At 53.1% G+C, this 57,671-nt stretch carries 51 protein-coding genes; 27 read left to right on the top strand and 24 right to left on the bottom strand.

Going from position 1 to position 57,671, the window contains the following annotated elements:
• Window positions 1-44: 44 nt before the first annotated feature.
• Window positions 45-575: a hypothetical protein gene (locus tag WKJ04_RS08965; protein ID WP_337880117.1), complete on the top strand. Its 531-nt coding sequence runs from the start codon at window positions 45-47 to the stop codon at window positions 573-575.
• Here WKJ04_RS08965 and WKJ04_RS08960 read toward each other — a convergent pair.
• The 4 genes from WKJ04_RS08960 to WKJ04_RS08945 form a co-directional block, all read right to left on the bottom strand.
• Window positions 569-1,099, bottom strand: a complete 531-nt coding sequence (locus WKJ04_RS08960) for a GNA1162 family protein (RefSeq protein ID WP_337880116.1) — start codon at window positions 1,097-1,099, stop codon at window positions 569-571. The genes WKJ04_RS08965 and WKJ04_RS08960 overlap by 7 nt on opposite strands.
• Before the next feature lie 111 nt (window positions 1,100-1,210).
• Window positions 1,211-1,489, bottom strand: a complete 279-nt coding sequence (locus WKJ04_RS08955) for a cell division protein ZapA (RefSeq protein WP_337880115.1) — start codon at window positions 1,487-1,489, stop codon at window positions 1,211-1,213.
• 3 nt (window positions 1,490-1,492) lie between these two features.
• Entirely contained in the window at window positions 1,493-1,696 is a 204-nt protein-coding gene (locus tag WKJ04_RS08950; RefSeq protein ID WP_337880114.1) for a hypothetical protein, read from the bottom strand.
• Window positions 1,697-1,859: 163 nt separating this feature from the next.
• On the bottom strand, window positions 1,860-2,663 hold the full coding sequence (locus WKJ04_RS08945) for a DUF2884 family protein (RefSeq protein ID WP_337880113.1): 804 nt from the start codon (window positions 2,661-2,663) through the stop codon (window positions 1,860-1,862).
• A gap of 237 nt (window positions 2,664-2,900) precedes the next feature.
• On the opposite strand from WKJ04_RS08945, the gene WKJ04_RS08940 reads away from it, so the two are divergent.
• Window positions 2,901-3,836 carry a M14 family metallocarboxypeptidase gene (locus WKJ04_RS08940; protein ID WP_337880112.1) on the top strand — a complete coding sequence of 312 codons (936 nt, stop codon included), beginning with the start codon at window positions 2,901-2,903 and terminating at the stop codon, window positions 3,834-3,836.
• A gap of 53 nt (window positions 3,837-3,889) precedes the next feature.
• Here WKJ04_RS08940 and WKJ04_RS08935 read toward each other — a convergent pair whose 3' ends face one another.
• Window positions 3,890-6,025 carry a TonB-dependent siderophore receptor gene (locus WKJ04_RS08935; protein ID WP_337880111.1) on the bottom strand — a complete coding sequence of 712 codons (2,136 nt, stop codon included), beginning with the start codon at window positions 6,023-6,025 and terminating at the stop codon, window positions 3,890-3,892.
• A gap of 162 nt (window positions 6,026-6,187) precedes the next feature.
• Here WKJ04_RS08935 and WKJ04_RS08930 point away from each other — a divergent pair, with 162 nt between their 5' ends.
• Window positions 6,188-6,841 carry a DsbA family oxidoreductase gene (locus WKJ04_RS08930; RefSeq protein WP_337880110.1) on the top strand — a complete coding sequence of 218 codons (654 nt, stop codon included), beginning with the start codon at window positions 6,188-6,190 and terminating at the stop codon, window positions 6,839-6,841.
• 7 nt (window positions 6,842-6,848) lie between these two features.
• Here the strand turns inward: WKJ04_RS08930 and WKJ04_RS08925 are convergent, their stop codons facing one another.
• Together WKJ04_RS08925 and WKJ04_RS08920 are read right to left on the bottom strand one after the other, a co-directional pair.
• Window positions 6,849-7,187, bottom strand: a complete 339-nt coding sequence (locus WKJ04_RS08925; RefSeq protein WP_337880109.1) for an FKBP-type peptidyl-prolyl cis-trans isomerase — start codon at window positions 7,185-7,187, stop codon at window positions 6,849-6,851.
• 5 nt (window positions 7,188-7,192) lie between these two features.
• Window positions 7,193-7,663, bottom strand: a complete 471-nt coding sequence (locus WKJ04_RS08920; RefSeq protein WP_337880108.1) for a MarR family transcriptional regulator — start codon at window positions 7,661-7,663, stop codon at window positions 7,193-7,195.
• Between the two features lie 159 nt (window positions 7,664-7,822).
• Here WKJ04_RS08920 and WKJ04_RS08915 point away from each other — a divergent pair, with 159 nt between their 5' ends.
• Both WKJ04_RS08915 and WKJ04_RS08910 read left to right on the top strand, forming a co-directional pair.
• Complete coding sequence (locus tag WKJ04_RS08915; RefSeq protein ID WP_337880107.1) at window positions 7,823-8,611, top strand: transporter substrate-binding domain-containing protein; 789 nt, start codon at window positions 7,823-7,825, stop codon at window positions 8,609-8,611.
• 75 nt (window positions 8,612-8,686) lie between these two features.
• Window positions 8,687-9,172 carry a hypothetical protein gene (locus WKJ04_RS08910; protein ID WP_337880106.1) on the top strand — a complete coding sequence of 162 codons (486 nt, stop codon included), beginning with the start codon at window positions 8,687-8,689 and terminating at the stop codon, window positions 9,170-9,172.
• Window positions 9,173-9,217: 45 nt separating this feature from the next.
• On the opposite strand, the gene WKJ04_RS08905 is transcribed toward WKJ04_RS08910, so the two are convergent.
• A complete protein-coding gene (locus WKJ04_RS08905) occupies window positions 9,218-11,332 on the bottom strand; it encodes a hypothetical protein (protein WP_337880105.1) in 2,115 nt (704 codons plus the stop codon).
• Between the two features lie 187 nt (window positions 11,333-11,519).
• Here WKJ04_RS08905 and WKJ04_RS08900 point away from each other — a divergent pair, with 187 nt between their 5' ends.
• The gene (locus tag WKJ04_RS08900) at window positions 11,520-12,137 is read left to right on the top strand and encodes a lysoplasmalogenase (protein ID WP_337880104.1); all 618 of its coding nucleotides are present in this window, start codon (window positions 11,520-11,522) and stop codon (window positions 12,135-12,137) included.
• A 248-nt stretch (window positions 12,138-12,385) separates the two neighbouring features.
• On the top strand, window positions 12,386-13,444 hold the full coding sequence (locus tag WKJ04_RS08895; protein WP_337880103.1) for a DUF3083 family protein: 1,059 nt from the start codon (window positions 12,386-12,388) through the stop codon (window positions 13,442-13,444).
• Between the two features lie 34 nt (window positions 13,445-13,478).
• Here WKJ04_RS08895 and WKJ04_RS08890 read toward each other — a convergent pair whose 3' ends face one another.
• Complete coding sequence (locus WKJ04_RS08890) at window positions 13,479-14,651, bottom strand: GGDEF domain-containing protein (protein ID WP_337880102.1); 1,173 nt, start codon at window positions 14,649-14,651, stop codon at window positions 13,479-13,481.
• 188 nt (window positions 14,652-14,839) lie between these two features.
• Between WKJ04_RS08890 and WKJ04_RS08885 the strand changes: the two genes are divergently transcribed.
• Entirely contained in the window at window positions 14,840-15,190 is a 351-nt protein-coding gene (locus tag WKJ04_RS08885; RefSeq protein WP_337880101.1) for a PadR family transcriptional regulator, read from the top strand.
• On the top strand, window positions 15,190-15,921 hold the full coding sequence (locus tag WKJ04_RS08880; protein ID WP_337880100.1) for a MotA/TolQ/ExbB proton channel family protein: 732 nt from the start codon (window positions 15,190-15,192) through the stop codon (window positions 15,919-15,921). Before WKJ04_RS08885 ends, WKJ04_RS08880 begins: the two co-directional genes overlap by 1 nt.
• Before the next feature lie 22 nt (window positions 15,922-15,943).
• Here the strand turns inward: WKJ04_RS08880 and WKJ04_RS08875 are convergent, their stop codons facing one another.
• From WKJ04_RS08875 to WKJ04_RS08865, 3 genes are all read right to left on the bottom strand, one after another.
• Window positions 15,944-16,543 carry a hypothetical protein gene (locus tag WKJ04_RS08875; protein WP_337880099.1) on the bottom strand — a complete coding sequence of 200 codons (600 nt, stop codon included), beginning with the start codon at window positions 16,541-16,543 and terminating at the stop codon, window positions 15,944-15,946.
• A 129-nt stretch (window positions 16,544-16,672) separates the two neighbouring features.
• Window positions 16,673-16,891, bottom strand: coding sequence for a helix-turn-helix transcriptional regulator (locus WKJ04_RS08870; protein WP_337880098.1), 219 nt, complete (start codon window positions 16,889-16,891; stop codon window positions 16,673-16,675).
• Window positions 16,888-17,334 (bottom strand): hypothetical protein, encoded by a 447-nt coding sequence (locus WKJ04_RS08865; protein WP_337880097.1) that lies wholly within the window; start codon window positions 17,332-17,334, stop codon window positions 16,888-16,890. Before WKJ04_RS08865 ends, WKJ04_RS08870 begins: the two co-directional genes overlap by 4 nt.
• Window positions 17,335-17,767: 433 nt before the next feature.
• Between WKJ04_RS08865 and WKJ04_RS08860 the strand changes: the two genes are divergently transcribed.
• A complete protein-coding gene (locus WKJ04_RS08860) occupies window positions 17,768-18,760 on the top strand; it encodes a branched-chain amino acid aminotransferase (RefSeq protein WP_337880096.1) in 993 nt (330 codons plus the stop codon).
• Window positions 18,761-18,806: 46 nt separating this feature from the next.
• Here the strand turns inward: WKJ04_RS08860 and WKJ04_RS08855 are convergent, their stop codons facing one another.
• Window positions 18,807-20,066 (bottom strand): NADH:flavin oxidoreductase/NADH oxidase family protein, encoded by a 1,260-nt coding sequence (locus WKJ04_RS08855; RefSeq protein ID WP_337880095.1) that lies wholly within the window; start codon window positions 20,064-20,066, stop codon window positions 18,807-18,809.
• Between the two features lie 552 nt (window positions 20,067-20,618).
• On the opposite strand from WKJ04_RS08855, the gene WKJ04_RS08850 reads away from it, so the two are divergent.
• The 4 genes from WKJ04_RS08850 to dgt all read left to right on the top strand — a co-directional run bounded on the left by WKJ04_RS08850 (window position 20,619) and on the right by dgt (window position 24,536).
• On the top strand, window positions 20,619-20,978 hold the full coding sequence (locus WKJ04_RS08850; RefSeq protein WP_337880094.1) for a MerR family transcriptional regulator: 360 nt from the start codon (window positions 20,619-20,621) through the stop codon (window positions 20,976-20,978).
• A gap of 150 nt (window positions 20,979-21,128) precedes the next feature.
• On the top strand, window positions 21,129-21,884 hold the full coding sequence (locus tag WKJ04_RS08845; protein ID WP_337880093.1) for a hypothetical protein: 756 nt from the start codon (window positions 21,129-21,131) through the stop codon (window positions 21,882-21,884).
• Window positions 21,885-22,065: 181 nt separating this feature from the next.
• Complete coding sequence (locus WKJ04_RS08840; protein WP_337880092.1) at window positions 22,066-22,905, top strand: DUF3037 domain-containing protein; 840 nt, start codon at window positions 22,066-22,068, stop codon at window positions 22,903-22,905.
• A 95-nt stretch (window positions 22,906-23,000) separates the two neighbouring features.
• The gene (gene dgt, locus WKJ04_RS08835; RefSeq protein ID WP_337880091.1) at window positions 23,001-24,536 is read left to right on the top strand and encodes a dGTPase; all 1,536 of its coding nucleotides are present in this window, start codon (window positions 23,001-23,003) and stop codon (window positions 24,534-24,536) included.
• Between the two features lie 82 nt (window positions 24,537-24,618).
• Here dgt and WKJ04_RS08830 read toward each other — a convergent pair whose 3' ends face one another.
• Entirely contained in the window at window positions 24,619-24,945 is a 327-nt protein-coding gene (locus WKJ04_RS08830) for a nucleotidyltransferase domain-containing protein (protein WP_337880090.1), read from the bottom strand.
• On the bottom strand, window positions 24,938-25,348 hold the full coding sequence (locus WKJ04_RS08825; RefSeq protein WP_337880089.1) for a nucleotidyltransferase substrate binding protein: 411 nt from the start codon (window positions 25,346-25,348) through the stop codon (window positions 24,938-24,940). Before WKJ04_RS08825 ends, WKJ04_RS08830 begins: the two co-directional genes overlap by 8 nt.
• A 187-nt stretch (window positions 25,349-25,535) precedes the next feature.
• On the opposite strand from WKJ04_RS08825, the gene WKJ04_RS08820 reads away from it, so the two are divergent.
• Window positions 25,536-25,826 carry a nucleotidyltransferase family protein gene (locus tag WKJ04_RS08820; protein WP_337880088.1) on the top strand — a complete coding sequence of 97 codons (291 nt, stop codon included), beginning with the start codon at window positions 25,536-25,538 and terminating at the stop codon, window positions 25,824-25,826.
• A gap of 484 nt (window positions 25,827-26,310) precedes the next feature.
• The gene (locus tag WKJ04_RS08815; protein WP_337880087.1) at window positions 26,311-27,810 is read left to right on the top strand and encodes a hypothetical protein; all 1,500 of its coding nucleotides are present in this window, start codon (window positions 26,311-26,313) and stop codon (window positions 27,808-27,810) included.
• Between the two features lie 127 nt (window positions 27,811-27,937).
• On the opposite strand, the gene ilvA is transcribed toward WKJ04_RS08815, so the two are convergent.
• From ilvA to ilvG, 4 genes are all read right to left on the bottom strand, one after another.
• Complete coding sequence (ilvA, locus tag WKJ04_RS08810; RefSeq protein WP_337880086.1) at window positions 27,938-29,581, bottom strand: threonine ammonia-lyase, biosynthetic; 1,644 nt, start codon at window positions 29,579-29,581, stop codon at window positions 27,938-27,940.
• Window positions 29,582-29,584: 3 nt separating this feature from the next.
• Window positions 29,585-31,438 (bottom strand): dihydroxy-acid dehydratase, encoded by a 1,854-nt coding sequence (ilvD, locus tag WKJ04_RS08805; protein WP_337880085.1) that lies wholly within the window; start codon window positions 31,436-31,438, stop codon window positions 29,585-29,587.
• Between the two features lie 405 nt (window positions 31,439-31,843).
• Complete coding sequence (ilvM, locus tag WKJ04_RS08800; protein WP_337880084.1) at window positions 31,844-32,101, bottom strand: acetolactate synthase 2 small subunit; 258 nt, start codon at window positions 32,099-32,101, stop codon at window positions 31,844-31,846.
• Window positions 32,098-33,759 carry an acetolactate synthase 2 catalytic subunit gene (gene ilvG / locus WKJ04_RS08795; RefSeq protein WP_337880083.1) on the bottom strand — a complete coding sequence of 554 codons (1,662 nt, stop codon included), beginning with the start codon at window positions 33,757-33,759 and terminating at the stop codon, window positions 32,098-32,100. Before ilvG ends, ilvM begins: the two co-directional genes overlap by 4 nt.
• Window positions 33,760-34,446: 687 nt before the next feature.
• On the opposite strand from ilvG, the gene WKJ04_RS08790 reads away from it, so the two are divergent.
• Both WKJ04_RS08790 and WKJ04_RS08785 read left to right on the top strand, forming a co-directional pair.
• Window positions 34,447-34,707 carry a DUF1289 domain-containing protein gene (locus WKJ04_RS08790; RefSeq protein ID WP_337880082.1) on the top strand — a complete coding sequence of 87 codons (261 nt, stop codon included), beginning with the start codon at window positions 34,447-34,449 and terminating at the stop codon, window positions 34,705-34,707.
• Between the two features lie 78 nt (window positions 34,708-34,785).
• Complete coding sequence (locus tag WKJ04_RS08785; RefSeq protein WP_337880081.1) at window positions 34,786-36,408, top strand: ATP-binding protein; 1,623 nt, start codon at window positions 34,786-34,788, stop codon at window positions 36,406-36,408.
• Here the strand turns inward: WKJ04_RS08785 and WKJ04_RS08780 are convergent.
• Window positions 36,372-37,289 carry a LysR family transcriptional regulator gene (locus WKJ04_RS08780; protein WP_337880080.1) on the bottom strand — a complete coding sequence of 306 codons (918 nt, stop codon included), beginning with the start codon at window positions 37,287-37,289 and terminating at the stop codon, window positions 36,372-36,374. The two genes, WKJ04_RS08785 and WKJ04_RS08780, sit on opposite strands and share 37 nt — an antisense overlap.
• Before the next feature lie 109 nt (window positions 37,290-37,398).
• Between WKJ04_RS08780 and WKJ04_RS08775 the strand changes: the two genes are divergently transcribed.
• Window positions 37,399-38,157, top strand: a complete 759-nt coding sequence (locus WKJ04_RS08775) for an SDR family oxidoreductase (RefSeq protein WP_337880079.1) — start codon at window positions 37,399-37,401, stop codon at window positions 38,155-38,157.
• Window positions 38,158-38,258: 101 nt separating this feature from the next.
• Here the strand turns inward: WKJ04_RS08775 and WKJ04_RS08770 are convergent, their stop codons facing one another.
• The 3 genes from WKJ04_RS08770 to WKJ04_RS08760 form a co-directional block, all read right to left on the bottom strand.
• A complete protein-coding gene (locus WKJ04_RS08770; RefSeq protein ID WP_337880078.1) occupies window positions 38,259-39,938 on the bottom strand; it encodes an alpha-amylase family glycosyl hydrolase in 1,680 nt (559 codons plus the stop codon).
• 93 nt (window positions 39,939-40,031) lie between these two features.
• Window positions 40,032-41,000 carry a catalase family peroxidase gene (locus tag WKJ04_RS08765; RefSeq protein WP_337880077.1) on the bottom strand — a complete coding sequence of 323 codons (969 nt, stop codon included), beginning with the start codon at window positions 40,998-41,000 and terminating at the stop codon, window positions 40,032-40,034.
• Window positions 41,001-41,134: 134 nt separating this feature from the next.
• Complete coding sequence (locus WKJ04_RS08760) at window positions 41,135-41,863, bottom strand: complement resistance protein TraT (RefSeq protein ID WP_337880076.1); 729 nt, start codon at window positions 41,861-41,863, stop codon at window positions 41,135-41,137.
• A gap of 228 nt (window positions 41,864-42,091) precedes the next feature.
• On the opposite strand from WKJ04_RS08760, the gene WKJ04_RS08755 reads away from it, so the two are divergent.
• Window positions 42,092-43,267: an MFS transporter gene (locus WKJ04_RS08755; protein ID WP_337880075.1), complete on the top strand. Its 1,176-nt coding sequence runs from the start codon at window positions 42,092-42,094 to the stop codon at window positions 43,265-43,267.
• Here the strand turns inward: WKJ04_RS08755 and WKJ04_RS08750 are convergent.
• The gene (locus WKJ04_RS08750) at window positions 43,226-44,260 is read right to left on the bottom strand and encodes a LacI family DNA-binding transcriptional regulator (protein ID WP_337880074.1); all 1,035 of its coding nucleotides are present in this window, start codon (window positions 44,258-44,260) and stop codon (window positions 43,226-43,228) included. The two genes, WKJ04_RS08755 and WKJ04_RS08750, sit on opposite strands and share 42 nt — an antisense overlap.
• A gap of 485 nt (window positions 44,261-44,745) precedes the next feature.
• Between WKJ04_RS08750 and WKJ04_RS08745 the strand changes: the two genes are divergently transcribed.
• The 7 genes from WKJ04_RS08745 to WKJ04_RS08715 form a co-directional block, all read left to right on the top strand.
• Window positions 44,746-47,658, top strand: coding sequence for a TonB-dependent receptor (locus WKJ04_RS08745; RefSeq protein WP_337880073.1), 2,913 nt, complete (start codon window positions 44,746-44,748; stop codon window positions 47,656-47,658).
• Window positions 47,659-47,723: 65 nt separating this feature from the next.
• On the top strand, window positions 47,724-49,340 hold the full coding sequence (locus tag WKJ04_RS08740) for a glucoamylase family protein (RefSeq protein WP_337880072.1): 1,617 nt from the start codon (window positions 47,724-47,726) through the stop codon (window positions 49,338-49,340).
• An 8-nt stretch (window positions 49,341-49,348) separates the two neighbouring features.
• A complete protein-coding gene (gene bglX / locus WKJ04_RS08735; RefSeq protein ID WP_337880071.1) occupies window positions 49,349-51,685 on the top strand; it encodes a beta-glucosidase BglX in 2,337 nt (778 codons plus the stop codon).
• A 64-nt stretch (window positions 51,686-51,749) separates the two neighbouring features.
• Window positions 51,750-53,312 carry a sodium/sugar symporter gene (locus WKJ04_RS08730; RefSeq protein WP_337880070.1) on the top strand — a complete coding sequence of 521 codons (1,563 nt, stop codon included), beginning with the start codon at window positions 51,750-51,752 and terminating at the stop codon, window positions 53,310-53,312.
• 102 nt (window positions 53,313-53,414) lie between these two features.
• A complete protein-coding gene (locus tag WKJ04_RS08725; RefSeq protein WP_337880069.1) occupies window positions 53,415-54,284 on the top strand; it encodes a hypothetical protein in 870 nt (289 codons plus the stop codon).
• The gene (locus tag WKJ04_RS08720; protein ID WP_337880068.1) at window positions 54,281-55,417 is read left to right on the top strand and encodes a hypothetical protein; all 1,137 of its coding nucleotides are present in this window, start codon (window positions 54,281-54,283) and stop codon (window positions 55,415-55,417) included. The genes WKJ04_RS08725 and WKJ04_RS08720 overlap by 4 nt, the downstream gene beginning before the upstream one ends.
• Before the next feature lie 147 nt (window positions 55,418-55,564).
• Window positions 55,565-57,671: TonB-dependent receptor plug domain-containing protein (locus tag WKJ04_RS08715; protein WP_337880067.1), on the top strand; the 2,107-nt coding region annotated here is incomplete at its 3' end.

Genomic DNA, 57,671 nt, shown 5'->3' with positions numbered 1-57,671 from the left:
AGATGAACTAAACACGGCCCACACCTGAGAAACGGACTGAACTGATGAAGCCTTTTTACCTCTGCTTTTTCCTGCTGCTGTTATCCGGCTGCAGCACCACCTATTACCAGGAACGTCTGCAGCAGCCGATGCCACTGCCGGAAGGTGAATGGACCATGACCCGGCTGCATCCCAATGATCTGGACCTGGTCACCGAAATGCGCTGGCAGGATAAAAACAGTCAGGACCTGGTGCAAAGCTTCGTATTTGAGCAACAACCCAATGTGAATTTGCAGGAAACCAAACGTATTGATGACGAGCAGGGCCAGCTGAACTGCGATTTATTGTTCGACAGCCAGATCCTGAGCCAGACCCAACAGCAGGGTTACCCGCAGCTGACCTGGGTATCGGAGTGCAAAAGTAAAACCGGTCAATACTCCAAGGTGTTACACAAAGCCATAGCAGGTAAAGAGTCGCTGTACGTGTTTAACCGTATCTGGCGCACCCAGCCGTTACAAACCGAATGGGATCTCTGGCTGGCGTACAGCAACCGCATTTATGTCTGCGACCAGCGCGTGGCAACGGGCTGTCAGTGAGCGGCTGCCGGTCTGCTGGCAGGAAAATCGGCTAACGCGTCTTTGTTCAGATAATACAGCATCCTGGCTGGCTCATTCTGCGCTTCATTCAGCATGGCAAATGCCGCTTCTTCAATCAGGCTGAGCCCTGTCAGCAAGTTCCAGTTGGCAATTTGCTCCTGATGCTGCCACAGCAACTGGCCACTCTTGAGCGATACCAGACGATACTCTGCAGCCACAGTGCCCGATTGATAGACGATACTGCTGTCTCTGTGCCATTTATTGATATGCACAGTCATCGTCGCATCAGCGTCTTGCGGATCATCCTGTTCCAACACCGTCACTCCCAATTCCTTTTCTAACTGGGCGGGCAGGATACTGTAACCTGCCGACACCAGCTCAGGCGGAATACCTGAGTCAGCATCCACCACCAATCGCAGTGTCGTGGGGTACTCCTCAGTCAAACGTTGCTGAAACAGCTGCTGCTCTGGTGACAGAGCACAACCAGACAACAGCATCGCGAGCGCAATACAGACGGATTTCATCCTTGATCCTTACACTAAAATACATGGTGCATTGAGTATCGACTGCGGCTGATGAACCAAAAATGAACCATAAAAAGAGGCAGCCAGGCTGCCTGAAAGGAGAGACCTGAGCTAACGCTGCTCAAGCAAAAGGATCAGAGTATCCAGCTGGTGCTGGCAGTTCTGTAACTGAGGTTGTTGTTGCTGCATCAGCATCTGGGCAATTTGCAGCGACGCCAGCACTATGCTTTGTTCCTGCGATAAATGCCCGTTGCCTTTACGCACAGTGCCGACCTGCTCATTCAGCAGACGGGCGGCTTCCTGCAAATAGGATTGCTCGTGCACCCGGCAACGCAGACGGTACTCACGGCCACAGATCAACAGCTTTTGTTCGATAAGCGCAGCAGACATAAGTTACCTGGCAGAGCTGCCAAACAGCTGCAGTAATTGCTGTAAATGCGCCTGCACCTGCTGCTGTTGCTCTTCGTTTTCCAAGGTTTTCAGCTCCAGCGCTTCCAACTGAGTCCTGGTGTCATCCACCTGCTGTTTCAATTGCTGGTTTTCGCTGATTAACCCCTGAATAAGCTGATGCAAATGCTGAAACTGTGAATCGAACATAGGATTTCCTCTGAATCATGCGACCTGGATGGTCAGGAACTGACGGCTGAATGCCTGCCGACTTTAGCGGGTGCAATTGAACTCAGGCTGAACAGCGGAGGCTCCTCGCCACTAAAAAAGCCCGCCAGGACTGGCGGGCAAAAGAGTAGTTCTACTCCAGGGTTCAGAAACTAACCAGTTTGGCATCATCCCCGTTCTGCTCTGTGTTCAGCAAATCATAAGCGGCGAAGGCCGGTAATTGCTGCTGCAGACGGGTTTCCACCTGGTTCAGCGCCTGCAGGTTCTGGCATAAGGCGTCGCCTTGTTGCTCCAGTGCAGAGGCTTTTAATTCAACGCTTTGTTCAATCTGTTCGCCAACTAATTCCATCCGTTCACCAAAGGAATTCATTCGCTGCTCGAAGTCACCGTCACCGGACATCATCGCCAGCCCCATTTGCCACAGCACTGAGCCCATAGACTCCTGCACCGCATCTTCGATGGCCTGCTCAAACTCCGGACCAAAGGCTTCATCCAGCTGTTGCATCTGGCTGCCGCGAATCTCAATGCTCTGGCCGTCCCGCACAATCAGCTCGTCCGTGGTCAGCTCTACCTTCTGCAGCGCGCTTTGCAAGCCATCGAACTCCGCCAGGTCTTTGCCAGTCAGCTCTGTCATCGCCTGACCCACAGCGCTCACCGCCAGTTTCATAGCGTCACCAACCAGAACCACTGTTTTTTCCGTCTGGTCGCGTAAACCAGCCTGGTACTGCAGCAGCAATTCACGTTGCTCGGCATTGATCTGCTGGGTTTTGCCATTCAGCCACAGGTTGCCCTGTGCGTCGATTTGCCATAAGGATTGGCCCCGCTCAGACAACTCCACCAGAGCCGGCGTTATACGCAAATCCTGCTTCAGTTGCAGGTTGCACTGTGAAGATTCAGCCGCCACTGTGGCGCTTAACAACAACATGGAACTGGCAATCAGAGTTTTCATAAGAGTTCGTCCTTTCAGTGGGTGATGCCAAAGAATTTGCAAAGCCAATGCCAATACATAACTATTTGTTTTAAATCAATTTAAGCAAAAACCCATCGCAAAACCCTGTTTTTCAGTTAGTCAAATTGACTAAAAAATAGTGGTAATTTGTCTGGTTGTGGTACTACTGAACTTCCGGCACCGCCGGGGCGGTGCTATAGTGCGCGCACCAGTGCAGAACCACAGCGAAACCACCGCATGAAAGCAGTGACACCATTTATTTATCCTATAGGCACCGTAGGCCAGCCGTGGGGCGACGCCGAAAAGTCCCTTTGGCTCAACCAGCAAAAACAGACCAAACGCAGCTACCAGCAGGACGTCGTCAGTGCATTGCAGTCTTTACCGGCCGAAGCTGAGTTGCTGCAGTACGGCCATATCGACTACAGCCGCCATCAGTTGCCCGACTATGCCCTTTATGCCGTACGCAGCAAAAACTGGCAGCCAGAGTTACCGGTTTTATTGGTGACGGGGGGTGTACATGGCTATGAAACCAGCGGGGTGCATGGGGCGCTGGCGTTTATTCAGCAGCATTTTACGGAGTTCAGTGCAAAAGCAAACCTGTTGATCCTGCCCTGCATCAGCCCCTGGGGCTATGAAACCATTAACCGCTGGAACCCGGATGCGGTTGACCCGAACCGTTCATTCAGCCCCACAGGGGAAGCGGCGGAAGCCCAGCTGGCGATGGCCTGCATTCAAAGCCACAGCGGCACTGTGCTGATGCATATTGATTTGCATGAAACCACCGACTCTGACAACAGCGAGTTTCGCCCGGCCAAAGCCGCCCGTGACGGCAGCGTCAATACCAACTGGAATATCCCCGATGGTTTTTATCTGGTCGGTGACACAGTCCGGCCTGAAGCCGGCTTTCAGAAAGCAGTGATCGATGCGGTCGCGAAAGTCACTCACATTGCACCGGCCGATGAACATGGCTGCCTGATTGGCGAAAAACTGCAGCAGTTTGGTGTGGTGAATTACCCGAAACGCAGCCTGGGATTATGCGGCGGTTTTACCGACGCCCGTTTTGTCACCACCACCGAAGTGTACCCGGACAGCCCCAACACCACCCCTGACGAGTGCAACCAGGCCCAGGTGGCCGCGGTAGTGGCTGCCATGCAATTTGCTTTGGCTCACTAACCGCCTGAAACACAAAAGCCGGCAAAGCCGGCTTTTTTATGCGGGTGATCTGCTTAGAAAGCGTACGTCACACCCAGGCTGAAATTGCGTGGTGAACCATACCCATACTGTTCAAAGAAACCAATCTGGCTGTAGTACTTCTCATCAAACAGGTTGTCGACATTCAGTTGCACAGACAGCTGCTCCGACACCGCATAACGCGCCATCAGACTGACCAGGCTGTACGAATCCTGCACCAGTTGGAATGCCCCTGTGCCGTTGTATTGCTGGTCTTCCCAGTTGACACCACCACCCACAACCAGGCCGTCGACCAGACCGGCAAAGTTATAAGTGGTAAACAGATTCAGCTTTTTGCGCGGATGGTCGGTGTTCACTTCAATGCCAGCCGCATCTTTGGCTTCGTACTGCGAATAACCAGCCGACAGATTCCATTGAGCGGTCAGGTTACCAATCACTTCCAGCTCAAAGCCTTCGCTTTCCACGCCCTGAGCAGCCACATAAATCATTTCCAGCGGGTTATCCGGGAAAGGCACACCTGTGCTTTGCGCCAGATTGTCCTGCTCAATTTTAAAGATGGCGACAGAAGTTTGCAGGGCACCGTCCATAAAGGAGCTCTTCAGGCCCAGCTCTGAGTTGGTGCCTTCCACCGGGTCCAGCGTGTTTTTGTTCACGTCACGCGCCTGCTGCGGCTTGAAAATTTCGGTCTGGCTGACATAGAGGTTGTGCTCTGGTGTCAGCTGATACATCAGGCCGACATAAGGCACAAAAACACCACTGTCGCCGTAGTTTTCCGCTGTTGGGTTCCAGTTAAAACCCACCCGCTCCCATTTGGATACACGGGCCCCGGCAATCAGTTTCACATCGTCGGTGATCAGGAAGCGGGTAGCCGCATAATAACCATCCTGCTGGGTTTCCAGATCCACCTGCGCGGCACCTGTGGCAGAAAACTCTGGTTGTGGGTATGTTGCGCCTGTCCACTCAAAGAAATTGCCAACCGGAATAAAAGCCGAGGTTTGAGCGAAAGTTTCAGTGTACGCATCCTGCTCACTGGTCAACGCGCCCACCACAAATTCGTGAGTGCGGCCAAAGAGTGAATAATCGCCTTTTAACTGAATATCCCAGCTGCTTTGTTTGCTGTAACCCGAGCTTTTGTACGGCCATGGGCTTAACCCCAGACCCGTGGTTTTATCCAGCGTGCCATACACGTAGAGTAACTGGGTGTCAGCCGTGTTTTTCAGGTGGTTGTAACTGATTTTGCCCTGCCAGCCATTGCTGAAGTTATGCACCAGGTTGGCGAAGGTGTTGGTGTTGCTCGACTGCCAGTAAGTCCAGTCTGCCGACGTGGTCACTGAGGTATCCCAGTCCGTTGGCGTGCCGTCACTGAACCAGGCCGGTAAACCACCCCAGGTTGAACCTGCAGGGTCATTGTCCTGGTAGCTAGTGCCAAAGCTTAATGACGTCTTGTCCGTCAGGTTGGCGTCGATAATGCCGTACAGCACTGTTTTATCGTCTTCGACTATATCCATAAAGGTATCGCCGACTTCTTTTTTCGCAACCAGACGAAAACGCAAGTCACCATTGCTGTCCATGGCATTGGCCACATCAGCAGTCACATAACGCTGGTTCCAGCTGCCGATGCCAGCATTGACATACCCCTGCAGCTCGGTGGCGTTGGCATGTTTACGCACCAGGTTAATGGACGCTGATGGGTCCCCGGCACCTGTTAACAGGCCCGTAGCGCCACGCACCACCTCTATCCGTTCATAAATGGACACGTCAGCCACAGTTTCGCCGGAATCCCCCGCCAGTGACCAGGCCAAAGGCACACCGTCAATCTGGTATTTGTCGATATCAAAACCGCGTGCGCTGAACACATTACGGGTGGTATCCAGCTGCTTGGCAGACACCCCCACTGTTTGGGCAACCACTTCATTAATGCCGCTAAAGCCCTGATCGATAATACGTTCTGCCGTGATCACCGTGACAGACTGAGGGGTTTCCAGCAGGCTCAGGCCTAAACCTGTTGCCGTATCAATGTTCTCATTGATGGTGTATTTGCCCACCACCTCAATGCGTTCAACATCCTTTTCAACATCAGCATCCTCTGCGGCCACAGTCGCCAGGCTGAACAGTGCCATTTGGGTGGCAACAACTAAAGGTAACTTACGGAATTTCACGGTGTTTGACATACAAGATCCTCCAATTGCGGCGGATCATACACAAATGCAAACCATTATCAAATGCGGATGAGATAAATTGTTATTTCTTTACTGCGCATTTTGCCAGGTTAACTTGTATTTAACGAATCCGCCCCCATCACTGTACAAATAACCTGCCTGAAGGAGAGCCTGATGCGTCAGCTCCATATTGATTTAGTATCGGACATTGCCTGCCCCTGGTGTGCCATTGGGTATGCGCGGCTGCTGGAAGCCCTGCAGCAACTGCAAGGAAAAGTGCAGGTTACACTGACCTGGCGCGCCTTTGAGCTCAACCCGGACCCGGCGCTGCAACCTGAACCTATTTTGCCGGCCCTGGCCCGCAAATATGGCCGCAGTGAAGCCGAAATGGAACAATCCCAGCTGCAGCTGATGGACATCGCCAAAGGCCTGGGGCTGAATTTCTCCGGCATGCAGCGGCGTTACACCACCAACACCTTTAACGCCCACCGTCTGGTGAAATGGGCCGCCGCCTTTGATAAGCAGAGTGCACTGAAACTGGCGTTATTCGACGCCTATTTTGGTCAGGCCGAAGATGTAAACAACCCGGCTGTGTTGCTGAATGCAGTGCAGGTGGCAGGCCTGAACCCGGCCCAGGCCCAGCAAGTGCTGGACAGTGAGGCCTATGCCGATGACGTGCGTGCTGAAGAGGCTAAGTATCAAGAGGCCGGAATTCAGTCGGTGCCCGCTTTTATTATTAACCAGCAGTACCTGATCTCCGGCGCCCGTGAACCCGAAGTGCTGGCGCAGGTGCTGGAACAGATTGCGGCAGAAATCACAGAGTCGTGACACCGGCCTAATCGTCGCGGTTTTTCACATCCAAAAGTTCGATCTCAAACATCAGGTTGGCATGCGGCGGGATGCTGCCCACCTGACGTTCGCCATAGGCCAAAGCCGCCGGTACCCAAAGCCGGCGTTTGCCGCCTGCCTTCATGCCCTGCAAACCCTGCACCCAGCCCTGAATCACTCTGTTGTTACTCAATACCACTTCAAACGCTTCACCATGCCGCCAGGACGAATCAAATTCAGTACCGTCTTCCAGCCAGCCGCGGTAATGGGCGGTGATCAGCGAGCCTCGTTTGGCGGCTTTGCCATCACCCAGCTGCAGATCGTCAATCTTTAGTTCAGCGGTCATCAGGCTTAACCGGCGTTCAGACTGGTGGCAATACGGTCGCGCAATTGCTGCAATTCTGTGCGCAACCTGACCAGTTCGCCCAGCTCCATGCCGCAGGCCGTACCAATTTGCTGCAGTACAACAAAAGCCTGTTGCTGCAGGGCTTTGCCTTCTTTAGTCAGCTTAATTTCCAGAGCGCGCTCGTTGTCCGGAATACGCTGGCGGGTTAACAGGCCCTGCTGCTCCAGCCGTTTTAACACCGGGGTTAAAGCGCCCGACTCCGTGATCAGCCGTTCCGCAATGTCTTTTAAGCCAATGCCGTCTTTTTCCCACAGGATCAGCATCACCAGGTATTGCGGATAGGTCAGCCCCAGTTTTTCCAATAAAGGTTTATAGGCTTTGGTCATCATCAGCGACGCCGAATACAAGGCAAAACACAACTGATTGTCCAGGTGCAGCGCTGCGGGCTGTTCCAGAGGTAAACACTGATCTGACATGGTCAAAATCCGCTAAATTCAGGTCTGGCAAGGGTAAAAGATGCCACTGGGGCATGGCAAGTTAAAAAACGGTCTGACTTGCCTGTTACAGAAAAAAGTCAGTTTGGTCGCTTGGGGCATGTATAGTAGCAACACCAGCACCACAGCGAGGACAGATGGATGATAAAGCTCCTGTTCGTGTTCAGTTTTTTTTGTTTCAGCGCGGCCCTGCAGGCTGGAGAATCAGTGCGGCTGCGTTGGTGTCTGGATCATTTCCCGAATTTTCATGAATTTAATACATCAGGCAGCAAAGCCACTGGCCCTGGTGTCGACTTTATGCAGGAGCTGGCACGCCGGGCTGGTGTTGACCTGGAAATGAGCACCAAAACACCCAGCAAGCGTTGCCTCAAACTGATGGAAAGTGGCGAAGCCGATCTGATGATGAACCTGGTGCTGTCGCCAGCCGGACAAAATTATATGTGGATGTACAGCTATGCCGGACGTTTCCCGGACGCCGCCTGGCAACGTTACAACGATCAACGCCCACTTCCGTTGCTGGCCTCCCTGGGTAACTTTACCCTAGTGACAGTGCGGGGCTATGGCCTGCACCCCAAAGTACGGGCTGTGGTTGATGCCATGCCAGAGCGGCAAAAAGTGCTGGCCCCTTCTGCGGAACTCGCGCTGCGTATGGTGGAAAAAGGCCGGGTGGATCTCGCGCTGTTGCCCAGTGAGCTGGCCAGGGCCGCTATCCAGAAACAACCAGAGCTGCACAACCTGCTCAGAAAGAAGCTGCTGCCTGTTGCAGCAGACGATACCCAAACGGTGTACCTGGGTTTTGCGAAAAATAGCCCTCACCCGCAATTACGCGAGCGCATACAGCAAAGCCTGGACAGTTTGCTGCAGGACGGTTCTATGGAGCACTGGTTTGGTGACATGATGCTGATCCGCCCCCAATCCGTTGAATACTAAGAAATAATGGCTTGATACCAAAGGAAGGCCTTAGTAAAGTTACATTTTTTCAACATAACGCAGGGAATACAGAGCGTGAAAATGCTATCGCAGCGGGGTATCCGCTGGCCTTATCAGACTATGACATTAACAAGCATCAAACAGGGATGGCGGGTGCTCAGTGGAGCCGGTCGTTTCGTGATATGTAGCCTGTTTGGTTTGTACCTCACAGTGATCATCGTCAACAGCAGCAAACTGAACAGCCTGCTGATGCTCAGCAACATTCCTGTCTTCGGCCTGATGTTGCTGCAGTACCTGCACAGTCGCGGCCATCCGCAGTTTGACAGTGCCAGCCTGACTGAAGAGCTCCGGCTGGACAACGGGCAGATCTGCATAGGCCCTTTTGTGTTTCCGGATACAGTGCGCAAACTGGTGATAGGACGAAAGGATATTCAAGGGCCGGGCTTTTTGCAGCTGGCCTGGAATGGTGGTGAACAGTGGTTGTTTCCGTTGGAAGAAATCCCGGCCGTGCGGCATTTCTTCCGCCAGCACGCCCCGCAGATTGAATTGATTCACGAATAAAACGGGTGGCTTGTGCCACCCGTTGTTTGTCAGAACTGCAGCCGCTTAACCTAACCAGCGGTTCAGTAATCCGGCCTGCCAGGCCCAACCCGCAATGCAGGCCACCACCAGCAAACTCAGGTAGAGACCTGCATTGCTTTTTTGCTCATAAGGGTCAGTTAGGGTGCGGCTGGAACCTGCAGGCAACAGCGCCAGCGCCGTCAGTTTAGTGCCAAAAGGAATACTCAGCTTGGCATTGGTATTCAGTGCCCAGCCATTGGCATCCAGCAAAGGTGCCAGGTTGCGCTCCCGCAGTTTAAACCAGGCCAGCAGCATGGCCGGGCCAGAAATCACCAGTGCTATCCCCACCAGTGCCAGTGGCATTTGCCACCAGCTCAGACCGAGGAAACTGCTGAACACTGTGGCCAGCGCTGTGCCCAGGGCACCCAGGGCCAGGCCAATAGCGGCAAAAATACCGGCAAATTTAGCCACATCAAAGGGTGCTGCCGGTTTGGTCGCAGTTTCGGCCACTTTGGCAGCGTCGCCGACGCCTGCCGCACTTTTCGTTTCAATTTCTTTGTCTTTGCTGGCGGCAAATTTCTGGATCTGTTCAGAAATCATCCGGCCAATCCGGCGATAAGGCGTAAAAAAGGCTTCGCGGATACTGATAGGGTTTTCAACAATACGGCTGACAGTGGCGTCCCAATCCTGACCTTTGCTGTCGTAATAGACCCCGTTGCGCCCAACCATCAGATTACCGGCATCCCCGGCTGTCATCGCCGCCACCATGGATTTTTTCTCAGTGCTGCCCTGACGGCTGCAGTCCATATACAAAAGGTAAGCACCGGACAAACCGGCCACTTTGGCGTGTTTCGCCGCGTCATGCACGTCAATGCATAAATCACAGCTGCGACCGTCAATATAAAGCCGGCCATTCTGGAATATGGCTGGCTGTTTTAAGCTGTAGAAATTCTGCAGGTTGACAAAGTTATGCAACAAATCCCGCAGGTAACGCTGGTAGCGGATCAGCTTATCCACCTCCAGCACCGCCTCCGCTTCTGCTTGACGGGCTAAATCCTGCGCTATTAATGCCGTCGCATCGGCCAGCACACTGTCATCCAGACAGGCCCGTAACACCGACATGTCCAGTGCCGCGACCGGGCTTTGCGGCTCAGCCGCTTTCCAGTCCGCATAAGGCTGCAGCGAGTCTTTCAACTGCTGCCATTTGGCGGCATTAATTTCTTTGGCTGTTTTCCACACCGGCTTGGCCAGCACTGCCAGACGAGCCAGTTTGTCTGCCCAATAGGGGTGGACACCGGCTGTTAATGGCAATACAGCCTCGGCACTGATGCGCGCCAGTGGCAAATGGCTGGCGTCTGCGCTGTCAGCACTTAATAACTGGCGGGATAACGCCGCATAATCAGCCAGGGCCGCATTCAGCGGTTCAGTGGCATTGGCGTCATAAGCGGCCAGCTGACAACGGGTAAAGAAGTCGGCCACTTTGGCATCCAGCGCCTGCACCAGTTGATACAATTCTGCGGTGTGTTCTCCTGCCACTGCAGCCACAGTGTCCGCTGCATCCAGCCAGCCCGTATAGGCCCGGCCTGCAGCCACAAACTGGTCAAGCAAGGGTTGGTCCATACCGGCCACGCCACTGCGGTCCTGCACTGTCCAGCCACAGCTTTGCACTGCGCCAATCAGCTGGCGCAGGCTGTCTGTGGCTGCCAGTTCAGCCGTGATGACACCATCGCCGTTAAGCTGATCGGGTGGAAATACGGTCGCCATATCCGCAGTGTCCGCCACCGTCAGTGCCGACGCCGCTGTTTTGCCAAGATTAGTCAGCATACGCTGGGCTGAGGCCAGTAATTTCCGCCCTTGCTCCGTGCTGTCGTCAATAGCGCTGAGTGGCAATTCATCGCCGGACAGTAAGACAGCCGGATGCTTTAATACAGACAAAGCCCAACGGACTGCACCTCGTACTTCATCAATACGAACCTTGCCATCCTGGTCGCTGTCCAGATAACTCAGGGTGCGTTCGTCAAACTCCAGCCCTTTAACCGGGCAGCTCAGCGCCGCCCATAATTTGGGGTCCAGTTCGTGCAAATGCTGCCAGTCTTCAATTTTATCCAGCCGAACCTGATCAAAACCGCCTGAACGGAAAAAACGCCACTGATGTGCCATACCCGCATCTCCTTGTCATCAAAACCAGGCCTGAAATGCAGGCTCCGGAGGGTTTCGCTAAATATTTCATGCTTTTGCAGAGCCAGCAAGCTGAAATCCGGCCAAAGCAACAAGCCGCTGAGCGCCGCACTTGCAGCCAAAGCAATTGCGCGGCAGACTGAAAGCAACCATTCTGCGGGGAACTCCAATGACAATAACAATCCCGTTTTGCTACAGCCTGCTCGCTTTTGCTTATATCTGGTTATCCCGCTCCGGAGAGTTCCCGCTCAGCTTTCTGCTGAAAATACTTCCGCTTTTACTGCTCAGCGGCTGGCTGATTAAAAGCCGTGTGACACAGCCATGGCTGTTGGCTGCTTTAGGTTTTTCCATGCTGGGAGACGTATTGCTGGCCTGGGACGGCGAGCGTCTTTTTGTCGTGGGTCTGGCGGCCTTTTTACTTGGCCATCTGAGTTACCTGATGAACCTGCGGCCCTTCCGCCGGTGTTACCCGCTGCTGTTACTGCCTTACCTGGGCTTTGCTGCCTTGGTGTTAAGCCTGATGTGGCCACAACTTGGCGCAATGGCGGTGCCGGTCTGCATTTATATGGGGGTGATCCTGAGCATGTCGTTCGGCACCTGGTGCTCAGGCCGCGCCACTCCCTGGCTGATTGCAGGTGGCCTGCTGTTTATTATCTCCGACAGCCTGATTGGTCTGAACAAGTTTTATCAGTCCATTCCTTACGCGGGCAGCTGGATTATGCTGACCTACTACGCGGCTCAGTTTGCCTTGGTGAAAGGTTTTTTAAGCAGCCCCACACGACCATAAGCTGTACAGCCATCCCCTCCAGCCTGGTATCGCAACGCCGGCCCGGACATCGATCCCCCAACGCCGGCCCGGACATCGATCCCCCAACGCAGGCAACGAAAAGCAACAGCGGCCCCCCTCAGGGGCCCTGTGCCGAAAACCTGCTCACCCTTTCACCTCAGGATCCGCACTGAAGTTTGCTCTGGATCAGCATTTGTCATCTGCGACAGGCGCACAATGCCGCCAGTTTGAGAAATCAGGAGAACCACATGCATAAGGTTTATTTGCCGCAAAACGCCCGTTCCAGCCAATACCTGCTGGCCGAACTGCCACTGTGTAACGAACTGCTCAGTCATTACCCCGACCTGATCAGCTGCTACCAGGCGCTGAGCCAGAGTTTCTTTCAGCACTGCCAGCAGCAAGGCCTGCACCACTGCTACTTTATCGCCAATGACAAAGTGCCGGTGGTGCGTTACCTGCCTGAAGCACTGACAGTGCAGACCCAGGACCAGATGCTGTTTTTCTACAACCCGTCCTATCATGAAGGCCAACAAGCCTACTTTGACAGCCAGTACCGAGCGCGGAAAATCAGCTTGTTGTTGCTCAGTGCGGGTGACGAAATCCGCACCCATGCCGCCACTTTTCACAATGCAGTGCGTCAGGCCTTGCTGGGTTTCAGGGAAAGCCTGCCCAGCCTGAATGCAGGCCTGAAACTGCGTGATCACCAGCATATAGGGTACGACCTGTTTGCCCGGCAAAAAGGCCATGACCAAAGCTACGGTTACAAAATGCGGGCAGTGCCCAAACGTTATGAAAGCCGCAACTGCCTGCTGCCGGCACAGTATCACCAAATGAACTACGCCGTGATCAGCCTGCCCTTTAACCGGCAACTGCGCCAGGCCCTGACCCTGGAACATGAGACACTGGCCAGCAGCAGTGTGCTGGTGCCTGCGCTGGAACAGCTGTTTTTTCAGCAGGTCACAGCCCAACATCTGAAGCTGGCCGCCCTGGTGGCCGACGGCCGTACCCCATTGGTGCGCAACTTTCAGTCCGACAAAGAGCACGTCAGCAAAGAACTGCGGCTGCTCAGCTTTGACACCAGCAACACAGACCCGATGCTGCAGTGCTACTGGCAACCCGAGCTCTGCCCGGACACAGTGCATTTATTGCTGATTGCCGATGACAGCCAGTTAACAGAAGGAGGCTATGCCCGTTTTCTGCAGCGGGTCGAGGAATGCATGAAACAACTGGTTCGTAAGCTGATGCTGAATACTGAAAAGCAGGACGTACAAATCCGCTTCCATCAGCACATCAGTTACTGGTTGTAATGGGCGCAGTGGGCCAGCGTCACAGCTGGCCCCGTCAGGAGTTTTCTGCCAGCACAGGCTCAACCTGGTACATGGTAAAGCCATGGCGGCCACTGCGTTTCACGCTGTACATGGCCGCATCCGCTTTTTCTATCAAATCAGCGATCTCGCTGCCGTGATGCGGGTAAATGCTGATGCCAATGCTGGCTCCCAGGTTGTAGCTCTGGCCGTCAATCTGCACCGGCAACTCCAGCAGCTCAGACAGTTTTTCAGCCACCAGATTCACACCAGCCGGGTGATCGAGCTGTGTCGCAATCACCAGAAACTCATCGCCGCCCACCCGGGCGCAGACGTCTGTGCTGCGCATATGCTGCCGCAGTCGCCGCGCAACTTCCTGCAGCACAGCGTCACCGGCTTTATGGCCGGCCTGGTCATTAATGGGTTTAAAGTTATCCAGGTCGATATAAAACACCGCCAGCAGCTGATGGGGTCTGTTGGCCAGCAACAACACCTGTTCAAACAGGGCGTCGACATACCGTTTATTGTTCAGGCCGGTCAGCGGGTCTTTGTAAGCCATTTCCAGCGCTTTGGATTCCGACTCGATCAGCCGTTTATGAAACAACGCAAACACAGCACTGAGCAGGCACAGGTACATCCCCACCACCAACACAGTGCCCAGCCAGAACGCCTGAGTGCGCCAGTCACTGTAGAGCACCAGCGACACCGGCTCAAACAGGAACCAGTGCACGGCCCTTAATACCGCAAACAAGGCGATACAGCGACGGATCAGCAACGGCACGGCCAGCTCGCCTTTGAATACAATAAAAGCCAGCATCAACAAGGTGACACTGTTGATCAGACCCAGCACCAGACCCGACAACCAGGGCGACCACTGCAGCAGGTAAGCCACCAGCAAAAAGACCAGGCCAGCCAGCACCAATCCGCTGTATAACCAGGGCTTGAACAGGGAACCAAAAAAAGCACTGGCCCCCAACAACAGCAATAATTTCTCGCTGAGTGACAACAAACTGTACGCCAGTTTGGCGCCTTCAGAATCAAACTGATAAACCCAGACATACACCAGACGGGAACAGAACGCTGCCAGTATAGCCAGAGCCCACCAGCCACACCCCGGGTTAGTGCGCGGCACCTTGCGGGCCACTAACATCAATACGAAAAACAGCAGGTAAAGCGCACAGCCTACCGCGTGAACTATTTCGAATGCCATATAAAACCTGAGTGAGAACCAGCTGAAGATCAACCCGTTTTGGCAACGGTTCGCGCCTGTGACAACCAGGCCCGGACTTCAGTGTAGTTCAGGCTTTTTGCTCCGGAGTTAGTTTTCCAATAGATCTTGTATGCTGCGCGCAATTTAATCTACATTGTGTAGTAATTAAAATAGAGCAGGGATCGGCGGTGCCTCAGGAAAAATTTATCGGCGAACTGGAACAGATGCTGCTGTTATGCATTTTGCAGCTACGCGACCAGGCCTACGGAACGCAGATCCGCCTCTGTCTGGCTGAACAAGCAGGGCGCAATCTCAGTATTGGTGCGTTGTACACCACGTTGGAGAGGCTGGAACAAAAAGGCATGCTCAACTGCCGCCAGGGCGAGGCCACTGCCGAGCGCGGAGGCCGGGCTAAAAAATACTTCTCCGTCACAGCAGACGGTGTACAGGCACTGCAGCGCAGCAAGCAGGCTTTGGATAACTTATGGCAGGGTATTGTGCTGGGAAGCCCTGATACCGGCAACAGGAGTGCCAGCTGATGCAACCCATGAAAAAAACCGCGTCCCCCCCAATACCACCAGGCCCACTGCCACCTCATCTGCAACCGCCCCTCCTGAGTCAGTTGCTTTTAGAGTGGCTGCTGCCCGAATTCATACAAGAAGCCATTCTGGGTGATCTGCAAGAAGAATTTATTTTACGCCAGCAACAAAGCCGTAGCCAGGCCTGTTGGTGGTACCGCCAGCAATGCCTGCAAACGGCCTGGCATTATCTGCTGAAAACGAAAGGAGATTTGTTGATGTTTGTGCTGAGCCTGTTGTCTTTTGTGGTGTTAAGCGGTTGGGCTATGTGGGTGTCTTCGCCTGATGACCCACTGGCATTTTATGACTTTGTGTCGCTGGTACTGATAGTTCCGACTTCGCTGATGTTCGCTGTAGGAGCGACATCCCGTCAAACGCTGCGTCAGGCTCTTGCTTTGTTAGTGGACAGCAGGCAACCACTGTGCGCCCAACACTACCGTCAGGCCGGGCATTTTTTTGACATCATGGGACAAAGCGCGTTGCTGATGGGAATCTTCAGCACGCTGATTGGCGTGATCGCCATTGCCAACAATTTGACCGCTGCCGAATTTGCCAGCGCATTTGGTCCAGCGACAGGCGTTTGTCTGCTGACCTTACTCTACGGATATGGCCTGAAAACCCTCTGTTATGTTGCAGCGCAAAAAGTAAGGTTCAGGGCAGAACAGGCAAGTCCGGCCGCGGATCCAGTTTAACGGCCACAGCAGCCGGCAAAATTTATGGCTGTCGGCTGTTTAACGCCTGCCAGTTGCCTTGCTTGTCGCGCTGCAGTATCACAGCAACAGGCCTGGAAGGGCAGCATCGGGCGTCGTCCGGGCCATAGTCCATGCCGAAAATTTTTATCTGGTCATCTGAAATTTTTTCAAAACCACTGATTGGGGAGTTGGCACTGGGCATGCCTTTCATCCGAATAACAGGCGATGACGCTTTGGCGTTCACAAACAAGCCACCGACATTTTTTTCCACCAGCGTCAGCTGATAAGCATAAGAACCGCTGCCGCCGTAACAGCCCAGATCGGCCGCCCATAACACCAGCCAGGACAACATCTGCCCTTCGCCTTCGGTACTGGTATTCCACGGGATCAGGCCAATGAGTTCATGCTGACCACAGCTGAGCGCGTCGGCATATTTATCAGCCACTTGCCTGGCCTGTTGCTCCAGTGTCAGCATCAGCTCTGTTGTAGCATCATCCGCAGCAGTGGCGGCAACTTCTGGCACCACATGGGAAGCAATTGACGGGTCTGGTATGGCGAACTCTTGCTGCGCCGATAACGAAAAGCAAAACAATACACTGCTGAAACTACAAAGTTTGTTCATCCTGAACCTCGGCATTAGAAGTTGAGAACCATTCTCAACTTGAACGAGCGGCATTATTGCAGAATGCCGCTAAAGCACAAGATGCTTACAAAGATTTATCGTTTCACTCACACAGTCAGTGCTGTGCTGTCAATCCGCCTGCTGCTGCCACTGAAATACCTCCTCCAGCGGCACCCCAAACACCCGGGAAATTTTAAAAGCCGCCTCCAGGCTGGGGGAATATTTCCCTGCTTCGATGGCGGCAATGGTCTGGCGGGTGACTCCAATTTTTTCGCCCAGTTCAGCCTGCGTCATTTCGCCCTGCATAAAACGCAGCAACCGGATCCTGTTGGTCAGCTGTTCAGTCATAGGGCCTGCCTGCGGTAACTCAGCACCATCTGGCTGTAATGCCACAACTCACTCAGCACAATAAAAAACACTGCGGCCTGAAACTGTGGCCAGCCACTTTGCGAAAATGGCATCAGACAACCCACCAGGATCATGCCGGTCATCAGCAGGTAATAAGCGCCTTTCAGTGCGTTCGCTTCAATGGCTTTATCACGTTCGTCTTTGGCGGCTTTGGCATCCAGCGGCATCTGCCAGCGCAACCAGAGGTAACCTCCACCCAGCAATGCCAGCTGCACAGCCACTGTCAGACCATAAGCCTGCAGTTGTTGCCACAAACTGAGCTCCTGAGCGGCATTCAGCGACACCCAGACAAAATAAGGCCCAAAGGCCAGCAGCCGGGCCAGAATGGCCAGCCAGGCCGATTTCTCGCGGTAGCTGACTTGTGAATCTTCTGCGTGTTCCATAGCAGTCTCCAGTGCAATAACCAGCAATTAATGAATACTAAACCACACTCAAAGTTAATTATACTTAACATTAAGTCAAGTTTACCATTCAAAAAATTCTGGCATTACTGCAGGTTCTGAAACACCATAGCGCCCAGCTGCAGCCGCTGCACCGGCCAAATTCATCAGCGGAATTCACAAGAATTTGATTGATTAAACACAGCATTTAACTAATGCCATCTGTGTTTAAGCGCTGTACAATGGCCCGGCGCCTTGTGGCAGTGGTGGACGATAGTTCGGGTGCGCAGCAGATGAAATTCCACAAGGTTTTGATGGCCCAGCGCCAGCTCCCCCATCCGCTTTTTTTGCCCCCGAAACCGACAAGACAAGTCAGAATTCGCAGTAACAAAAATGAACGGCCTTGTCAGGCCGGCAAGCAACAGGAATAAAGAAGATGGCAGCATTTGGTAGCGTATTTATGCCAGAAATGGCACTGGCCCATTTTGATGGCAGCAGCTGGAGCGAAGGTGCTTTGGTGAGCGCCGACCGCATTCAACTGCACCCGGGCGCGCATGTGCTGCACTACGCCAGTACCTGTTTTGAAGGCTTAAAAGCCTTTCGTCACGAAGACGGCAGCATTGCTATTTTCCGCATGGACAAAAACATCGCCCGTATGCAGCAAAGCTCAAAACTGCTGTCGCTGCCAGAGTTTGACACCAACCTGCTAAAGCAGATGATTATCGACGTGGTGAAACACTACGCGGCCGACGTCCCCACGCCGCCGGGTTCTATGTATATCCGCCCGACCCATATAGGTACCGAACCGGCCATTGGTAAAGCGGCCAATCCAACCACTACGTCCATGCTGTATGTGCTGTTATCGCCTGTCGGTGATTACTTTGCCGGTGGCAGCCGCGGCCTGCGGTTGCTGATGGAAGACAACGCCCGCTGCGCACCGCATATGGGCATGATCAAAAGTGGCGGTAACTACGCCAGTGCGCTGCACCCAACGCTGCAGGCCCGTGCTCAGTACCAGGCCGATCAGGTGTTGTTCTGCCCGAACGGCGATGTACAGGAAACCGGCGCGGCCAACTTCCTGTTGATCGACGGCAACGAAATTATCACCAAAGCGCTGGACGCCTCCTTCCTGCACGGCGTGACCCGCGAGTCTATTCTGACGCTGGCGCGCGATTTGGGCATGACCGTATCTGAACGTGAACTGACAGTGGCCGAACTGCTGGAACGTGCCGCCAAACCAGGCACGGAAGCGGCCTTGTCTGGCACTGCTGCGGTACTGGCGCCGGTCGGCACCCTGATCCATCAGGGCAAAGAATACAAAGTAGGTTCGGGTGAGCCAGGTGCCACTACTGCCAGACTGCGTCAGGCACTGAACGCTATTCAGTGGGGCCAGGCCGAAGACAAACACGGCTGGCTGACGCATATCTAACCTTTCTTTTTCGGTCAGGGCGGCGGTTTACCCCACCCTGACCGCCTCAGTTGCAGCAACTGGCCCCTTTACCGGCCATTTCACGGCGGTACCGTTTGGCCAGTTTTTTCAGCCGTAGCTGGTCGCTCAGCAGCATCCACAGAGGCCAGCGCAGCGGTGACCAGAATGGCAGGGGCTCGCCTGAACGGCGCAGCATCAGCCTGGTATAGGCCATAGTGGCTAAAGCTTTTAATGGCTTTTGCTTAAACTCCAGTGCAGGCAATTCCGGCGCCAACGGCTCACCAACCTGCCAGCGCCTGGGCAAGTCCGGCTGCAGCGCCAAAGCCGTCGCAATACCCACCAGAGCCACTCCCGACTGCAGCACCTGCTCGGCCACTTCGCGCCGGCGAATTCCCCCCGTTACCATCAAAGGCATAGCTGCCACCTGCTGCAGGTCTTTGGCAAACTCGAGGAAATAAGCTTCACGCGCCAGGGTGCGGCCATCCCGGCTGTCGCCCTGCATCGCCGGGGCTTCGTAACTGCCGCCCGACAACTCAACAAAATCCAACCCCAGCGGGTTTAACCACTGCAACACGTGTTTGGCATCGTCCGCGGAAAAACCACCACGCTGAAAGTCGGCCGAATTCAGCTTCACGCTGACGATAAAGCCCTGTGGTAATTCGCTGCGCAGCCTGGCGGCAATTTCCAGCAGCAGGCGGGCGCGGTTTTCCAGGCTGCCGCCATAAAGATCGGTGCGCTGGTTTACCAAAGGCGATAAAAACTGGCTGAGCAAATAACCGTGCGCCGCATGAATTTGCACCCCACTAAAACCCGCCTGCTGCGCCAGCCGGGCCGAAGTTAAAAACTGGGTTTTTACCTGCTCGATATCATCCAGCGTCATGGCACGGGGTTTCACAAACATGTTGGAGAATTTGCCTAAATCCAGCGCCACAGCGGAGGGCGCCAGCGCAGGCTGGCCCAGATTGGTGGGTAACTGACGGCCGGGGTGGTTTAGTTGCAAAATCAGCCTGGAGCCATGTTGCTGGCCGGCACCACTCTGCACGGATTGAGCCCAGCGCTTAAACAGCGCCATATCGGAATATACGTCCAGCACCACGCCACCCGGGCCAGTTAGTGCTGTGCGGCTGACCATCACATTGCCGGAAATCAGCAAACCGCAGCCACCTTCTGCCCAGCGCTGATACAGTTCAATCAGGGCTGCTGAGGGGTTCTGACCACTGGCCGCCATATTTTCTTCCATGGCCGCTTTTACCAGCCGGTTTTGCAGCAGCACGCCACTTGGCAGATTCAGGCTTTTAAACAACATAGTGACACCTCTTGGTATTCATTTTTTTCAACCTTTATGGCAATTTCGCCCGATAAAACACACCGCGGTATAGATGGACGGGCTGGGACAAGCCCCTACACCAACGTTTCAGTCAGGTGCTGGTTGGAAAAAACCGTAGGGGCGGGTCTTGCACCCGCCCGTCTGGAATTCCAATCCAATGCAAATAAGGACGGCCTGAATTCAAGTACAACGCCAGGCACTTGCTAAGTAATTGCAGTTGCAGCAAGGCGACAAACAATCGAGTCCCCGGGAGCATAGAAACCTATGTGACTGGGGCGAAGCGCCGAAGCCAACGCTGCTCTAACCCGAATGACGACGAAGCTTGCTGCTATGGCATTCGAGTTAGAGCAAGGCGGCAAGAAACTGAGACCCCAGGAGCATAGAAACCTATGTGACTGGGGCGAAGTGCCGAAGCCAACGCTGCTATAACCCGAATGACGACGCAGACAGTGTAAAGCTTCAACCCTAGTTGAGAGTCAAGCTTTTCTATGCCAGTATCCGGCGATATTTTTCTGTTGCAGGAAGAACATCATGTACCGCATTGGCCAGCTTGCCAAACTGTTGAATGTGTCGGAATCCAAACTTCGCTTTCTGGAACAGCAAGGCGTGATCCACTCAGTGCGCCAGGCCAACGGTTACCGTTATTACAACGAAGACAACAAACAACGGCTGGAGATTATCCTCAAAGCCCAGCACATGGGTTTTAGCCTGGCGGAAATTCGCGCCGTGCAGCGCCAGCATGGCAGCAAAGAGCACCCGGTCGATTGCCAGTTGTTACTGCCGATGCTGCAACAAAAACTGCAGGAGCTGGACCAGCAAATGCAACAACTGCAACAGCAGCGCCGCGATATGGAGCAACTGGTTCAGCAGCTCACCCCTGCAGCCCCCTAACACTCAATCATCTCCCCCTGCAATCCATTTACAAAAGTTTCGCTAAATGGAACAAAGTTGGCTACGTTTAGAAGCTGCACCGCAGGCCGCATCCGAATAAAGCCGGCCCGGTGATGCAGGTTTTTACCTACCAACACCAGGGAGAACATAATGAAAACATCGGTACTTACCAGCCTTTTGCTCGTCAGCCTGCTCAGCGCCTGCTCCACCATGCGCCAATACACCATGCCGGAAGAAGCCAATTTACTCAGCGGTTCTGGCTCTTTATTGGTTTCAGAAGATAAAGCTGAAGCCTATGAAACCATCGACATCAACACACTGCTCAGCGACTACGGCTTCTCTGATATCCCTCAGCTGGCCAATACTGACCTTGGCAGCGACAAACTTAAATACCAGCGTAACGAGCTGCAAGACCGGGTGATAGCGGCGTCCAACCAGAAATGTGGCATGTACCTGCGGGTGCTGACCTCATCCAAAGCGCAAACTCAGCTGGGGTGGGGTGGATTAGCCACGCTGTTAAGCGGGGCTGCGGCAGTGGTAACACCTGCCACTACAGCCAAGGCTCTGGCGGCGGGCAGCACTGTGTCCAATGGTATTTTGTCGCAATACAACGAAGCCTACTTTAACAACCTGGCCATAAACGTGATTTCGTCAGGCATCACCTCACAACGTGAAGGCATACTGCAGCAAATTAATAGCAAAAGGCAGCAAAGCCTGGTGGAGTACCCGGTGAACCGAGCCATTGCCGACGCCGTGCAGTACCACGCCGTCTGCAATATTATCAGCGGCCTGGAAACGGCGGCTGTGGCCACCCGCAATATGAACAGCCAACCCCCGGCCCCAGCTGTTGATCAGGACGGCCAGCCTCAGCCAACCACCAGTCCGGCAGTGATAAAAATCAACTAACGGCCAGCAACGACAACACAGATACGGCAGAGCCTTGAAGCCAAACCAGCTATGAATGTAGCTTTTTTGGCTTCAACTTTAGGAGTATCAGAAAGCGACAAGAAACACCTTGTGCACCCGATGCCCCTGTTTTAACTTTATTGGCATCATTCAGAACAGATGGTTTTTGGGAGGCTCTGATATGAAAACTTTGTATCAGTACGCAATAGTAAGGTTTTTACCTCATGCTGAGACGGGCGAATTCGCCAATGTCGGCATAGTGCTGTGCGCCCCCGACCACACTGTATTTGAATTCCGCCTGGCTCCAACCCGCTTTGCCCGCATCACAGACTTTTTTGAAGATGTGCAAGGCAAGCTGTACAAGACCGCCATCGACACAGTGCAGCAAGAGCTGAAACGTCTCCATGCCTATATGGCCACGTTACAACCAAAAGAATTAGTAGCGACTATGCAGGAATTAGTGCGGCCACGCGAAACGCTGGTGCGTTATTCAGACCTGCGCACTATGTATATCGACAAAAAACCAGCCGAACTGGCGGACCAACTGTTTGAACAACTGGTGCACCGCACTTTTCTGACCGAAGCGTATCAGGAACAACTGTTGGTAAAAGCCATTCGCGCCCAACTGAAAACAGAAAAGCTGACTCATTTTAAACAACAGCAACTCACCGGCCGTTTTGATGAAATCACCCTGCCGCTGGTTGCAAAAACGAACGACACTTTTGTTATTCGGCCGCTGGCCTTTCAGCATAAAAATGCCGGAAAAATTCTCGACCACGCGCAAACCTGGCTGGGCCGCTTTACCCGTTTAGAGCAAGACAATGTGCTAAAAAAAGACCATGTACTGCTACCGCTGCAAGCCCCCATTCAAACCGATAGAAAACTGGCCGGAGCCTTTGCCGAAGTGCAACGCGAGTTTGATCAATTAGGCCTGCACACCATTGCCCATAACGACCACAAAGCCATTACTGCTTTTGCCAGGCACGCATTAACGGCAGATGGATTTCAACTGATTCATTAAGTAGTGATGGCGGAACCAAAAACCGCTTGAGCTTTCTTTGTACCTGTTTTAACTTGATTTAAGCCATTCAGGTAGCAGTGCAAGGAGTTGTTCTGATGGATATCGATTTTCGCAAAAAAATTAAAGCCGACCGCCCTCTTCAATCCAGCAAGCCAGCTTTCCCGTCCTACGACATCACTCGCCTGCAGTTCGCTTTCGAAAGTGACCGGGGCCGCATTATTAACTCTGCGGCCATCCGGCGCTTGCAACAAAAAACTCAAGTGTTCCCCCTGGAACGCAATGCTGCGGTACGCAGCCGATTAACCCATTCGATGGAAGTGCAGCAGGTAGGGCGTTTTATTGTGCAATCTATTTGCAGGCTGCTACGTGAAAAACACCAACTACCCAAAGAGAACGCGACTGATCCCTACCACTTCACTGAACTGGAACGCGCCACCGAAAGCCTGATTGAAATGGCTTGTCTGATGCACGACATTGGCAACCCGCCTTTTGGTCATTCGGGGGAAGCAGCGATCAATAAATGGTTTGCCTGCAACCTGTTTCGAATTAAGCCAAAAGAAGCAGTAAATAAATCTGAAACAGCCGCACACCTTTGGCAAATGCTCGCGCTGGAATTGCAAAACTATGAGGGCAATGCGCAGGGCATCCGGATTGTGACGTCGCTACAGACCATGAACCTGACTTACTCACAGCTTGCCTGCATTATGAAATACACCAGGCCGGCCTGGTTAGTGGTGGAAGAACAGCACAAAGATTACAGCTATCTGATGAAAAAACCCGGTTACTTCCATACCGAACACAGTTACATCAAACAGCAAAATGACCTCTTAGGCATTGCGGAGTTTCACCGTCACCCATTGAGCTACATCATGGAAGCAGCGGACGATATTTCATATTGCATTGCGGATATTGAAGATGCAGTTGAAAAGGGCATTCTGGGCCTGGACGAGTTAAAAACTGCGCTACTGGAACATTTTAAAGCGAAATGCAAAGTTGCAGTCGACAGCAAACTAAAAGGCCTGGGTGGCAACGCCGTCACCTTCGAGCAAATAGTGACGTCCGCATGGGATAAAACGCAGAACCTTACTGACAACAGGGTATATGAATTTTTTATCAGCTTACGCGTAGGCATCCTCCACCCGTTGGTTTGTCACGCCGCAGAGCAGTTTACAACGAACATTGAACAGGTCTTCCACGGCAGTTTTAACAGAGCGCTATTAGAAGATGAAAGCCAATACCATGCAGTTACGGAAACATTCAAATCAGTGGCCCGCGAATTTGTATTTAATGCCCGTGAGGTAGAGTTACTGGAAATACAGGGCTTTAAAATTATTGGCGGTTTATTAGACACCTACCTGCCCATACTTCGATTAAGCAAAGATGATTTCTCCCGAGTACTGGCGGGCAAGGCCAACAAAGACTTGCCATTGGAAAACCGGCTGGCAGGACGTTTACCCGGCAAATACAAATCCAGCTACCAAAAAGCATTACAAAACTCACCATACACCCTGCCGCATGACAACGAGGTGTACGAACGCTATTTGCGCTGCCGTTTAATTCAGGATCATATCAGCGGTATGACAGACCACTATGCACTGGACGAATACGAAGCGCTGGTGCTTTGCCGATAGAAAAACGCAGCTCAAAGCCTCGGTATGCCTGGCAACAACAAGACCTGCCAGGCGTACCGAAAAACTGCTTGCCGGTTGTGGTTTATTTAACGTTTTTTAGTGGGTGAATGGCTAACTTGCCTGCCCGGATAATGGCGCGAAAAGATTCTGCGGTGGTGGCCCAATCGACCAGATCCACCTTCCAGGGCAAGTTTGATTCAGAAAACGCTTCCGACAGTTCAGCCATAGCCGCCAGAGGCATAGGCTGTTCAGTCAGAATCACCAAATCCAGATCCGAAAAGGGTTTACAAGGCCCATCCACCCGCGAACCGAACGCCCACACTTCATGCTGGGGCAAATACTGCTGCAAAATGCGCTGCAATTCCTGCCATTCTGACGCGGAAACCTGCAGTCGATCAGGCTTATGCATGGCTTAACCGCTGTGTTAACTGGGTTGCCAGAAACTGTGCTTCCCGCAAAAAGGCTGGAATACCCGCCACCACCTGCAGCGCAATATCTTCATCGTAGGTGTGGCTGGTTTTACTGCACATATCACGGTAACTGCGCCAAACCGGCCAATCACCCAATAACAAGCCTTGTTCGTTGGCCGAACGAATTAAATCGGCAAAAGGCATAGTGTCAAACTGCTCAGGGCTGGCCGCACTCTGTTCCAGATAGCGTTTGAGCATTTTGTGGCTAATTTCATAGGTAAATTCAAAACGCTGCACCAATCCATCACGAATTTGTGTGTCGGTAATGTCTTGCTGATACCGCGCCCAGCCCTCATCCAGCCGTGAGATGGCGTTTTTTAACGGGGTGATATCCAGTGTCATCGTCTTGCTCTGCCTTTAAATCAATTGTTTATAAGCATACCCCAGCAGCAGCCTGGTGCCAAAAGCATCTTGCAACACAAACGACGGGGTAGAGTTAATTCCAGCTGGAGTGTTCACACAACCATGCCTACTGTTACCAGCGCCCCGGCGGAAGGCCAAAATCTGAGCAGAATCAATGGAGATCCTAATGAAACCTTCTGTGGCCTTAGCCAAACACCGTGAACAAATCCGCCAGGTTGTGGCTGCGCACCGCGCCAGCAATGTGCGGGTGTTTGGTTCTGTACTGCAAGGCACAGACACAGAACAAAGCGACCTCGATTTGCTGGTCGACCCAGGCCCGCAAATGACGATGTTCGATATAGGCGCTATACGCCACCAACTGCTGCAGTTGCTGCAGGTAAAGGTAGATGTATTAACCCCAAATGCCCTACCGGAAAAATTCCGTAGCACAGTACTCGCCAAGGCCCGGCCGGTATGAGCCGCTAATCACTGTCGAAGCCAGCCTGCAGCAGACAAAATCCGCCAACTAAAACATATCCTCAGCCGTACCGAAAAACTGCTTGCCGTTTCTGAAAAGCTGCTTTACCTTGGTTTTATTAAAGTAACAACAACGTGTTGCAGGTTGCCGGAAAAGGATGTTTAGGCAGTTTGGTTTTCAGGCGTTATCCGCTTTTAACTCTTCCGCTTTATTTATCCATTTTCTGCTTTATAAAAGATTTAACCTTTGGGGCATGGGCCAAGCACTTTCCTCACATTTTTAATTTCGAGGTGACAAATTGTTCAGCATCAAATCAAATGAAATAAGAAGCTGTGTTAAAAGTTTAGCTAACAATGTTAGGGCTGAAAACATAGACTACAAATCATATCTTGAACTATATTAAGGAATTGAAAATATAGAAAACATTCTAAATGTCAACAATACTGTTATTTATGGTAGGAGAGGGTCAGGAAAAACGCATTTATTGCGAGCACTAAGTGAAAAATTACTCGACAATTTTAAAGAAAAAAAATATTTTCCAATTTATATCGATCTACGAAGAATAATCCCTCTAATTCCTAAAGAGATAGAATCGCCAGAATCAAATGCAATACTAATATTTAAACACATACTGCAAGAAATATCCATTAATTGCTATACGAATGTTAATTCAATATTTGGGTACAATCCATTTTCAGATAAAAACATTTCTCAACAAAAGACAGATAAACTTTTCGAACAATTCTCAAAAATTTACTTAGAGTTTGACGGAACCACATTCAGAAAATCAAAGGAGTTATCAATATCAGAAGAAGAGACTAATAGCCTTAAGACTTCAGCGCTATTATCAGTAACACCTAGCGCAACATTGTCTGCCGATAGCGACAAAAAGACTAGATCAGAATTTAAGTTAGGGTCATATATTTCTATATTAGATGTGACTAACGAGATGGAAAACCTGATAAGTTTATTGGAGCTTGATAGATTATTTATTCTCTTAGATGAATGGTCAGAAATTGGTACTGAGACACAAATTCACCTTGCGGAAATAATCAAAAAAATGTTTGCCGCATTAAAAGTAACTCTAAAAATTGCCGCCATACCCAACAGAACCAATCTCGGTATAAGAACTGACAGCAAATTTGTGGGTTTAGAGGATGGTGGTGATATATTTGGTTATCCACTGGATATGAGATATGTTTTTGAAGTAAACAAAACTCAAACAAGAGATTTTTTCAACGATTTGCTTTTAAAGCATTTAAATAGCCACGACAACCAATCAATAAATAAACTTTTGGAAGAAAACAAAACCCAGAATTCAAATGTGATAAATTTATTTCTTGCAAATGTAGCACTTAATGAAATACTTGTTGCATCAGCCGGAATCCCAAGAGACTTCATTAATCTTTTCATTAATTCGTATGACAGATTTATAATATCACACACATCAAACGCAAAAAGAATAAGTGTAAAAAATGTTAGGTCTGCCAACCTAGAGTGGTATGAAACAGACAAAAAAGAGCAAATAGATAAAAATCCAATTGAAAAGCAACTACTAACTGAAATCGTGCAGGAAGTCATAGAAAGAAAAAAATCAATTCATTTTTTAATTCCAGAAAAATACTCAACCAATAAACACATACAAAAATTAATTGATCTTAGAGCTCTACACCTTAGAAAAAGTGGATACTCTCATAAAGATCACTCTGGCGTTTCTTACAATGTTTACTCGATTGACTACGGATGTTATAACTCACTGAATATAGCAAAGAGTCAATTAGACAGTTCCGCAATTGATAATATGAATTTAAAAGATCTTAGAGACATAAGACGAATATCTTTGGAAGATTCTTTCTTTCAGAGATTTTTAATGAATATAGGAGAAGCATTTAGCTGCCCAAAGTGTCGAAAACCAATAGATACGAATCACCTAGCCTATACAAAACAAAAGATGTGCAACAATTGTTTTGAAATTGTTGCCTAGGAATCGAAATTTAAACATTCATTAGCTAATTGTCGGATGAGAATTTTCATTAACAAATGAATTAACCAATTACGCTTCACGTATTAATTTATTAAACTACTGGCGCAACAAATATACACTTTGATATTTAGACTGCTTCCACCCTCAAAAACGCCCTATAAGCCCCATTACTAGTGACCAGCCGGTATTCATAACCGAGCTGGTCCAAGTGTTCGGCTATCTCCGAATGATCGGCTATTTCAAACCCTGCCAATACATCGCCAGTCGCAGCGCCGTGGTTGCGGTAGTGGAATAGGGTGATATTGCACTCATCACCCAAAGTGGTGAGGAAGTTCATTAGTGCGCCGGGGTATTCCGGGAAGTTAAACTGGTACAGCTGCTCTTGCACTAAACGCGGTGGCATGCCGCCGACCATATGGCGCACATGCAGTTTGGCCAGTTCGTCGTCGGATAAATCCTGAAATTCGTAACCGGCATCGGCTAAGGCTTGGGTGACCTGCGCCAGCTCTTCAGCGCCGTGGCGCAGCTTAATACCAACAAAAATATGGGCTTTGTGATCGCTGGCGTAGCGGTAGTTAAATTCGGTAATGGCGCGCCCGCCTATGGTTTGGCAAAAGCGGCGGAAGCTGCCTTTTTGCTCGGGAATAGTCACGGCAAACACCGCTTCTTTTTTCTCGCCGAGCTCGCAGCGCTCCGACACATAACGCAGGGTGTCGAAGTTTAAATTGGCGCCGCTTAATACCGCACTTAGTTGCTGGCTGTGGTCGGCGCTGGCGGCGTATTTTTTCAGGCCCGCCAAAGAAAGCGCTCCGGCAGGTTCGGCCACGGCGCGTAAGTCGTCGAAAATGTCTTTTATTGCCGCACAAATTTCGTCGCTTGTAACCGTAATCACATCATCACAATACTGCTGCGCCAGTTTAAAGGTCTCGTTGCCTATGCGTTTCACCGCCACGCCGTCGGCGAACAGCCCAACCCGGTCGAGCGTGACTGGCGCGCCCGCTTCCAGCGCCGCTTTTAAACAGGCGGCGTCGTCGGGTTCTACCCCTATCACCTTCACACCCGGCATCACAGCTTTAATGTACAGCGCCATACCGGCCACCAGCCCGCCGCCGCCCACAGGCACAAAAACAGCGTCCAGTTTGTTGTGTTGGCTCAGCAGCTCTTTGGCCACTGTGCCCTGGCCTGCAACCACGTCCGGGTCATCAAAAGGTGGAATATAAATCGCGCCCTGCTCAGCGGCCAGCGCTATGGCGTGGCGGTTGGCTTCGTCAAAGGCGGTGCCGTGCAGCAGCACTTTGCCACCTAAGGCTTTGACTGCATTGACTTTAATTTCTGGCGTGGTGATCGGCATCACAATAGTGGCTTTAAGGCCTAATTTGCGTGCCGACATGGCCACGCCTTGGGCGTGGTTGCCTGCCGAAGCACAGATGACGGCAGCACTGGGGCTTTGCTCTTTTACCTTGCACAGCTTATGAAAAGCGCCACGCAGCTTAAAGGAATACACAGGCTGCAGGTCTTCCCGTTTTAACAGCACCTGATGGCCCAGCCGCTGGCTCAGCTTCGGCATGGCCTGCAGCGGGGTTTCCACCGCCAGTTGATACACGGGAGACAGTAAAATATCGCGCAAATAGGCCTGCTGCTGCGCTAAATCGGTGGCGGGTTTTTGCCAATAGGTATGGTTAGCCACGCCAGGCGCGGCATTTTTTACCTGGGGTGCGGCGGCAGTTTCGCGTTCTACCGCGGCCGTATTAAGCGCAGTGGCATCCATCATGCGTTAGTCCTGTTCCAGTTTGGATAAATCGCGCACTGCGCCTTTGTCGGCGCTGCTTGCCAGCATGGCGTAGGCCTTTAACGCCGGGCTGACGTAACGCTCGCGGTTCACAGGTTTCCAGCCCAGTTTGCCTTTGGCGTCCATCGCGGCGCGGCGCTCGTTCAGTTCGGCGTCGCTGATTTCAATGGCAATACGGCGGTTGGGAATATCAATGGCAATGCCATCGCCTTCTTCCACCAGCGCTATGGCACCGCCGCTGGCCGCTTCGGGTGACACGTGGCCAATGGACAAACCCGACGTACCGCCCGAGAAACGGCCGTCTGTGATCAGCGCACAGGCTTTGCCCAAACCCATCGACTTTAAGTAACTGGTGGGGTACAGCATTTCCTGCATACCGGGGCCGCCTTTGGGCCCTTCGTAACGAATAATCACCACGTCACCTGCGACCATTTTACCGGCCAGAATGGCGTCTACTGCGCTGTCCTGGCTTTCGAAAATACGGGCGCGGCCGTTAAACACCAGGTTTTCTTTTTCTACCCCGGCGGTTTTCACAATACAGCCATTGGGGGCCAGGTTGCCGAACAACACCGCCAGGCCACCGTCTTGCGAATAAGCGCCTTCCTTGCTGCGAATGCAACCGTCAAAGCGGTCGTCGTCCAGCGTGGGGTAACGGCAGTCCTGCGAAAAGGCCACAGTGGTACGAATACCGGCCGGTCCGGCGCGGTAAAAGTCGTGCACGGCCTGGTCTTTGGTTAAGGTAATGTCGTAGCGGTTGATCACGTCGCCCAACGAGCTGCCCGCCACATGCGGCGTGTTGGGGTTCAGCAGGCCAGCGCGTAATAACTCGCCCAGAATGGCAATCACGCCACCGGCGCGGTGCACGTCTTCCATATGGTATTTTTGGGTGGACGGTGCCACTTTGGACAGGTGCGGCACCATGCGCGACAAGCGGTCGATGTCGGCCATGCCAAAATCTACTTCGGCTTCCTGCGCCGCCGCCAGTAAGTGCAGCACTGTGTTGGTAGAACCGCCCATCGCAATATCCAGCATCATGGCGTTCTCAAACGCGGTTTTATTGGCAATGTTACGCGGCAAAGCGCTGGCGTCGTCTTGCTGATACCAGCGGTTGGTCAGCTGCATAATGCGTTTACCAGCGTTGATAAACAGCTGCTTACGGTCGGCGTGGGTGGCTAATAACGAACCATTACCCGGCTGGGCTAAACCTAAAGCTTCCACTAAGCAGTTCATCGAGTTGGCGGTAAACATGCCTGAACACGAACCACAGGTCGGGCAGGCGCTGCGTTCAATTTTTTCGCTGTCGGCGTCGCTGACATTGGGGTTGGCGGCGGACACCATAGCGTCCACTAAATCCAGCTTGATAATTTGATCCGACAGCTTGGTTTTACCGGCTTCCATGGGGCCGCCCGACACAAAGATCACCGGAATATTCAGCCGCAGTGAGGCCATTAACATACCCGGCGTGATTTTGTCGCAGTTGGAAATACAGACCATGGCGTCGGCGCAGTGGCCGTTCACCATATACTCCACCGAGTCGGCAATAATTTCGCGTGACGGCAGGCTGTACAACATACCGCCGTGGCCCATCGCAATGCCGTCGTCTATGGCGATGGTGTTGAATTCTTTGGCAATACCACCGGCCTCTTCAATGGCTTCGGCCACCAGTTTGCCTAAGTCACGCAAATGCACATGGCCCGGCACAAACTGGGTAAAGGAGTTCACCACCGCAATAATAGGCTTACCAAAGTCGGTATCTTTAACCCCTGTGGCGCGCCACAAGGCACGGGCTCCCGCCATATTGCGGCCTTCGGTGGTAGTGGCTGATCGTAACTTTGGCATACTTAGGTAACTCCAATTTGTTTAGTTCCCCTGCGTACTTGGAACCGCAGCGTTGTTGACTTCGCTCTTCGCCCCAGTCACATAGTTCACTATGCTCCTGGGGCCTCACTCGCTTGTCGCCTAGCTGCACTTCCAATTACTTTGGGGTGCATATAGTTTGTTTTTTGAACTCAGCCCTGGGCTGGGTTTTATAAATTTGTCTTTTTCAAGGATGAGCACCTCACCCTCTACTGTATTGCTCAACTTGCTCAGGGTTGCTGTGTTCCATAAAGCGACCGTTGAGCGCCAGGGACGGCGCGAAACGAGGCCCCCAGGGATGGGTTCACGGCCGTGTCGCTGTTGGAATTCAGCAACCCTGCCGCAGATCCATCTACGCCATGCCACCAAACCATCAACAACCCCAGGTCACGCCCGCATAGAACTGGCAGCACCTGCCGCTTTGCATTCCAGATGCTGCACGTCATACAGCTTATTCAGCTGATTGGTCAGCAGGCTGATCGGCTTGTCACTGTTAATCGAGAGCGTCAGCAACAGCCCGCTGAAATCCGCCAGCGGCTTCATTTCAAAAGACGCCAGCTCAAAACCCCGGTAGCGCGTCACCTGCAACACCCGCTCCAACGCCACCTGCTCATTCTTGGTTTGTATCGTTAACACATGGTTCATTGGTTCGCTCCCGTTAACATATCCTGATTCGCGGCGCCCGGCGGCACCAGCGGCCAGACATTGTCTTTTTCATCAATCCGTACATGCAGTAAGTACGGCCCCGGCCAGGTAAACATGGCTTCCAGCGCCGGTAACACCTCGTCTTTGCGGCTGATGCTGTGGCCTGGTATGGCAAAAGCCGCTGCTAACGAGACAAAATCCGGGTTGTCGGACAAATCGGTTTCGCTGTAGCGCTCATCAAAAAACAACTGCTGCCACTGCTTCACCATGCCCAGCTTCTGGTTGTCGACAATGACAATTTTCACCGGCAGGCGAAAGCGCTTGATGGTGCCCAGTTCCTGCACATTCATCATAAAAGAGCCATCGCCGCTGACCGCTATGACCGTGTCTTTCGGCCGCGCCAGCTGCGCACCAATGGCCGCCGGTAAACCAAAACCCATAGTGCCTAAACCGCCGCTGCTTAAATGGTTGCGTGGGCTGGAAAAACTCATATGCTGCGCCACCCACATTTGGTGCTGGCCCACGTCGCAGCACACCACCGCATTGTCGGGGGCGCGGTCGCTCAGTTGTTTCAGCATTAAAGGCGCAAAAATCTGCTCGCCCGGGTGGTCGTAGCGCCAGCCGTGTTGCTGTTTCAGCTGCTGACAATGCGCCAGCCAGTCGGCGCAGTAAGTGGGTACGGCCATGGCAGGCAGCAGTGCACGCAAATCGCCCAACATGGCGCAGTCGGCACGGCGCAGTTTGTGCAGTTCGGCCGGGTCTATGTCGATATGGATCACTTTGGCGTCGGGCGCAAAAGCGGCCAGTTTGCCGGTGACACGGTCGTCAAAGCGGGCCCCTAAACAAATCAGCAAATCGCATTGCTGCACCGCAAAGTTGGCGGCCTGAGTGCCATGCATGCCCAACATGCCCAGGTAATAAGGGTTGCTGGCATTCACAGTGCCCATGCCTTTTAAGGTGGTCACCGACGGCATTGGGCTTTGCTGTAAAAAGGCATTCAGCTCTGCTTCGGCGCCGGCCATATGCACACCACCGCCAATGTAAGCGATGGGCTTTTTTGCGCCCTGAATCAATAAACGCGCCTGGTCTAACGCCGCCACCGGCAAATGAGATGCGGCTGGTTCTGCGGCATTGTCGGCCACCAAACGGGGTTTGAGCTGCACTTCAGCCAGTTGCACATCTTTGGGAATATCCACCAGCACAGGGCCGGGGCGGCCTGACACCGCCAGTTCAAAAGCCTGGTGTAAGGTGGCTTCCAGCTCATTGACGTCACGCACCATAAAGCTGTGTTTGGTCACGCTCAGGCTTAAACCCAATACGTCCACTTCCTGAAAGGCGTCGGTACCCATCACGGCTTGTGACACCTGGCCTGTGATGGCCACCACGGGCACTGAGTCCAATAAAGCATCGGCCAGAGAAGTAATTAAGTTGGTGGCACCCGGGCCTGAGGTGGCCATGCAGACGCCAATTTTGCCGGAGCTGCGGGCATAACCAATGGCAGAGAACGCGCCGCCTTGTTCATGGCGACACAGGTAGTGTTTGACCTTGCTGCCGTACAGCGCGTCGTAAATGGGCATAATGGCGCCGCCGGGGTAGCCGAACACATGTTCAACTCCTTGTTGTTCCAGCAGGTTAATTACCAGTTCTGCGCCTTTCATACCCCATCCCCTTTTTGGCCTTCGTGCTTGGCGCTGTAGCGTTGTTGACTACTCACCCAGCACCGCATTGGACGCTGGACGGGCGGGGGTCAACCCCGCCCCTACGTATTCATCTGTCCTGCAACGCCAATTACTTTGAGCTCTCAATTTTCTGTGTTGCTGTTACCGTTACAACAAAACCTGTTTCGAACTTTTCGGGGACCTTAAAAACACAAAACCCCCGAACCTTTCGGTGCGGGGGTTTTGTTGAGAATTTTGTGCTGCTTAAAATTCCAAACGCGATCCCCCGCAGTGACTAATCACCACGAGCACGAGGACCACAATAATGTTCAGAATTGAAGCTAAACGCATTTTTGTATTTTAACTCTTAGGTTAATTTTACTTATTTGTTGTTCCGGCGGTGTTTTTACGTTGTGCCGGAACATTGCGCTATTAGAAATAGCCGTCTAAACATCTTTAGTCAACAACTATTTTTGCTTTTTGCCGCGTTTTGTAAAAAAATTACAGGCCGCACAGGCAGTTATCCGGGCTGCGCTGTGGTCAAATCAGCGATCCCAAGCAGCTTGGCGTTGCAGCAAGGCGACAAGCCAGTGAGACCCCAGGAGCATAGTCAACCTATGTGACTGGGGCGAGATGGCGCAGTCAACACAGCTGCAGCGTCAAGGGCGACGGGGATAAAGAGCAGGTATGGATCAGTTAGAACTATTCGACTTACCCAACCCCTGTATTGGGGTATGCCAAAGCAATAACCGTGGTTATTGTGTCGGCTGCCTGCGCTCGCGCGATGAACGCTTTGGCTGGCATGACAAGCCGGTGGCCGAACGTGCCCGTATTCTGAAATTGCTGGAGCAGCGCCGGGCCCGCCGCGACGCCGCCCGACTGGCCGGTAAACCGGACAGCAACCTGGAAGCAGATGCGGATCCAACTCCTGACCTCTTTGGTTTCTGAGCCAGCCACAGATACACCGATTGCGCATTCTGAGCGCAATGGCTACAGTGGATTCAGAACATTTCCTGGAAATCAGCAGTGTCCGCCATTTTATCCCAGTCATCCGAAATCCTTCAAAAGCAACTTCTGCATATCCGTGGCGATTTTGCCAATGCCTTGTGGCGTAACTTTGCCCTGATTTCGTTGTTTGGCGTGCCGTTGTCTTGCCTGCGGGCGCTCAATACCGGCTGGTTGCCGCTGTACAACCTGCATATTGCGGTCGGCCTGGTGTTTGTTGGCGGTGTATGGCTGCTGCCGAAGCTGACGACAGCACTCAAAGGCGGTTTGCTGATCCTGCTGTTCTGGCTCATTGGTCTGCCGGGCGCCATGCACTTTGGTTTTGCCTCTCCGGGCATCTGGTGGCTGGTGCTAAGTTGTGTGGTGTCACATCTGTTGTTCCGGCCCCTGGTCACTGTGCTGCTGGCGGTGACAGCCTCACTGAGCCTGTTCGGCCTGGCGCTTGGCTTTATTTACGGGTACCTGAATGTTCCGTTCAGTGTGCGTTCTTATATGACAGACCCAATCGCCTGGGCCACCTACCTGACCGTCAACTTTATCGCTTTTGTGGTGGTGTTCCGCACAGTGGTCAGCCACAGCGCAGCGCTGCAGGCCTACGCCCAGCATCAGTTCCGTCAGTGGGTGGAGGATTTGCCTTTGGGTATAGTGGTACTGAATAAACTGGGCCAGCCTTTTTACCGCAATAAAACCGCGCAGCAGTGGTTTGGCACTGAGCCCCCCCAACTGAACCTGCTGTTGGGCCAACAGGCCTGCCCGCTGGACGACAGCCAGTTGCCGGAGCAACGCGCCTTATCGGGCGAGCGGGTGCAAATGGATAACCTGCAGTTGCAGCAGGGCCATGACGCCCGTTTATTGCAGGCCTGGGGCCGGCCAGGTTATAACCCGGATGGCGCTCTGAGCTTTGGTATTGCGGTCTACGAAGACATTACAGCCCGTAAAAAACTGGAGCGGGTGAAAGACCAGTTTGTCTCCACCGTCAGTCACGAACTACGCACCCCACTGACGTCCATCCACGGTGCGCTGAAGCTGGTACTGGGGAATGCATTGGGCGAACCGCCGGAAAAAATTCGCGCCATGCTGGAAATTGCCGAATTAAACAGCCAGCATTTAATTCGTTTAATCAATGACTTACTGGATATTCAAAAAATTGAAGCAGGCGAGCTGACCTTTGACCTCAGCCAGTTTCAGCTGGGCCCCTGGCTACGCACCGCGGTGCAGCAACTGTCAGGTTATGCCATCAGTCATCAGGTCAGCTTTGAGCTGGCAGAACCTGACTGTTCCTGCTGGGTGAACGCCGACAGCAACAGGCTGATGCAGGTGATGGGCAATCTGCTGTCCAATGCCGCCAAATTCTCTCCGGCAGGTGCTGTGGTGCAGATCCGGCTGCAGTGCCTGGAAAAGGGCTGCCGTATTGCCATTGCCGACCGGGGCCCCGGTATTGCTGACAACTTTAAAGAGCGCATCTTTCAACCATTCAGTCAGTCCGATACCTCAGACCGCCGCCAGTTTGGCGGTACAGGTTTGGGCCTCAGCATCAGCAAAGCGCTGGTGGAAAAACATGGCGGCCGGTTGTGGTTTGACAGTACAGAAGGCCAGGGCAGCACTTTTTATGTGGACCTGCCAGCGGCAACTGAACCGGCCTGAAACAGCTGACCCAACCAGCCACTGAAGACCCGTAAGTTCCGGCTCATCAGCTTGCGGTGTGCATAAAGCAGATTGACCGGCATGGCCGGCGCATTAAAATCAGCCAGCACCTGAATCATCTGACCGCTGTGCAGGTAAGGCCGGGCACCGCTTTCCGGCAGCTGGATCAGGCCCAGCCCGGCCAGACAGGCGGCGCTGTAGGCTTCCGCGTTATTGACAGTGATTTGACTGGGCATCCGGATACGCTGCAGCACAGCCCCATCCAGGTACTCAAATTCGGCTTTTTGTGTTGTCAGTTGCTGGCTGTAATTGACCAGCTGGTGCCGGGCTAAATCCTCCAGTCGCGTGGGGGTACCAAAGCGCTGGATATAAGCCGGACTGACGCAGTTAATCTGTTTCATCTGACCGAGCGGCCTGGCGATCAGGCTGCTGTCTTTCAGCTCACCCACCCGGACTATGGCGTCAAAACCTTCGGCAATTAAATCCACCCGCCGGTCTGTGCTCGACAGCTGCAAGTGCAACTGCGGATGCTGCTGTAAAAAATCCGGTAAGCGCGGCAACACCAGGTTTTTCGCCAACCCGGTGGGCATATCAATCCGCAGCACACCACTAAGCTGCTGATCGCCGGGTTTGAACAGCTGCTGCAACTCATCAAACTCACGCAATAACTCGCTGCAGCGGCGCAGGAATTGCTGGCCGTCACTGCTCAGTTCCACCCGTCTGGTGGTGCGGTGCAGCAAACGGCTGCCAAGACGGTGCTCCAGTTGCTGCACAGCTTCCGACACCGAAGTTTTTGGCAGCCCGAGTTGCTCAGCGGCCCGGCTGAAGCTGCCCAGTTCCGCCACCCGCACAAAGATCTGCATCTGCAAAATTCTGTCCATTGTTTGGCCTGTTTATCCGGATATGGCGAATAGTGATTTCGAAATTAGCTCATTTATCCAGACATTTCCATGCAATAAGCTAGGCGTCATCCACACAGAGGAGCACAGCATGAACACAAAAATTGCATTAATTACCGGCGCCAGCCGCGGTTTGGGCAAAAACGCAGCTTTGGCGTTAGCCAGGGCCGGCCATGATCTGGTGATCACTTACCATAGCCAGGCCGAGGCGGCGGCAGCGGTCGTGCGTGCCATTGAAGCCCTTGGCCGCAAGGCGGTGGCTTTGCAACTGGATACCAGCAACATTTCGTCATTTGCAGGGTTTTCTCAGCAGTTAGCTGCAACGTTGCAGCAGCATTGGCAACGCGACCGCGTTGATTATCTGGTCAATAATGCCGGGACTGGGGTACATAGCCCGATCAGCGAAACCACGGCGGAGCAGTTTGACACCATGGTCAATGTGCATTTAAAAGGCGTCTTTTTCCTGACGCAAACCTTATTGCCACAACTGAAAGACGGCGGTGCGATACTGAACCTGTCCAGTGGTCTGGCGCGTTTTTCGCTGCCTGGCTACGCCGCTTACGCCATGATGAAAGGGGGCATTGAAGTATTCAGCCGTTATCTGGCGCTGGAATTAGGGCCTCGCCGTATCCGGGTCAATACGCTGGCGCCCGGTGCCATCGAAACTGACTTTGGTGGAGGTCTGGTGCGGGACAACGCTGGCTTAAACCAGCTGATTGCGTCGCAAACGGCTCTGGGCCGGGTGGGGCTGCCGGATGATATAGGTGGTGCTGTCGTCGCGCTGTTATCGGACAACAGCGGCTGGATTAACGGCCAGCGTATTGAAGCCTCAGGCGGCATTCATTTGTAAGCCTGATACGGGGATGGGGAGGGTCAAGCCCCTCCCCTACACCTGACATCGATGAATGACGCAGGGGCATGGGTTTACCCCGCCCCGTCAGGCAAAGCCACTTAGCTTTGCCAGATTTGCAGCTGGTACGCACCCAGCTCTGGGGTGTCGTCTTCCTGCCAGCTGATGTTTAAGCCCTGCGGCACCAGTGGTGCCGGAATGGTCTGCGCTTCTGCGGACAGGTTCAGCAGCAGCACCGACTGCTGCTGGCCTAAAGTGCGGCTCAGTTTCAGCAGTTTGCCGTCGGCCAGCAGTTCTGCACTGTAATCACCTGCAATGCCAAATTCCGGCCGTTTTTTCTGTGCGATCAAAAATTTATACAAAGACCAGACCGACTTCGGATCTTGCTGCTGCGCTGCTACCGTCGCAGGGCCTTGCAGTTGGGCTGCTAAAAATGGCGCCCACCAGCTGGTATCCCCTTGTGGCGGGAACAGGTTGTCCGACTGCACCCAGACTTTATCAGCCGTGGTAAAACCAGCCTGATTGGAGCCATCCCAGAACATCGGCGAACGACGGTGCATATGTTCGTTGTCGGAGGCCTGCGTCAGCGCAATTTCTTCGCCGTAATACATGTAAGTGGTACCCGGTGAGGCAAATAACATGGCGGCTGCCAGCTTGGCTTTATTAACATCCCGACCCAGCTGCCAGGCCAGCCGTGGCTGGTCGTGATTGGTCAGGAAGGGGCTGAAAAACTCAAAAGGCGCACCAGAGGCTTTGCGGTCCTCAAAGTTGTTTTGCAGGCTGTTGCCGGCTTTTTTGTGCTGCGCCATGGTGCCAAACTCGGCGTTTTGTGCCCCGGCGTTTAAAAGCTCCAGCACTTTGTAGCCAAAGTCAAAATCAAAACCTGCGTCCAGGCCTTTGCCTTCGCCCCAATAACGGGCCGCCACCGGAATATCCACCCAGGCTTCCGCCACTAAATAAGCGTCTGGCTTCACACTTTTGACGTACTGAGTAAAATCCACCCAATAATCAATAGTTTGTTGTGTATCTGCCTGCTGTCCCGGGCCGTTTTCAATGGCATACCGCACCGCGTCCAGCCGGAAACCCGCCACCCCTTTATCCAGCCAGAATTTGGCGGCTTTTTTCATTTCGGCCACCACATCCGGGTGGGTCAGGTTCAGGTCGGGCTGTGATGCACCAAAGGCCGCGTAGTAATAAGCTTTGCGTTGCTCGTTCCAGTGCCAGACCGCTTCAGGCTTCACCTCTTTGTTCCAGGCCGGGCCCCAGCCGTCCTGTGGCAGTTCGTCACGCCAGATAAAATAATCTTTGTAAGGGGCTTCGCCAGCAGCAGAACGTTGAAACCAGTCGTGTTCGCTGGAAATATGGTTGATCACCAAATCCAGAATCACTTTGATATTTTTGCTGTTGGCGTCCTGCACCAAGGCTTCAAAATCGGCCATGCTGCCGTAGTCCTGCTCCACCTCATAGAATTCAGTGAAGTCGTAGCCATGGTAAGACGGCGCTTCAAACATCGGGGTCAGCCAGATGGCGTTAATGCCTAAATCCTGCAGGTACGGCAGTTTGGCCTGAATACCTTTAAAATCGCCAATGCCGTCGGCATTGGTGTCGTAAAAACTGCGGGGCCAGATTTGATAGACCACAGCGTCCTGCCACCAGGGCGCTTGCGCCTGAGCTGTGGCAGCAGGTGCGGCCACCGCGTTGCTTGTGCTGTTGTCCGGGGCTTTGGTGCAGGCGTTTAACGCCAGCGCCAATGAAAGCGCTATAACTGTTGATTTAAACATCGTCTGATCCCTGTTGTTTTCTTGTTGGCCCCAGCTTAGTCAAAAAGCCGGGACCGGGCCAGACTGCATACGAATGCGAAACGACTGACGCTGTTATTGGCCGGTCAGGCGCTTGCCAAAGGATATGGCATAAGCGGGAGAACGCATTTGCAACACAGGGTCACTGCTGGCCCTGACGCCTGTGCTCAGCACATTGGGGTCAAAATTAATGCCGGTGCAGGCGTCGTCGCCCTGACGCTGAATACTCAACCGGGCAATATCCAGGGTTGTGCGGCTTGCAGGCCAGCTTTGTGACGGGTCAGTCTCGGTATCGCCGGCCTCACCCAGCACCAGCTGCATAGTCCAGTGCACCGGGCCTTGCTGCAACCGGGTGGCCAGCCGCTGCTGCAGAAAATCGGTCGGTGGCGCTTTGATTTCTGCATCAGTCAGCCCCTTCACACCATCAACAGGCACAAAATGCCAACGCACTTTGTGCTCTTTGCCACTGCTGTCGGTCAGGAAAAAGGTGTGAATACCAAAATAAGAGCTGGTGGCGTAACTCCAGGGAGGTGAGTTTTTTTGCAGGTACTCCGCTTGCGGCAAGGTGGACGGATTGGCCTGACGAAAGGCCTGAACTTTGGCCAGATCGGGCTTGCCGGTGACTGGGTTTGGCAAGGAACTTTGTAATAAACCTAAAAATACGTCCGGATCTTTGGCACCAAAGACGGGGGTGTTCAGCATGGCAAAGTGCTGTAGCTCGCCATTGGGGCTTTTCAGTTGCAACGCCATCCCCCTGGGGCTGCGGCTGTTTTCCGGCGCTTTCGGGTTACCGCCAGCCATGGAAAAACGTGCTGTGACCGGCACCGTCGCGCCACTCAGCCAGCTGATTTGGCTGAATTGCTTTGCGGCAGGCAAGGCCGTGAATTCACCGGCAGCACAAAAGCCTTTGGCGTGACCTTTCCGTTCCCCTTTATGTTCACCAAACAGCTTGGCGAAGGTATCGATCAGGGCTGTTGGTGTGGCAGTTTCGGCGTTCAGGGCAGGGCTTAACACCAGCAGTATGGCAAGGGTGAGTGGCTTCATCGTGAGTTTCCTGTAAGGTTCGCAAGTGACCAGAAAAGACCTCTCAGCCCAGCACTAACTTTCGTCCCTCGAAAAAAAAAGCCAGCTTTGCTTGGGACAAAGCCGGCCTAAGGGAACATCAACTGGTAGAAAACTTACATGATGCCGGAGATAGAGCGAACCAGGCCCTGGATCAGCGCAGGCTCAGCTTCAACATAGTCCATGTTGACCTGATTGGCGGTCGACATAATGCGGGTCTGGTAACGTTTCCACTCGGTTTCTTCGGTGGAGCTGACGTTTTTATAACCGCTGTTGCCCTGCTTCAGTGCTGCTTTGTTTTCTTCCACTACAACCACACCTTTTTTCGCCCGCTCAGAGATCTGCAGGTCGGTGATAATGCTGTAATGCACATCTTTCACTAAAGCGTCAGCCGCCAGACCAATCAATGCACCACCTACTGTGGCTGCGGCGCGGCCGCTGCCACTGCCAAACTGGTTACCAATGGCACCACCAACTAAAGCACCACCAAAACCGCCACCAAAGGCTTCATTCTGGGCGCGCAGGTCGGTCTGACCGGCTTGTAACACATTAGCCTGTAACAGGAAGTTGGCTTGTTCCGGGTCACGCACTACGCGATAACCTTTAGACTGTACCGCTTCAATAATGGCAGGCTCCAGGCTCAACCCCTGTTTGTCTGAGGTGTTACGCACCTGCACAAACACAGTGCGTTTGTCATCAGCAACAGGGTCTAAAAAGATGGTGTCAGACATTTTCGTCTGCACATCCAGGTTCCTTTTGCTGATGGCAGTATGAGTGGCAGAACAACCGGATAAAGCTAATGCACCAACCACCAGGGCCGCTGCAGCGAATTTCAACTTTGACATAAATAACTCCATATTGACTGTCATAAAGACCTGCATAGTTTATCCGGTTTAGCACCCCAACAGACTCACTTGCCTGTACTTCATTGCGTTTTATTTGTAACAGCTTGTGCCACTGAAGATGATGCTAGTAGTCCTTGACTGAACAGGTTCTGAATGCGTGAATGAACCACAAAAAGTCAGTTGGGTTCCCCCCTGCGGTGGCAAACCCCGGCAGCCTGAGCAAATTCCATGAGCCATATCTATGTTCGTTTGTCCGCATTTTATTTTTGTAATTGTGTTGCTTTGGGGCTGATCCTGCCGTTTTGGGGCCTGTATATGGAAAAACAGGGTTATTCCGCGCCGGAAATCGCCTTGGTCAGCGCCTTATTAATGCTGACCAATGTGATAGCCCCGCCCGTCTGGGGCTGGTGGGCGGATCAGTCAGGCCGCAGGTTAACACTGATCCGCTGGGGAGCCGCCGCTGCCGTTTTGTGTTTTGCCGTCAATCTGGTGCACAGCGACCTGCACCTGATGGTGTTGGCTTTTCTCTGTTGTGGTTTTTTCTGGCAAGGGATAAATGCGCAGTTTGAAGCCCTGACCTTAACTTTGCTGGCCGGCCAAAGCCGAAACTACAGCCGGATCCGGCTCTGGGGTTCGGTGGGTTTTGTCTGCGCTGTCAGCGGGGGTGGCTGGTTATTTGATCAGATCAGTCTGGACCAGTTGCCGCTGCTGGTAGTGCTGAGTCTGGCGCTGATGTGGCTGAGCACTATGCTGGTTCCACAGCCCCACGCCAAGGCGCGGCACTATCCAGACCCCAGTCCTGTAGGCCCGCTGTTGCGGCAACCCGCTGTGCTGCTGATCCTATCCGCCATTGCGCTGATTTATTTCAGCCACGGTACTTATTATGGTTTTTACAGCATTTATCTGCAGCAGCATTATGACAACAGCCAAATTGGCCTGCTGTGGTCGCTGGCTGTTGCTGCAGAACTGCTCGCTTTTGCCATGCTGCCCAAATGGCTGAAGCGTTATCCGCTACATCACTTATTGCTGATCAGTGTTGGCGCGACCTGTCTGCGCTGGTTGGGGCTGGCGTTTGGCGCCGACTGGTTAGGCGTGCTGTTGGGTTGTCAGTTGCTGCATGCGCTGAGTTTCAGTGCGGTACACGCCTGCACCATGGAATGGTTGCATCGTCGTTTCCGTATACAACAGCAGGGCAGAGCTCAGGCGTTGTATTATGCGTTCTGTGTCGGCGCCGGTCAGGCCGGTGGCACTATCGCCAGCGGCTGGTTCTGGCAATACAGTCAGCAAGCCGCGTTTTTACTGTCTGCCCTGATAGCCGCTGTGGCTCTGCTGCTGTTAATGCTTGGTCAACACGGCTTGGTCTCAGACCACACTGACAGGACCTGTGCTGGCCCTGACCACTAACTGGTGTGGCAGAATATGCACCAGTTGCTCTGGGATCTGGCCTTCAATCAAATCGATCAGCAGCCGGGCCGAATGCTCACCCAGTTGCTGCAGTGGCTGAGCCACAGTGGTTAAAGGCGGGGCCGTGTATTGTGACAACGCAATACCGTCCACTCCAATCACCGAAATATCCTGTGGCACCAGATAACCCAGTTCACGTAATGCATGTAAGGCGCCAACCGCCACCAAATCACCAAAACAAAAAAATGCCGTTGGCCGGATTTTCATTTGCATAATGTGTTTAACCCCAGCGATGCCGGATTCGCAGGAATAATCCCCTGGGTACAACATTTTTTCATCAAAAGGAACAGCAGCCGCCTGCATCGCCTGCCGGAACCCCTGCTCCCGCTGCTGGCTGCTCAGAATATGCGGAGTGCCGGTGATCACCGCTATCCGCCTGTGCCCCAGGCTGAGCAGGTGTTCAGTTGCGTCGCGGCCTATGGCGACATTGTCCACCCCCACTTTAGGAATACCGTCCAGCTCACAAAACTCTGACGCATTCACCATAGGAGGCAACTGCTGCAATACAGGCAGCTTGGGATCCAGATCAAAAGGCAGCCGCTGCGAGTTGGTAATAATGCCATCCACCTGACGGGTTTTGACCATATCGGTAAAAGAACGCTCCAAGGCCGGATCATCCTGTGTGTCTTTCAAAATCACTGAATAACCGCGGCCCATCGCCACCTGTTCAATAGCCCGTACCACAGGCGCAAAATAGGGGTTGGTAATGTCAGGCAACATAATAGCAATATGACGGGACCGTCCCTGCCGTAAGCTGGCTGCCAGCCTGTTGGGGATATAACCCAACTCCTCCACCACCTGCAGCACCAGCTTGCGGGTAGTTTCAGACACCCGATCCGGATTATTCAGTGCTCTGGACACTGTTGCCATGCTGACACCAGCTTTTTTGGCGATATCACCCATAGCAAAGTGTTTAAATTGACTCGTCGACATGCATTACCTGTTTCTGGCTCTGTGGGCATCACCCAAAGCAGCCGCAATGAAATCGTTTTCCACTGTACAAAGCAAAAGCGGCAGGAGCAATGACTTTTTCCACGAAAACCTGCCACTTATGCTGTCAGTTGTATCACACTTCAGGCAGAAAATCTGTAAGCCAGCTGTTGTATCCACATCAGAGGCCACAGCCAAAAACAATGGCTCTCCAGGAATAAATTTGTGTTCGCTCAGAAAGAAAAATAAAAACAATCAAATGAATTCAATCATTTACACTTATAACTCCGAATAAAACCAGTAATAATCCGAGCTTGACACTCTGTCCATCCACCGTTATTTTTATCGGTAATCATAAAAATAGCTGTGGCACACAGCCGAAAAATCCCTGGTGGATTTTTTTTAACAGCTGAATGGAAATCGATTTCCAAACATAAAAACAACAGCAGTAGCGGGCGCGCTGACACGCAGTCAACAGGGATACTAAGATGAAAAAAACGAACTGGTTTCAGCGCAACGCGCTGTCGGCAGCCATAGCTGCATCCGTATTTGGCGGTCTGGCCGCCCCGGTTTATGCACAAATTGAAGGTGCCACTCTGTCTGGCCAGATCCTCAATGCCGGTGCAGAAGGGGTGCAGGTCACAGCCACAGACACAGAACGTGGTTATGTCAAAACCACCCAAACCCGCGCTGATGGCTCTTATATTTTTGTCGGTTTAAAACCTGGCACTTACCAAATTACAGTGGCGAACCAAAGCACAGATCCGGTTGAGCTGCGTCTGGGTCAAAGAGCCACTATTGATATCAGCCTGCCAGCAGCTTCGGCTGAAAACGTCGAACGTATTGAAGTAAAAGGGGTGCGGATCGAGAGTTTTTCCGGCGGTGAAGTGGGCACCAATATCACGCCGGAAATGATCGCCCGGCTGCCACAAAATAACCGCAACTTTTTGGCTTTTGCCGACCTGGCACCAGGGGTGCAACTGAACACAGACGGTGCTGGCAATGTCAGCCTGCGCGGTGGCGCTCAGGCGTCCCGTAACGTCAACGTGTTTCTGGACGGTGTCAGCCAAAAAGATTATGTACTGAAGGGTGGTGTCACAGGCCAGGATTCCAGCCGTGGGAATCCGTTCCCACAAAACGCCATCGGCGAATACAAAGTCATTACCCAGAACTACAAAGCGGAATTTGATCAGGTTGGCAGCACCGCCATTACAGCCGTAACCCGTTCAGGCACCAACAGCTTTGAAGGGGATTTCTTTGTTGATTACACAAACGAAGGGCTGCGTGAAGCCGAACCTAACGAACAAAATGGTAAAACAGCCTCTATGACCCGTCACGCCGGTCTGATGCTGGCCGGTCCTATAGTGCTGGATGAACTGCATTTCCTGCTGTCTTATGAACGTAAAACCATTGACGAGCCGGTGGATATTCCGGGTGGCGACGGTGCCAATCTGGTGACTTTGCCTGCTGAGTATGCGGCTTTGTTGGGTCGGGAAACTTCGGGTTTTGAAGAAGATTTATTGTTCACCAAGCTGGACTGGGCCATCAATCAGGACCACGCGCTGGAGTTTTCCGCCAAATTGCGCGATGAAAGTGATGTCTCCAACTTTGGCGGCGCCAATACGCTGAGTTATGGTTCCAACCGCAAAGTGCGCGATCACCGCTATAACCTGAAACACCTGGCGTATCTGGAGCATGGGCAAAACGAATTCCGGCTGACCTACGAAGACGCCAGCTGGAACCCGCAGCCCTACACAGATGGCCCTGGTATGGTGCTACAAACCGCCAACCGTCAGGCCATTTTGAATATGGGGGGCGGTCGCGATTTTCAGGACAAAGGCCAAAAAGGCTGGTCGGTGCAAAACGACCACAGCTGGCTGGATCTGGAATGGCACGGCAACCATGTGATCAAAGCCGGTGTGAAGTTTAAGCAGGTCAGGCTGAACACTTTGGAACGCCAGCCGTATAACCCGCAGTATTTCTACAATGTGCAGCTGAACGGCAACGATAACTTCAATACCAGCATCCCATATATGGTGCAGTGGGGTGTGCCGGTGACAGGGTCGGTTGGTGGTGCTGTGGAAGCGAAAAACCGTCAGTTGGGCCTGTTTTTACAGGATGACTGGGAAGTTACAGACCGTCTGACGCTTAACCCAGGGATCCGTTGGGATTATGAAGAGACACCGGGTTACAAAAACTACCAGACACCGGCTGATCTGGCGGCCACTTTACGTGGCTGGAGCAATCTGGACAATGCCAACTACGACATCAACGACTACATCAGCACAGGGTCTGAGCGCAGCTACTTTAAAGGCGCCTGGCAACCACGTTTTGGTTTCAGTTACGTACTGGGTGACAGCAGAGACCACAGCTTGTTTGGCGGTTATGGCCGCTCGTACGACCGCAACCAGTTTGACTTTATCCAGCTGGAACAAAGCAAAGGGTCCTTCACGCAGGTCAGTTACCTGTTCAGCGGTGACCCTGCCAACCCTTGTGCCCCAAGCTCAGGCAATTGTATAGCCTGGGACCCGCAGTACCTGACACAAGCCGGTCTGGACAGCCTGTTATCCAGTGTCAGTTTAAAAGGCGAACGTTTCCTGCTGAGCAATGATCTGAAAATGCCCTATTCCGATCAGTTCAGCCTGGGGGTGCGCAGCAATTGGGGAGACTGGAATACCGAAGTCAGTGTCGCCCGCACTGAGTCCAAAGATGGTTTTAACTGGTTATTGGGTAACCGCCGGCCAGACGGCAGCTTTCTGGCACCAGGCACCAGCTGGGGTCAGCCTTGGGGCTTTGGTGTACCGGGCTGGGGTAACCTGATCCTGTCGTCCAACGATGGTCAGACCCGCAACAACAATATCTTTGTCAAAATTGACCGGCCACATCATGATTTCTGGGGCCTGAACCTGGCCTACACCTTCAGCGATGCGGAAGAAAACCGGGTCTACAACGAAGTTTTTGCGTTGGATTATGAATCAGTGGCGGATTATGGCTTTAAAAAATCTGTTGGAGTACCGGATCACCGTGTTGTGCTGACCGGCACTTACGATTTGCCTTGGGAAATTTTTGCGTCCTTTAAATACACCTGGGCGTCCGCCACTACTTACGAGTATCTGGACTGCCGTCAGGGGGGGACTGCCTGCTTCTTTGCCCGGACAGAACCCAACCAGAGCGACTACCAGCGTTTTGACCTGTCCCTGTCGAAAGAATTTGCCAGTGGCTCTCTGGTGGCCGGTTCTAAATTCAGGGTGCGCTTTGATGTGCAGAACCTGTTTAATCAGGACAACTTCAACAATTTCAACCTGAACCCAGATTCGGCGGACTTTACCCAACCGAACCCCTTTAATGCGACCAATGGCGGTCGGCGTCAGCTGAAATTGTCAGCGGGCTGGAGCTTCTGATCCTGATGTAACCCACCTTAGGTGCCTGTTTTGCAGGCACCATTTTTTTATTGGAGACTTAAATTTTGAATGCGTCCGGCTACAAAGTTGTGTTGTTCTCTCTGGCCATGCTCTCCAGTTGGAGCAGTCTGGCTGCTGGTTTTTCCGTGACTGGTTATGACCGCCATGTGGAACTGAGCTGCGCGGAACTCTGCGCGGCCGATCAATCCTACCCGCTGCAAGTGTCGGTCAATGGCGGCCCCTGGCAAACCAGAAGCAAGGTGCAGCGTGGGCTGCAGCAGGATTTTACCGGCGATTTAGGCCAGAACCTGCAATTGACTTACCGACTGTTGTCTGCAGACGGCACGCAGCCACTGGCCACCGCCAGCACCCAAACCAGGGATTTCAGTGACGAAGAGCTGCTGGAGATGATCCAGCGTTACAGCTTCCGCTATTTTTGGGATTATGCCGACCCCCAGACGGGCTGGGCCAGAGAACGTATTCCAAACCCCATAGACGGCGACATTATTACCTCAGGCGGTACAGGTTTTGGCATTGCCGCCGTGATTACCGGCGCTGAACGTGGCTGGATCAGCAGGGAGCAGGCGGTGGAGCGGCTGCTGAAACTGACGGCGTCGCTGAAAAAGCTCGAACGTTTCCAGGGCATGTGGGCGCACTGGTATCACCATCAAAGCCATAAAGCGTACAACTTCAGTAAATACGACGATGGCGGCGATATAGTTGAATCGGCCTTTATGGCACAGGGCTTACTGACAGCCCGTCAGTATTTCAACAGGCCAAGCCCGCAAGAACAGCAGCTGCGTCAGGACATTACGGCCTTATGGCACGACATGAACTGGAACTGGTACACCCAGGGTCAGGACATTTTGTATTGGCACTGGTCGAAAAACCATGGCTTTGCGATGGACCATCCGATCAAAGGTTATAACGAAGCCCTGATTGTCTATGTGCTGGCGGCCGCTTCTCCAACCCACCCGATCCAGGACACTGTGTATCACAAAGGCTGGGCCGGTCACAAAGTCGAGACCTTCCGTAACTATCAGGACTATTACGGCATGGCATTACCTCTTGGTAACAAAGAACAAAAAGGCGGCCCGCTGTTTTTTGCCCACTATTCCTTTATGGGGCTGGACCCACGCGGTTTGCAGGATAAATACGCCAATTACTGGCAACAAAATGTGCGCCATACCCTGATTAACCGGGCCTACAGCATCGACAACCCCTTTGGCTGGAAAGGTTATGCCGAAGATTTCTGGGGCCTGACCGCCGGTGATCATCTGCCCAAAGGCTATGCCGCCCATGCACCTGGCCCCTACAGCGACAAAGGCACTGTGATCCCTACCGCCGCTTTGTCTTCTATGCCTTACACTCCGGCAGAGTCGATGCAAGTGCTGAAAAACCTGTACTACAACCATGGCAAATACCTGTTCGGCAATATGGGGTTTTATGACGCCATCAACCTGAGTGTCAGCGATGACCCGGCCCAGCAAGTGCGCACCAACTATCTGGCCATCGATCAGGGGCCGATAGTGGGTATGATTGAAAACTATCGCAGCGCTTTGCTCTGGAACTATTTTATGCAGGATCCGGATGTGCAACGGGGTCTGAGCCGGTTGGGTTTTTCCCGGCATGGCAAGGCCATTGTCGCCCCGGCCCTTTCCCCGTCCGCCTCTAAGCCCTAGGACTGGTTATGACTTTATCCAAATTCCCATTGTTGGCCTGTGCCATCAGCGCTGCGTTGCTGACCGGCTGCACACCAGCGGACCTCCCTTCAGCTGCCGACGCCTCAGCAAGCCGCACGCCGGCCAGCCAGACGGCACTGTCTGAAGATGCAGCAATGCAACAGTTTATCCGCCAATTGCTGGCCCAAATGACACTGGAAGAAAAAATTGGTCAGTTGAATCTGCTCAGCAGTGACTGGGACAAAACAGGTCCCAGCATGTCGGCCGATTACCAGCAGCAAATTAAAGCCGGTCAGGTCGGTGCTGTGTTTAATGCTTATACCGCCGATTTCACCCGGCAGTTGCAACAAATTGCGGTCGAACAAACCCGTTTGGGCATTCCGCTGTTGTTTGGTTACGACGTGATCCACGGCCATCGCACCATTTTCCCGCTGTCCCTGGGCGAAGCCGCCAGTTGGGACCCGGCCGCCGTACAAACCAGCGCCAGGGTCGCTGCAGCCGAAGCCGCCGCAGAAGGCATTCACTGGACTTATGCACCTATGGTGGATATCAGCCGCGACCCGCGCTGGGGCCGGATTTCAGAAGGGTCCGGTGAAGATGTGTATCTGGGTCAGGTGCTGGCGAAAGCCAGGGTGCAAGGTTTTCAGGGGGATGACCTGAAAGCCACAGATACCCTGCTGGCCTGTGTGAAACATTTTGCTGTGTATGGCCTGGCTCAGGCTGGCCGCGACTATCACAGCACGGATCTGTCCGATCGGGAGTTATGGGACACTTACCTGCCCCCTTTTAAAGCGGCGCTGGATGCAGGAGCAGGTTGTGTGATGACCTCCTTTAACGACTTAAATGGGGTGCCCGCGACCGCCAACCGTTATCTGATGACAGATGTATTGCGCGGACAATGGCAGTACCCTGGTTTTGTGGTCACTGATTACACCGCCATCAATGAACTGGTGCCCCATGGCGTGGCGGCCGATTTATCTCAGGCCGCTGAGCTGGCGATGCAGGCCGGTGTCGATATGGATATGCAGGGCTCGGCGTTCAGCCAGCATCTGGCTGAGTTGGTCAGCGCAGGCAAAGTCAGTATGGCTCAAATCGATCAGGCCGTTAGCCGGGTGCTGGCCGCCAAATACCGGTTGGGTTTATTTGAAGACCCGTACCGCTATTCAGACCAACAACGACAGCAGGCCGCAGTGTACAAAGCCGAACATCTGGAAGCGGCCCGGGATGTGGCGCGTAAATCCATGGTGTTGCTGAAGAACCAGAACGCGCTGTTGCCATTAAAAGCTGGCCAGCGTATTGCGCTGATTGGCCCTCTGGCCGATTCCAAAGCCGATATGATCGGCTCCTGGTCCGCCGCCGGAGACCGGCAACACAAACCCGTCACCTTACTGGAAGGCCTGCGCAGCAGGCTGGGTGATACCACTCAGATTTATTACGCCAAAGGGGCCAGTTATGAGTTTGGCGCCACAGACCGCAGTGGTTTTTCCGAGGCTATAGCGGCAGCGGAACAAGCCGATGTGATAGTGCTGGCAATGGGTGAAAAATGGGATATGACAGGCGAAGCGGCCAGCCGGGTGGAGTTGGATTTCCCTGGGACCCAGCAGGCACTGATGGAAGAGTTGAAAAAGCTGGGTAAACCTATGGTGCTAGTGTTAATGAGTGGCCGCCCTATGACCATTAACTGGGCACAGCAGCATGTCGATGCCATTCTGAACAGCTGGTACCCCGGCACTCAGGCCGGTCATGCCATTGCCGATCTACTGTATGGTGATTACAACCCATCAGGTAAATTACCTGTCACTTACCCGGCGCATGTTGGCCAAATTCCGATTTATTACAATATGAAAAACACTGGCCGGCCTTATGAACCTGCTGGCCCGGAACAGAAATACCGTTCACGTTATCTGGACGCGTCCAATCAGCCGTTGTACCCCTTTGGTTTTGGCTTGAGTTACACCAGTTTTACTTATTCTGCCGTCAGCCTCAGCAGCAACAGCCTGACGCCGGATGGCCAGATCACAGCGTCAGTCACCCTGAGCAATACGGGCCAACGGGCCGGTGCAGAAGTAGTTCAGCTGTATGTGCAGGATAAGGTAGCCAGTGTCAGCCGTCCGCTGCGTGAACTGAAAGGCTTCCAGAAAGTGCTGCTGCAACCCGGTGAACAAAAAACCGTGCAGTTCAGCCTCAGTGCCGCCGATCTGAGCTTCCATAATCAAGCCATGCAACAAGTGGCGGAGCAAGGCCTGTTTGAGCTGTTTATTGGTGGCGATTCCACCACGTCCAATAAGGCGTCACTCAACCTGACGGAAACAGTTCGTTTTGGCACTGCACCACGCCACCCTTAATACCGATACGGCACCAACAGGGACTTGTCCCTGTTGGTTCTTTTTAAGCCCAGGAAACGAAAGCATGAATTTATCCAGTCTTGATTTAACCGTTTTTGCCTGTTACGTCGTCGGCCTGATCGCCTTGGCCTGGTGGGTATCGCGGGAAAAATCCGGTCACCAGAAAAATACCGCCGACTACTTTCTGGCCACCCGTTCTCTGCCCTGGTGGGCTATTGGAGCTTCACTGATCGCGGCCAATATCTCTGCCGAACAGATTATTGGCATGGCTGGTTCCGGCTACCAGATAGGTCTGGCCATTGCCTCTTACGAATGGCTGGCCGCCGTCACTTTATTACTGGTTGGCAAATTCTTTTTGCCGATTTTTTTGCAAAAAAACATCTACACCATGCCGCAGTTCCTTGAACAAAGGTATGACCACAGAGTGCGCCAGGTGATGGCCATCTTCTGGCTGGGGGTGTATGTCTTTGTCAACCTGACAGCAGTGTTGTGGCTCGGCGCTTTGGCACTCAACACCATGACGGGTTTGAGCATTGAATGGAGTATGTTGTGTCTGGCGCTGTTTTCGGTGGTGTATTCTCTGCATGGCGGCTTAAAAGCCGTGGCTCTGACCGATGCTTTGCAAGTGGTCTTGCTGGTGGCTGGTGGCCTGATGTTGTCCTGGCTGGCGTTGGATCTGATTGGTCAGGGAGCAGGCGTCTGGGCAGGCTTCCAGCGACTGCAACACCAACTGCCAGAAAAATTCGACATGATTCTTGCCGCTGACCACCCACATTATATGGACCTGCCTGGTTTGTCTGTGGTGTTAGGGGGCATGTGGGTGATGCACCTGTCGTATTGGGGTTTTAATCAATACATTATTCAGCGGGCTTTGGCGGCGAAAGATTTGGCCGAAGCCCAAAAAGGCATTGCCTTTGCTGCTGGTTTAAAAGTACTGATGCCGCTGATCGTGGTGTTACCTGGTATTGCCGCTGTACTGCTGGTGCCGGAACTCAGCCGGCCAGACCAGGCCTACCCTTCGATGATGACCCTGATGCCGGAAGGTTTAAAAGGACTGATTTTTGCTGCCATAGTGGCCGCTGTGGTGTCCTCGCTGGCGTCTATGTGCAACAGCGTGGCGACCATTTTCACCATGGACCTGTATGCAGTAAAGCGACCGGACCGCAGCCAAAGCCATTATGTGGCCGTCGGCCGTTGGGTGAGTGTATTGGCGCTGGTGCTGGCCATGTTCACCGCTAAACCCCTATTGGGTCAGTTCCAGCAGGCGTTCCAGTATATTCAGGAGTTTACCGGCTTCTTCACCCCCGGCATTGTGGTGTTGTTTTTATTGGGGATGTTCTGGCAACGCACCACGGCCAACGCAGGTTTAGTGGCAGCTTTAGGCTCCGCTTTATTCAGCCTGCTGTTGAAGCTGTACTGGCCAGAATTGCCTTTTATTGATCGGGTCGGGCTGGTGTTTGTGTTATGCCTGCTCAGCGCCATTGTCGTCAGTCTGGTTCAAGGCAAAGGGGCTGCCGCTAACGCCATAGCACTGAACGAAGTGCAGTTTCACAGCAATACGGCCTTTAATCTGCAGGCTTTATGTATTTTGCTGATTATTGCCGCTTTGTATTTCACCTGGTGGTAACAGCCAGTTGACCATTCTGGTACGGCAGAAGCTGCCGCACCATGTAACCTGATTGTCATACAAAATCTTTAGAGTGATGCGCTGGAATTTGGAGCGCTGACATTGACCAGGTATCTGACACCACTGCAGTTCCGTTGGGCTATGACCGGCCTGACCGCTGCCCTGCTGCTTCTGGCGCTGGGCTGGACTCTGGCGTCTGCGCCCGTTGCCTTTGATATTCAGCCCTACAGTTCAGAGCGTTGTGCAATTAACAATGGCAATCAGCCACAGAGCCTGACCGTGTTGGCATCTCCCATAGTAGCCAAGGCATTGTTACCTGTGTTGTGCAGGAGTCAGGTGCTGGCCGCGCATTACCAGCAGGTTGAGCTGCATTGGCCTGCCCTCAGTGAATTACAGGCCGATGACCTGATCCTGGGCAAATACGCTCTGGTCTGGGCCAGACCGGAAACCCTGAAAGCTGTGTTGCATAACTTTGAGGCCTACTACACCGAACTCTGGGCCAACCCGAATTACCGCGTATTCTGGATCAGTCAGTCGGCTATTCCCCGCTGGAATGCCACTTTTGTCCGGCAACAACACATAGGCTTGTTGGCGGATCGCAACAGTTACAGCGGTTATCAGTTGCCACTGGCGTCGTTGCAGCTGCCGGATCTGAGTTTGTCTGAACTGACTATCCGTTTTTATGCCGACCGACAGGCCTTAACAGATGCCTTTGCGCGGGGTGAAATCAGCCTTTACCCGGCTGTACTACTCAACAAACAAGGGGTGGCCCTGTCAGACACAGACCCCCCACCTTATTACGATGTCAGCGGACAGCCGCTGCCAATGGCACATCTGCATCCAATGTCCGGCACCAGCAATGGTGGCAGCTTTTACCTGCATAACAGCCTGGCTCCACTGAATTGCGAGCTGGCCGGACTCTTGAAAGAATCCAGGCTCTGGCATGGTGTGATCAAGGTGCCATGCCCATGAGTCTGAGCCGGAACAAACACCTGCTGTGGCCCCTGGTTTGGCTGCTGTTGCTTGGACTGATGTTGCTGGGCACCAGCCTGTACAAATCCCGCCAGTTATCCGGGCAGATATCCAGCCAGTTGCCGGCCGTGGTCGAAGCCACACTGCAAAACAACCATGGTTACATTCGCCAGCTGCTGCCTGCGTTGCTGGCGCAACTGAATCAACAAAGCGCCAGCCTGGCCTCTGACGAACTGCTGGTGTGTGAAGCGAGTTTTGAAGCGATAGGCGAAGGCCAGCCTGTGGATGCGTCGTTGGTGTGGCAATCCGGTCTGGTGACTTTTTATGCCCGCTATCAGTCGGCGTGCACCCCGTCGGCCCTGAGTTGGTCTGTCTGTCTGGCGCTGATGCTGACCCTGATTTGGCTTAGCGCTCAATTGAGCCAGACGGTACTCAGCCCCAGAGAGCAGCAACTGACTCACAGCCTGTTGCAGGATGCTGAACCTGGCAGCGACAGCCAGCAGAAACTTGTTTTGCAGGACTGTCGCCAGCACTGGCAGGAGCCTCACTGGCAACTCTTTGCGCAGATCAGCCCCCTGCTGCCAAGCCAGCTCTGTCTGGATTTAATCAACCATGGCATCCGGCATCAGTTGCACTGCAATGAACCGGACTGGCTGGTGCTGGCCGCCCGGCAACTACCGGACGACCCGGCGGCCATTTGGGCTGTCGCCAACGCTGAGCCCCAACTGAAATTCCAGCTGGAGACAGGCCAGCTTTGGGTGCATGGCCTGGAATTGAAACTGAGCCGTACGCCTTTTCTGTATTACTACTGGTATGCCAGCCGGCGTAAATCTGCACTGCAGGATGGCTGGGTACTGAACCCGGCCAGTAACAGACCCAGCACCGACTATGCCGCCGAATTAACCGCGTTGATGCTGCAGGGGCATGGCCATAAAAAAGCACTGCAGGATATTGAAGCCGGAGTCAAAGCCAAAACCCTGGACCAGAACCGCAGCAAATTGCGGGATGAACTGGAACAACAGCTGGGGCCGGCGCTGGCGCAGCAGTTCCTGTTCGACTGTCATAAAGATGTCAAATCCAGCCGTTCTCATTACAGAATGATGACAGCACCAGAGCAGATAGAACTCATCTGAGCCTGCCCCTTTATAGATGTCTCTAAACGCCGCAGAGACATCCAATACACAAATCTTTCATCTTCAGTTTTTACCTTGGAGCGAGCAAAAACGCAGCAGCCCAACAGGCACTGCACTGTATTCACGCACTATCAGGAAGGTAAATTTATGTCTGCTTTAACGCGACTGCCCCGTACAGGTCCGGCTCCGTTTCGTCTGAACCGCATTACTTTGGGTTGCCTGTTATTGGCTGCAACCTCTGCAACACCAGTGCTGGCAGATGTCGCCGCTGAAGCCGTTGAGGCCGCCGTCGCTGAGGCGGGTGAAGCCACCCGGCCAAACGCCAGGGCAAAAGAAAAAGCCGTGGAACGCATCTCTGTGGTCGCAAGCCCCATCCGCAACAGCCAGGAACAATCCATTGCGCTTCAACGGGAAGCCACTAACGTGGTCAACGTCATTGCTTCAGACGATATTGGCCGCTTTCCGGACCAAACCGCTGCCGCTGCGTTAGCCCGTTTGCCTGCAGTGGCGGTGCAACGCGACCAGGGCCAGGAACGTTATATTCAGATGCGTGGTGCACCTGCGCGCTGGACAGTGGTGGCCTTTGACGGCGTGAACGTCTTAGGTGCGGAAGAGCGGGTGTTCCGCTTTGACTCCGTACCAGCCAACCTGATGAGTGAAGTGGTTGTCGCCAAAACCCTGACCCCACAAATGCCGTCCGAAGCTGTGGCCGGCCGCGTAGATATCAAGACTTTCAGCCCTCTGACCAAACCAGGCTTTGCTGCCGATCTGGATTTAGGTTTAGGTAAAAACCAGTTGGGGGATGGTGATCAGGAACGGTATGCCGGTCGCCTGTCCTGGTCCGACGGCACTTATGGTGTGATGGTGGCAGGTTCCACCTACAGCAATGAGCAAACCACCGACAACAACGAAACCAGCTGGGATGCCAATGGCGCCCCCACCGGCTTTGACGTTCGTAGTTACAAAATTACCCGCGAAACCAACTCAGGCGCCGTGAAGTTTGAGTTTGCTCCTACGGACAACGACTATCTGTCACTGTCCAGCCTCTATACCGAATTTCTCGACCACGAACTGCGTAACCAGTTTACCTTTGACTTAGATGCCGCTTCCGTGTCCGGCACCCGTGGCGTCAGCTCAGGTGACCTGGTGGCGGTGCCAGTCACCGCTATGTATCAGGACGGTGACTACGCCAACTCCACCTGGGTGAACACCCTGGCCGGTGAACATGAGCGTGGTGACTGGCTGTGGAACTGGTCGGTCAATTACACCGAAACTGAAAGCACGGTGAATTTACCTATTATCCGTCGGATGCAAACCAACCCGTCGCAGTTCGCCTCCATGCATTACGACATGAGCAATCCGGCCGTGCCACAAATGCAGCTGTACAACACTGTGGTGAATGCAGACCGCAGCATGAGCCGCGGCAGCGCTGTGTCGGCGCTGAACCAAAGCGGTTTTGGCTTTGACGGCGTAATTATCTATGACATGGAAAACACCACAGAGGCGCTGGGCCTGAAGCTCGACGGTGCCTACAGCTTTCAACATGCCGATGCCGACGCCAAGCTGGAATTTGGTGTGCAGCTGGATCAGCGGGACGCTCAGTCACCAGGTTCGGCCCAACCTTTTATTTATGTCGGCCCACTGGCGCAAGCGGCAGGTCTTGATTTTGACCTGAACCAGTTTAATACCAGCACCCCCTGGGACACCGATATGGGCCATGGCTTCAGCGTAAACTACTTTGACAATGCCGGTGCCCGTCAGCTGTTAGACCAGACGCTGGCCAGCCTGACCGACATGGGCCTGGTGAACCCCGACACCTTCCGCTCTGCCGACAGTGCCTATGAAGTGCAGGAAGATATTCAAAGCGCTTATGCCATGAATACCTGGACCTGGGACCAACATCAGGTACTGATGGGTGTACGTGCTGAGCGTGTCAGCCTGGACAGTGCAGGTTTTGTCAAAACAGCCACAGCCACCGAAGCGCTGCAAATGTCACGGGATGACACCAAGCTGTTCCCAAGCATTCACTGGAATATGGATATCACTGAGGATCTGAAATTCCGTTTAGCCGGGGTGACAGGGTCCAGCCGCGCCAGCTTCAGCCAGGTACGGGCCGGAGCGTCCATCAGCGACACCGACCAGAGCATCAGCGGTGGTAACCCGTACCTGAAAGATGAAGAAGCCGTCGGTGTGGATTCTTATATGGACACCTCATTTTTGCCAAGTGTTTTATCTGTTCATTTATCTTCCTTCG

The sequence above is a fragment of the Rheinheimera sp. genome (assembly GCF_037442345.1).
In the GTDB taxonomy this organism is placed as follows: domain Bacteria; phylum Pseudomonadota; class Gammaproteobacteria; order Enterobacterales; family Alteromonadaceae; genus Pararheinheimera.
The sequence above is the reverse complement of the archived record's forward strand: the minus strand, read 5'-3'. Positions and strand labels throughout refer to the sequence as shown.

Bases quoted from the DNA above. Each gene is read 5' to 3' on its own strand.
- WKJ04_RS08840 (WP_337880092.1), top strand. From the start codon at position 22,066: ATGAAAACTTTGTATCAGTACGCAATAGTAAGGTTTTTACCTCATGCT.
- WKJ04_RS08880 (WP_337880100.1), top strand. From the start codon at position 15,190: ATGCAACCCATGAAAAAAACCGCGTCCCCCCCAATACCACCAGGCCCA.
- WKJ04_RS08890 (WP_337880102.1), bottom strand. From the start codon at position 14,651: ATGGCATTCGAAATAGTTCACGCGGTAGGCTGTGCGCTTTACCTGCTG.
- WKJ04_RS08765 (WP_337880077.1), bottom strand. From the start codon at position 41,000: ATGAAGCCACTCACCCTTGCCATACTGCTGGTGTTAAGCCCTGCCCTG.
- WKJ04_RS08930 (WP_337880110.1), top strand. From the start codon at position 6,188: ATGCGTCAGCTCCATATTGATTTAGTATCGGACATTGCCTGCCCCTGG.
- WKJ04_RS08830 (WP_337880090.1), bottom strand. From the start codon at position 24,945: ATGCATAAGCCTGATCGACTGCAGGTTTCCGCGTCAGAATGGCAGGAA.
- WKJ04_RS08775 (WP_337880079.1), top strand. From the start codon at position 37,399: ATGAACACAAAAATTGCATTAATTACCGGCGCCAGCCGCGGTTTGGGC.
- WKJ04_RS08920 (WP_337880108.1), bottom strand. From the start codon at position 7,663: ATGTCAGATCAGTGTTTACCTCTGGAACAGCCCGCAGCGCTGCACCTG.
- WKJ04_RS08865 (WP_337880097.1), bottom strand. From the start codon at position 17,334: ATGGAACACGCAGAAGATTCACAAGTCAGCTACCGCGAGAAATCGGCC.
- WKJ04_RS08900 (WP_337880104.1), top strand. From the start codon at position 11,520: ATGACAATAACAATCCCGTTTTGCTACAGCCTGCTCGCTTTTGCTTAT.
- WKJ04_RS08780 (WP_337880080.1), bottom strand. From the start codon at position 37,289: ATGGACAGAATTTTGCAGATGCAGATCTTTGTGCGGGTGGCGGAACTG.
- bglX (WP_337880071.1), top strand. From the start codon at position 49,349: ATGACTTTATCCAAATTCCCATTGTTGGCCTGTGCCATCAGCGCTGCG.
- WKJ04_RS08935 (WP_337880111.1), bottom strand. From the start codon at position 6,025: ATGTCAAACACCGTGAAATTCCGTAAGTTACCTTTAGTTGTTGCCACC.
- WKJ04_RS08950 (WP_337880114.1), bottom strand. From the start codon at position 1,696: ATGTTCGATTCACAGTTTCAGCATTTGCATCAGCTTATTCAGGGGTTA.
- WKJ04_RS08905 (WP_337880105.1), bottom strand. From the start codon at position 11,332: ATGGCACATCAGTGGCGTTTTTTCCGTTCAGGCGGTTTTGATCAGGTT.
- WKJ04_RS08955 (WP_337880115.1), bottom strand. From the start codon at position 1,489: ATGTCTGCTGCGCTTATCGAACAAAAGCTGTTGATCTGTGGCCGTGAG.
- WKJ04_RS08750 (WP_337880074.1), bottom strand. From the start codon at position 44,260: ATGTCGACGAGTCAATTTAAACACTTTGCTATGGGTGATATCGCCAAA.
- ilvA (WP_337880086.1), bottom strand. From the start codon at position 29,581: ATGATGGATGCCACTGCGCTTAATACGGCCGCGGTAGAACGCGAAACT.
- ilvD (WP_337880085.1), bottom strand. From the start codon at position 31,438: ATGCCAAAGTTACGATCAGCCACTACCACCGAAGGCCGCAATATGGCG.
- WKJ04_RS08760 (WP_337880076.1), bottom strand. From the start codon at position 41,863: ATGTCAAAGTTGAAATTCGCTGCAGCGGCCCTGGTGGTTGGTGCATTA.
- WKJ04_RS08770 (WP_337880078.1), bottom strand. From the start codon at position 39,938: ATGTTTAAATCAACAGTTATAGCGCTTTCATTGGCGCTGGCGTTAAAC.
- WKJ04_RS08870 (WP_337880098.1), bottom strand. From the start codon at position 16,891: ATGACTGAACAGCTGACCAACAGGATCCGGTTGCTGCGTTTTATGCAG.
- WKJ04_RS08965 (WP_337880117.1), top strand. From the start codon at position 45: ATGAAGCCTTTTTACCTCTGCTTTTTCCTGCTGCTGTTATCCGGCTGC.
- WKJ04_RS08755 (WP_337880075.1), top strand. From the start codon at position 42,092: ATGAGCCATATCTATGTTCGTTTGTCCGCATTTTATTTTTGTAATTGT.
- ilvM (WP_337880084.1), bottom strand. From the start codon at position 32,101: ATGAACCATGTGTTAACGATACAAACCAAGAATGAGCAGGTGGCGTTG.
- WKJ04_RS08745 (WP_337880073.1), top strand. From the start codon at position 44,746: ATGAAAAAAACGAACTGGTTTCAGCGCAACGCGCTGTCGGCAGCCATA.
- WKJ04_RS08720 (WP_337880068.1), top strand. From the start codon at position 54,281: ATGAGTCTGAGCCGGAACAAACACCTGCTGTGGCCCCTGGTTTGGCTG.
- WKJ04_RS08915 (WP_337880107.1), top strand. From the start codon at position 7,823: ATGATAAAGCTCCTGTTCGTGTTCAGTTTTTTTTGTTTCAGCGCGGCC.
- WKJ04_RS08850 (WP_337880094.1), top strand. From the start codon at position 20,619: ATGTACCGCATTGGCCAGCTTGCCAAACTGTTGAATGTGTCGGAATCC.
- WKJ04_RS08825 (WP_337880089.1), bottom strand. From the start codon at position 25,348: ATGACACTGGATATCACCCCGTTAAAAAACGCCATCTCACGGCTGGAT.
- WKJ04_RS08860 (WP_337880096.1), top strand. From the start codon at position 17,768: ATGGCAGCATTTGGTAGCGTATTTATGCCAGAAATGGCACTGGCCCAT.
- WKJ04_RS08845 (WP_337880093.1), top strand. From the start codon at position 21,129: ATGAAAACATCGGTACTTACCAGCCTTTTGCTCGTCAGCCTGCTCAGC.
- WKJ04_RS08940 (WP_337880112.1), top strand. From the start codon at position 2,901: ATGAAAGCAGTGACACCATTTATTTATCCTATAGGCACCGTAGGCCAG.
- WKJ04_RS08945 (WP_337880113.1), bottom strand. From the start codon at position 2,663: ATGAAAACTCTGATTGCCAGTTCCATGTTGTTGTTAAGCGCCACAGTG.
- WKJ04_RS08820 (WP_337880088.1), top strand. From the start codon at position 25,536: ATGAAACCTTCTGTGGCCTTAGCCAAACACCGTGAACAAATCCGCCAG.
- WKJ04_RS08925 (WP_337880109.1), bottom strand. From the start codon at position 7,187: ATGACCGCTGAACTAAAGATTGACGATCTGCAGCTGGGTGATGGCAAA.
- WKJ04_RS08790 (WP_337880082.1), top strand. From the start codon at position 34,447: ATGGATCAGTTAGAACTATTCGACTTACCCAACCCCTGTATTGGGGTA.
- WKJ04_RS08855 (WP_337880095.1), bottom strand. From the start codon at position 20,066: ATGTTGTTTAAAAGCCTGAATCTGCCAAGTGGCGTGCTGCTGCAAAAC.
- dgt (WP_337880091.1), top strand. From the start codon at position 23,001: ATGGATATCGATTTTCGCAAAAAAATTAAAGCCGACCGCCCTCTTCAA.
- ilvG (WP_337880083.1), bottom strand. From the start codon at position 33,759: ATGAAAGGCGCAGAACTGGTAATTAACCTGCTGGAACAACAAGGAGTT.
- WKJ04_RS08960 (WP_337880116.1), bottom strand. From the start codon at position 1,099: ATGAAATCCGTCTGTATTGCGCTCGCGATGCTGTTGTCTGGTTGTGCT.
- WKJ04_RS08895 (WP_337880103.1), top strand. From the start codon at position 12,386: ATGCATAAGGTTTATTTGCCGCAAAACGCCCGTTCCAGCCAATACCTG.
- WKJ04_RS08875 (WP_337880099.1), bottom strand. From the start codon at position 16,543: ATGAACAAACTTTGTAGTTTCAGCAGTGTATTGTTTTGCTTTTCGTTA.
- WKJ04_RS08730 (WP_337880070.1), top strand. From the start codon at position 51,750: ATGAATTTATCCAGTCTTGATTTAACCGTTTTTGCCTGTTACGTCGTC.